General features: G+C 63.1%; 56 protein-coding genes and 1 riboswitch (2 of these 57 cut by a window edge). Of the genes, 21 read left to right on the plus strand and 35 right to left on the minus strand.

All coding sequences use genetic code 11. The annotated features are described in order from the left end of the window. Together QP934_RS03440 and hemL are read right to left on the minus strand one after the other, a co-directional pair. Positions 1-421: the 5' portion of a histidine phosphatase family protein gene (locus QP934_RS03440; protein ID WP_239274497.1), read on the minus strand. Its footprint begins 188 nt before the window's first position; the window shows 421 of its 609 coding nt (coding positions 1-421); it begins with the start codon at positions 419-421; the stop codon falls past the left edge of the window. Between the two features lie 8 nt (positions 422-429). Beyond that, positions 430-1,731, minus strand: a complete 1,302-nt coding sequence (hemL, locus tag QP934_RS03445; protein ID WP_284836655.1) for a glutamate-1-semialdehyde 2,1-aminomutase — start codon at positions 1,729-1,731, stop codon at positions 430-432. 78 nt (positions 1,732-1,809) lie between these two features. On the opposite strand from hemL, the gene QP934_RS03450 reads away from it, so the two are divergent. Beyond that, positions 1,810-2,340: a hypothetical protein gene (locus QP934_RS03450; protein WP_419126810.1), complete on the plus strand. Its 531-nt coding sequence runs from the start codon at positions 1,810-1,812 to the stop codon at positions 2,338-2,340. Here the strand turns inward: QP934_RS03450 and QP934_RS03455 are convergent. After that, positions 2,337-2,651, minus strand: a complete 315-nt coding sequence (locus QP934_RS03455) for a DMT family transporter (protein ID WP_284791596.1) — start codon at positions 2,649-2,651, stop codon at positions 2,337-2,339. The genes QP934_RS03450 and QP934_RS03455 overlap by 4 nt on opposite strands. A gap of 8 nt (positions 2,652-2,659) precedes the next feature. Next, positions 2,660-2,730, minus strand: a riboswitch (guanidine-III (ykkC-III) riboswitch). A 26-nt stretch (positions 2,731-2,756) separates the two neighbouring features. Here QP934_RS03455 and QP934_RS03460 point away from each other — a divergent pair. Both QP934_RS03460 and QP934_RS03465 read left to right on the plus strand, forming a co-directional pair. Next, positions 2,757-3,605: an NAD(P)-dependent oxidoreductase gene (locus tag QP934_RS03460; protein WP_419126811.1), complete on the plus strand. Its 849-nt coding sequence runs from the start codon at positions 2,757-2,759 to the stop codon at positions 3,603-3,605. 116 nt (positions 3,606-3,721) lie between these two features. Beyond that, positions 3,722-4,759, plus strand: a complete 1,038-nt coding sequence (locus QP934_RS03465; protein WP_419126812.1) for an HNH endonuclease signature motif containing protein — start codon at positions 3,722-3,724, stop codon at positions 4,757-4,759. A 70-nt stretch (positions 4,760-4,829) separates the two neighbouring features. On the opposite strand, the gene QP934_RS03470 is transcribed toward QP934_RS03465, so the two are convergent. From QP934_RS03470 to QP934_RS03510, 9 genes are all read right to left on the minus strand, one after another. Further along, positions 4,830-6,209 (minus strand): protoporphyrinogen oxidase, encoded by a 1,380-nt coding sequence (locus QP934_RS03470; RefSeq protein ID WP_419126813.1) that lies wholly within the window; start codon positions 6,207-6,209, stop codon positions 4,830-4,832. Further along, entirely contained in the window at positions 6,210-7,244 is a 1,035-nt protein-coding gene (hemE, locus tag QP934_RS03475; protein WP_419126814.1) for a uroporphyrinogen decarboxylase, read from the minus strand. A gap of 37 nt (positions 7,245-7,281) precedes the next feature. Beyond that, a complete protein-coding gene (locus QP934_RS03480; protein ID WP_340419326.1) occupies positions 7,282-7,773 on the minus strand; it encodes a tellurium resistance protein TerC in 492 nt (163 codons plus the stop codon). Next, positions 7,770-8,522, minus strand: a complete 753-nt coding sequence (locus tag QP934_RS03485) for a hypothetical protein (RefSeq protein ID WP_419126815.1) — start codon at positions 8,520-8,522, stop codon at positions 7,770-7,772. Before QP934_RS03485 ends, QP934_RS03480 begins: the two co-directional genes overlap by 4 nt. A 9-nt stretch (positions 8,523-8,531) precedes the next feature. Then, the gene (gene hemB, locus QP934_RS03490; RefSeq protein ID WP_337888444.1) at positions 8,532-9,515 is read right to left on the minus strand and encodes a porphobilinogen synthase; all 984 of its coding nucleotides are present in this window, start codon (positions 9,513-9,515) and stop codon (positions 8,532-8,534) included. A 28-nt stretch (positions 9,516-9,543) separates the two neighbouring features. Beyond that, positions 9,544-11,265 carry a uroporphyrinogen-III synthase gene (locus QP934_RS03495; protein WP_419126816.1) on the minus strand — a complete coding sequence of 574 codons (1,722 nt, stop codon included), beginning with the start codon at positions 11,263-11,265 and terminating at the stop codon, positions 9,544-9,546. 163 nt (positions 11,266-11,428) lie between these two features. Beyond that, positions 11,429-12,316: a hydroxymethylbilane synthase gene (gene hemC / locus QP934_RS03500; RefSeq protein ID WP_419126817.1), complete on the minus strand. Its 888-nt coding sequence runs from the start codon at positions 12,314-12,316 to the stop codon at positions 11,429-11,431. Then, the gene (locus tag QP934_RS03505) at positions 12,317-13,651 is read right to left on the minus strand and encodes a glutamyl-tRNA reductase (RefSeq protein WP_340419330.1); all 1,335 of its coding nucleotides are present in this window, start codon (positions 13,649-13,651) and stop codon (positions 12,317-12,319) included. It abuts the gene before it with no gap. Between the two features lie 73 nt (positions 13,652-13,724). Continuing rightward, positions 13,725-13,967, minus strand: a complete 243-nt coding sequence (locus tag QP934_RS03510; RefSeq protein WP_198492452.1) for a glutaredoxin family protein — start codon at positions 13,965-13,967, stop codon at positions 13,725-13,727. Between the two features lie 88 nt (positions 13,968-14,055). On the opposite strand from QP934_RS03510, the gene QP934_RS03515 reads away from it, so the two are divergent. Next, a complete protein-coding gene (locus QP934_RS03515) occupies positions 14,056-15,093 on the plus strand; it encodes an HAD family hydrolase (protein WP_419126818.1) in 1,038 nt (345 codons plus the stop codon). An 87-nt stretch (positions 15,094-15,180) separates the two neighbouring features. Here QP934_RS03515 and QP934_RS03520 read toward each other — a convergent pair whose 3' ends face one another. From QP934_RS03520 to QP934_RS03540, 5 genes are all read right to left on the minus strand, one after another. Further along, positions 15,181-15,282 (minus strand): 30S ribosomal protein bS22, encoded by a 102-nt coding sequence (locus QP934_RS03520; protein WP_003855542.1) that lies wholly within the window; start codon positions 15,280-15,282, stop codon positions 15,181-15,183. A gap of 238 nt (positions 15,283-15,520) precedes the next feature. Then, entirely contained in the window at positions 15,521-15,709 is a 189-nt protein-coding gene (locus QP934_RS03525; protein WP_005276651.1) for a helix-turn-helix domain-containing protein, read from the minus strand. Positions 15,710-15,934: 225 nt separating this feature from the next. Further along, entirely contained in the window at positions 15,935-16,726 is a 792-nt protein-coding gene (proC, locus tag QP934_RS03530; RefSeq protein WP_419126819.1) for a pyrroline-5-carboxylate reductase, read from the minus strand. 72 nt (positions 16,727-16,798) lie between these two features. Then, on the minus strand, positions 16,799-17,788 hold the full coding sequence (locus QP934_RS03535; RefSeq protein ID WP_419126820.1) for a tripartite tricarboxylate transporter TctB family protein: 990 nt from the start codon (positions 17,786-17,788) through the stop codon (positions 16,799-16,801). Between the two features lie 9 nt (positions 17,789-17,797). After that, a complete protein-coding gene (locus QP934_RS03540; protein WP_419126821.1) occupies positions 17,798-18,727 on the minus strand; it encodes a hypothetical protein in 930 nt (309 codons plus the stop codon). Between the two features lie 33 nt (positions 18,728-18,760). On the opposite strand from QP934_RS03540, the gene QP934_RS03545 reads away from it, so the two are divergent. Further along, positions 18,761-19,687, plus strand: coding sequence for a hypothetical protein (locus QP934_RS03545; RefSeq protein WP_150851360.1), 927 nt, complete (start codon positions 18,761-18,763; stop codon positions 19,685-19,687). Here QP934_RS03545 and QP934_RS03550 read toward each other — a convergent pair. From QP934_RS03550 to mshA, 4 genes are all read right to left on the minus strand, one after another. After that, entirely contained in the window at positions 19,684-20,391 is a 708-nt protein-coding gene (locus QP934_RS03550) for a response regulator transcription factor (RefSeq protein ID WP_419126822.1), read from the minus strand. The genes QP934_RS03545 and QP934_RS03550 overlap by 4 nt on opposite strands. After that, the gene (locus QP934_RS03555; RefSeq protein ID WP_419126823.1) at positions 20,388-21,650 is read right to left on the minus strand and encodes a sensor histidine kinase; all 1,263 of its coding nucleotides are present in this window, start codon (positions 21,648-21,650) and stop codon (positions 20,388-20,390) included. Before QP934_RS03555 ends, QP934_RS03550 begins: the two co-directional genes overlap by 4 nt. 63 nt (positions 21,651-21,713) lie before the next feature. Beyond that, entirely contained in the window at positions 21,714-22,460 is a 747-nt protein-coding gene (locus QP934_RS03560) for a phosphoglyceromutase (protein WP_340419336.1), read from the minus strand. A 39-nt stretch (positions 22,461-22,499) separates the two neighbouring features. Further along, a complete protein-coding gene (gene mshA / locus QP934_RS03565; protein WP_419126824.1) occupies positions 22,500-23,765 on the minus strand; it encodes a D-inositol-3-phosphate glycosyltransferase in 1,266 nt (421 codons plus the stop codon). 66 nt (positions 23,766-23,831) lie between these two features. On the opposite strand from mshA, the gene QP934_RS03570 reads away from it, so the two are divergent. The 4 genes from QP934_RS03570 (at position 23,832) to QP934_RS03585 (ending at position 29,357) form a co-directional block, all read left to right on the plus strand. Continuing rightward, positions 23,832-25,547 (plus strand): long-chain-fatty-acid--CoA ligase, encoded by a 1,716-nt coding sequence (locus QP934_RS03570; protein WP_419126825.1) that lies wholly within the window; start codon positions 23,832-23,834, stop codon positions 25,545-25,547. Between the two features lies 1 nt (position 25,548). Next, a complete protein-coding gene (locus tag QP934_RS03575) occupies positions 25,549-26,034 on the plus strand; it encodes a methylated-DNA--[protein]-cysteine S-methyltransferase (protein ID WP_419126826.1) in 486 nt (161 codons plus the stop codon). Positions 26,035-26,106: 72 nt separating this feature from the next. Further along, the gene (locus tag QP934_RS03580) at positions 26,107-27,816 is read left to right on the plus strand and encodes a long-chain-fatty-acid--CoA ligase (RefSeq protein ID WP_419126827.1); all 1,710 of its coding nucleotides are present in this window, start codon (positions 26,107-26,109) and stop codon (positions 27,814-27,816) included. A gap of 11 nt (positions 27,817-27,827) precedes the next feature. After that, on the plus strand, positions 27,828-29,357 hold the full coding sequence (locus QP934_RS03585) for an AMP-binding protein (protein ID WP_340419341.1): 1,530 nt from the start codon (positions 27,828-27,830) through the stop codon (positions 29,355-29,357). Here the strand turns inward: QP934_RS03585 and QP934_RS03590 are convergent. After that, positions 29,354-30,592 carry a YihY/virulence factor BrkB family protein gene (locus QP934_RS03590; RefSeq protein WP_419126828.1) on the minus strand — a complete coding sequence of 413 codons (1,239 nt, stop codon included), beginning with the start codon at positions 30,590-30,592 and terminating at the stop codon, positions 29,354-29,356. The genes QP934_RS03585 and QP934_RS03590 overlap by 4 nt on opposite strands. Before the next feature lie 71 nt (positions 30,593-30,663). Here QP934_RS03590 and QP934_RS03595 point away from each other — a divergent pair, with 71 nt between their 5' ends. Continuing rightward, positions 30,664-31,140: an S-ribosylhomocysteine lyase gene (locus QP934_RS03595; protein WP_419126829.1), complete on the plus strand. Its 477-nt coding sequence runs from the start codon at positions 30,664-30,666 to the stop codon at positions 31,138-31,140. Between the two features lie 139 nt (positions 31,141-31,279). On the opposite strand, the gene QP934_RS03600 is transcribed toward QP934_RS03595, so the two are convergent. Beyond that, positions 31,280-32,386, minus strand: coding sequence for a UDP-N-acetylmuramate dehydrogenase (locus QP934_RS03600; RefSeq protein WP_419126830.1), 1,107 nt, complete (start codon positions 32,384-32,386; stop codon positions 31,280-31,282). A 24-nt stretch (positions 32,387-32,410) separates the two neighbouring features. Here QP934_RS03600 and QP934_RS03605 point away from each other — a divergent pair, with 24 nt between their 5' ends. From QP934_RS03605 to QP934_RS03615, 3 genes are all read left to right on the plus strand, one after another. Next, positions 32,411-32,902 carry a DUF2505 domain-containing protein gene (locus QP934_RS03605; RefSeq protein ID WP_419126831.1) on the plus strand — a complete coding sequence of 164 codons (492 nt, stop codon included), beginning with the start codon at positions 32,411-32,413 and terminating at the stop codon, positions 32,900-32,902. Between the two features lie 19 nt (positions 32,903-32,921). Beyond that, a complete protein-coding gene (locus QP934_RS03610; protein WP_419126832.1) occupies positions 32,922-33,734 on the plus strand; it encodes a class I SAM-dependent methyltransferase in 813 nt (270 codons plus the stop codon). 108 nt (positions 33,735-33,842) lie between these two features. Continuing rightward, the gene (locus QP934_RS03615; RefSeq protein ID WP_419126833.1) at positions 33,843-34,694 is read left to right on the plus strand and encodes a DUF2993 domain-containing protein; all 852 of its coding nucleotides are present in this window, start codon (positions 33,843-33,845) and stop codon (positions 34,692-34,694) included. Here QP934_RS03615 and QP934_RS03620 read toward each other — a convergent pair. The 8 genes from QP934_RS03620 to QP934_RS03655 all read right to left on the minus strand — a co-directional run bounded on the left by QP934_RS03620 (position 34,691) and on the right by QP934_RS03655 (position 41,517). Beyond that, a complete protein-coding gene (locus tag QP934_RS03620; RefSeq protein WP_340419347.1) occupies positions 34,691-35,212 on the minus strand; it encodes a deoxyribose-phosphate aldolase in 522 nt (173 codons plus the stop codon). The two genes, QP934_RS03615 and QP934_RS03620, sit on opposite strands and share 4 nt — an antisense overlap. Continuing rightward, the gene (locus QP934_RS03625; protein ID WP_317027104.1) at positions 35,212-35,502 is read right to left on the minus strand and encodes a DUF2516 family protein; all 291 of its coding nucleotides are present in this window, start codon (positions 35,500-35,502) and stop codon (positions 35,212-35,214) included. Before QP934_RS03625 ends, QP934_RS03620 begins: the two co-directional genes overlap by 1 nt. 5 nt (positions 35,503-35,507) lie before the next feature. Beyond that, positions 35,508-35,945, minus strand: a complete 438-nt coding sequence (locus QP934_RS03630) for a CGLAU_01105 family protein (RefSeq protein ID WP_340419348.1) — start codon at positions 35,943-35,945, stop codon at positions 35,508-35,510. A gap of 19 nt (positions 35,946-35,964) precedes the next feature. Beyond that, positions 35,965-37,299: a DUF445 domain-containing protein gene (locus tag QP934_RS03635; RefSeq protein ID WP_419126834.1), complete on the minus strand. Its 1,335-nt coding sequence runs from the start codon at positions 37,297-37,299 to the stop codon at positions 35,965-35,967. 251 nt (positions 37,300-37,550) lie between these two features. Next, on the minus strand, positions 37,551-37,925 hold the full coding sequence (locus QP934_RS03640; protein WP_284787665.1) for a hypothetical protein: 375 nt from the start codon (positions 37,923-37,925) through the stop codon (positions 37,551-37,553). A gap of 56 nt (positions 37,926-37,981) precedes the next feature. Next, positions 37,982-38,731 (minus strand): succinate dehydrogenase/fumarate reductase iron-sulfur subunit, encoded by a 750-nt coding sequence (locus QP934_RS03645; protein WP_198492427.1) that lies wholly within the window; start codon positions 38,729-38,731, stop codon positions 37,982-37,984. After that, complete coding sequence (locus QP934_RS03650; RefSeq protein WP_337888422.1) at positions 38,731-40,746, minus strand: fumarate reductase/succinate dehydrogenase flavoprotein subunit; 2,016 nt, start codon at positions 40,744-40,746, stop codon at positions 38,731-38,733. Before QP934_RS03650 ends, QP934_RS03645 begins: the two co-directional genes overlap by 1 nt. 15 nt (positions 40,747-40,761) lie before the next feature. Continuing rightward, positions 40,762-41,517 (minus strand): succinate dehydrogenase cytochrome b subunit, encoded by a 756-nt coding sequence (locus tag QP934_RS03655; protein ID WP_198492425.1) that lies wholly within the window; start codon positions 41,515-41,517, stop codon positions 40,762-40,764. 369 nt (positions 41,518-41,886) lie between these two features. Here QP934_RS03655 and ramB point away from each other — a divergent pair, with 369 nt between their 5' ends. Next, positions 41,887-43,296: an acetate metabolism transcriptional regulator RamB gene (gene ramB, locus QP934_RS03660; RefSeq protein ID WP_419126835.1), complete on the plus strand. Its 1,410-nt coding sequence runs from the start codon at positions 41,887-41,889 to the stop codon at positions 43,294-43,296. Positions 43,297-43,420: 124 nt separating this feature from the next. Here the strand turns inward: ramB and lpdA are convergent, their stop codons facing one another. Continuing rightward, positions 43,421-44,833 (minus strand): dihydrolipoyl dehydrogenase, encoded by a 1,413-nt coding sequence (gene lpdA, locus QP934_RS03665; RefSeq protein ID WP_005327177.1) that lies wholly within the window; start codon positions 44,831-44,833, stop codon positions 43,421-43,423. Between the two features lie 671 nt (positions 44,834-45,504). On the opposite strand from lpdA, the gene QP934_RS03670 reads away from it, so the two are divergent. The 6 genes from QP934_RS03670 to rfbA all read left to right on the plus strand — a co-directional run bounded on the left by QP934_RS03670 (position 45,505) and on the right by rfbA (position 52,842). After that, on the plus strand, positions 45,505-46,584 hold the full coding sequence (locus tag QP934_RS03670) for an alpha/beta hydrolase family protein (protein ID WP_340419352.1): 1,080 nt from the start codon (positions 45,505-45,507) through the stop codon (positions 46,582-46,584). Between the two features lie 45 nt (positions 46,585-46,629). Next, positions 46,630-47,955, plus strand: coding sequence for a M1 family metallopeptidase (locus QP934_RS03675; protein WP_419126836.1), 1,326 nt, complete (start codon positions 46,630-46,632; stop codon positions 47,953-47,955). 141 nt (positions 47,956-48,096) lie between these two features. After that, entirely contained in the window at positions 48,097-49,575 is a 1,479-nt protein-coding gene (locus QP934_RS03680) for a DUF222 domain-containing protein (protein ID WP_419126837.1), read from the plus strand. Positions 49,576-49,630: 55 nt separating this feature from the next. Further along, positions 49,631-50,635 carry a dTDP-glucose 4,6-dehydratase gene (gene rfbB, locus QP934_RS03685; RefSeq protein ID WP_349822327.1) on the plus strand — a complete coding sequence of 335 codons (1,005 nt, stop codon included), beginning with the start codon at positions 49,631-49,633 and terminating at the stop codon, positions 50,633-50,635. Positions 50,636-50,637: 2 nt separating this feature from the next. Beyond that, positions 50,638-51,993 carry a sugar nucleotide-binding protein gene (locus tag QP934_RS03690; RefSeq protein ID WP_419126838.1) on the plus strand — a complete coding sequence of 452 codons (1,356 nt, stop codon included), beginning with the start codon at positions 50,638-50,640 and terminating at the stop codon, positions 51,991-51,993. Beyond that, a complete protein-coding gene (rfbA, locus tag QP934_RS03695; protein ID WP_049377811.1) occupies positions 51,994-52,842 on the plus strand; it encodes a glucose-1-phosphate thymidylyltransferase RfbA in 849 nt (282 codons plus the stop codon). Between the two features lie 3 nt (positions 52,843-52,845). Here the strand turns inward: rfbA and QP934_RS03700 are convergent, their stop codons facing one another. Genes QP934_RS03700 through QP934_RS03710 form a run of 3 tightly spaced genes read right to left on the minus strand, consistent with a single transcriptional unit; the run spans position 52,846 to position 55,413 of the window. Further along, positions 52,846-53,460 (minus strand): MBL fold metallo-hydrolase, encoded by a 615-nt coding sequence (locus QP934_RS03700; RefSeq protein WP_005323087.1) that lies wholly within the window; start codon positions 53,458-53,460, stop codon positions 52,846-52,848. Further along, on the minus strand, positions 53,460-54,545 hold the full coding sequence (locus QP934_RS03705) for an S-(hydroxymethyl)mycothiol dehydrogenase (RefSeq protein WP_337888413.1): 1,086 nt from the start codon (positions 54,543-54,545) through the stop codon (positions 53,460-53,462). Before QP934_RS03705 ends, QP934_RS03700 begins: the two co-directional genes overlap by 1 nt. Before the next feature lie 52 nt (positions 54,546-54,597). Then, on the minus strand, positions 54,598-55,413 hold the full coding sequence (locus QP934_RS03710; RefSeq protein ID WP_419126839.1) for a GDSL-type esterase/lipase family protein: 816 nt from the start codon (positions 55,411-55,413) through the stop codon (positions 54,598-54,600). A gap of 151 nt (positions 55,414-55,564) precedes the next feature. Between QP934_RS03710 and QP934_RS03715 the strand changes: the two genes are divergently transcribed. After that, a protein-coding gene (locus QP934_RS03715) for an AMP-binding protein (protein WP_287556171.1) crosses the window boundary here: on the plus strand, positions 55,565-56,317 show its beginning. It continues 870 nt past the right edge of the window; the window shows 753 of its 1,623 coding nt (coding positions 1-753); the start codon lies at positions 55,565-55,567; the stop codon falls past the right edge of the window.

Here is a 56,317-nt window from a genome sequence, read left to right on the forward strand (position 1 = left end):
CCGCGGCGGTGCGGGCGCGCTCGATGGAGCCCAGCATGCGCTCGGCAATCTGCTCATAGGGCTCGCCCCACGAGGGCTCTAGCGGGTTGACCAGCAGCGGCCAGCGGCGCGGATTCCACAGCGCGGAACGCAGGCCCTTGGTGCGCAGGCCCTCGAAGCGGTTGCCGGACTCGATGAGCGTCTTATCGACGTCCACGTCCAACCCCGTTGCCTTAGCAATCGGCCGCGCGGTCTCTTGGGCTCGCTGCAGCGGCGAGGCCGCTAGGTAGGTCACGTCATGGTCGCGGAAGGATTCCGCGGTGCGCGCCGCCATGGAATGCCCGCGCGAGGACAGGTGATAGCCCGGGATGCGACCGTAGAGGATCTTCTCTGGGTTGTGGACCTCGCCGTGGCGCACGAGGTGAACGATAGTGCGTGTCATGTCTCTCCTTAGTTCGCGGGACGCGCAGCGGCCGCAGCTTGGGCGGCGGGCTTGAGGGCGGCTTCGATGAGTTCGAAGTCGGCGTCGGTAAGTGCATCCGAGACAAACCAGGTCTCGAATGGGCTCGGCGCGACGTAGATGCCGTTATCCAGCAGGGCGTGGAAGAACGGGGTGAAGCGGAAGGTCTCGGCCGCCTGCATATCGGCGAAGTTGCGGCCCTCGCCCTCGGCAAAGCGGATGGAGAACATCGAAGACGCCCGCTGGATGTGGTGCGCTACTCCCTCGGCCGATAGCGCGGAAGAAATCATGCCGGTCAGGCGGTCCGCGTTGGCCTGCAAGCGCTCGTAGAGCGATTCATCGGCCAGCTCCAAAGACTTCAGGCCGGAGGCCATGGCGACTGGGTTTCCGGACAGCGTGCCAGCCTGGTAGACCGGCCCTTCCGGCGCAAGGTAGTCCATAACTTCGGCGCGGCCGCCGAAAGCAGCGGCCGGCAGGCCGCCGGAGACGACCTTGCCGAAGGTCACCAAGTCCGCCGCCACGCCGTCGACGCCATACCAGCCCTTATAGGAGGTGCGGAAGCCGGTCATGACCTCGTCGAGGATGAGGAGGGCGCCGTCTTCATGGGCGACGTCGGCAAGCGCAGCATTGAAGCCCTCCTCCGGTGCCACGGTGCCCATGTTGCCGGCCGAGGCCTCCGCAATAATGCAAGCAATCTCGCCTGGGTGCTGCGCAAATGCCTCGCGCACGGCCTCGATATCGTTATAAGGCACAACGATGGTATCGGCCGCCGTCGCACCCGTCACGCCCGGGGAATCCGGCAGCGCAAAAGTCGCCACGCCGGAGCCAGCCGAGGCCAACAGCGCGTCCACATGGCCGTGGTAGCAACCCTCGAACTTCAACACCTTGGCGCGGCCGGTGTAGCCGCGGGCCAGGCGCACTGCAGACATGGTGGCCTCGGTGCCGGAGTTGACCATGCGCACCTTATCGGCCGCGGTGCGCGACACAATGGCCTCCGCCAGCAAAGCCTCACCCTCGGTGGGCGAGCCAAAGCTCAAGCCACCCGCTGCGGCCTGCTGCACGGCCTCCACAATCTCTGGGTGCGCATTGCCGTGGATCATCGGGCCATAGGAGCTGACCAGGTCAACGTACTCGTTGCCGTCGGCATCCCACAGGCGCGAGCCCGCACCGCGCTCAATCACGCGAGCCTGGCCACCCACGGAGCCAAATGCGCGCACCGGCGAGTTCACCCCGCCCGGAATCACCTTGGAGGAACGCTCAAACCACTGTTGCGACTGGGAAGTATTAGGCATGTCTGACATTCTAGCGATTCGCGCGCTATACAAAAGTTGGAGTGCGCGATTCACAGTCAGCCGCTAAACTTCGGGGCGTTGCACGTTTCAATTCGGGGGGATTTTTCAATGCAGCGCACTCTCATTTTCGCTATTCTGGCCGCTTTCTGCCTCGCCGGCTGCGCCCATCCCGAGCGGCCGCTGCCCACCTCGGTGGGTGCCACCCCGCTTGCCGACGCCCCCTCCTGGCAGCCCCCTCCCCGCCCGCTCGCCCCGCGCGACCTTCCTCGGGAGGACAAGCCGGCCGCTCCTTCGCCGCCGTCCGAGCAGCCTTCTCCGTCGGACGCGGCACCCGCTCCTGCGTCTGGTTTGCGTCCTGCCCCAGCGCCCGCGCCCCAGCAGCGGCCCGCACCCGCCCCTGCACCGGCACCCCGCCCGCTACCTGCGGCGCCGGCCCCACGCCCACCTGCGCGGGATAAAAGCGGCCTGCCGAACCTGAATATCCCGCCGCACGAGGTCCGCGGGCGCATCGAAGACGCGGTGCCTGATGTGCCGGCCGTGCCCGCCGTGCCTGCGCCCGCCCCGCCGGAGTTGCCGCTGCCGCCTGCGCCGCGCATTCCGGGCCTCTAGCTCACCGCTTTCAGCCCCACGATGCCGCCGATGATCATGGCGAGGAATAGCACCTTCCACGCCGTGGCGGCCTCGTGTCCGGCGGCGAAGGAATAAATAACCGCCACCGACGCGCCAACGCCCGCCCACACCGCATAGGCCGTGCCCACCGGGATGCTGCGCATCGCCCAGGCCAGCCCGCCCATGGAAATCGCGCAAGCCACGAGGAAAATGAGCGAGGGCCACAGGCGAGTAAAACCTGCGGACTTATCCAGCGCCGCCGCCCACACGGCCTCGAATGCGCCGGAGAAAATCAAGATGAACCACGCCATAGCTGCTTCCTGGCCGTCCTTTCGCGTCGCCGGGTACGGCTCCCTCGTCCGGGGCCCGCACGAAAGGCGGCGAGCCTGCACCCAATGATGGCACACTGGGAAAGCATGAGGATTGCATTTCTTGGAACTGGCCGCATGGGAACCGAACTAGCCCGCCGCCTGCTCAATGAGCAAGACGGCATCGAATTGACCGTCTGGAACCGCACCGCCGAGCGCGCCCAACCGCTGGTGGAGGAAGGCGCCGAGCTCGCCACCTCGCCCACCGAGGCCGTAGCGAACGCCGAGGTCATTATTACCTCTCTCTTCGGGCCTGACGATGTCCGCGAGGTCGTCATTGAGCCGCAGCTCATCCCCGCGGGCGTGACGTGGATCGACACCACCACCGTCTCGCCCAACGATGCCCGCGAGTTCGCCGCCGCCGTGGAAACCTACGTCCACGCCCCAGTCGTCGGCACGCTCGGCCCGGCCCGCGAGGGCAAGCTCGGCGTCTATGTGGGCACGCCTGACGACGCCCGCCGCGAGCAAGCCATGTCCCTCGCCGAGTCCTGGGCGGGCGAAGACAAGCTCATCGGAGTGGAGGCGGCGGCCACGGCGGCCATCGGAAAGCTGCTGGCGAACCTCGCGCTCGCCGTCACTGCCGAGGGCCTGCTCGAAGCCCTGCAACTCGGCGAGTCCGAGGGCCTGGACTCCGAGGTGGTACTGCAGATGCTCGATATCACCGGTCTGTCATTCATCGCCAATATGAAGGCGCCGTTTATCACCGGCGAGCGCAATACCGACCCGGGCGATTTCACCGTCGACGCCCTAGCCAAGGACGCCAAGCTCATGGAGATGACCTCCAACAAGCCGCTGCCCGCCCTGACCGCCGCCATCGGCCGCTTCGAGGAAATGCAGGCCATGGGCCACGGGGATCAGGACTTCTCCTCCATCTTCGTCTTCCGCAATAAGGGCTAGTTATCCACAGGCCCTCCGGGCGCGCGGGCCGAAATTCCCCCTTTGGGCCCTAGTTATCCACAGGTTCGCGCGCTCGCCCTCGCGCGGGTTGCGCGCCGTGGCTTAGGCTGCGGGGCATGACAGCTCTTCAGACTTATCTTGCGGCCCTGGCGCCTGGCATCGACATCGTTGCCGGGTGCGCCGGCATGTCTGAAGACCAGCTGCGCGCCGCCGGTGCGCCCAATAACACGGCCCGCACTTTGCTCACGCTTGCCGACGCCCTCTTTGCCCCCACCTCCTTCACCCGCCAGCAACGCCAGGCGGTTACCGCCGCGCGCGACCGCGCCCACCCGCTACCCACGCTGGAGGTTATCGAGCGCTACGCATCCCGCGCTAAGACCAAGCGCGATGCCTGGCGCCTGCGCGTGGAGCTGTGCCGCACTGCCGCCGATACCGATGAGATGGAAAAGCTGGCGCACAAGAAGCTGCGCGAGCTCAATCCCCCAGCCCCGCCGCGCCCCGGCGTGCGCATCCGCCGCCGCAAGGACGCGCCGTGGACCCTCGCGATTACCGGACCCTCTTCGCTCATCGCGGACTTGGAATCCAGCCTGGACGAGGACGCGCCTCTCGATTCCGTTGCGAAGCTCTTCTCCCCTTCCGGCGCCGCCCCAGCCACCCGTCCGACCATTACGACGAATGCAATTATCACGCTCGACGAACTCGACCGCATCATCGATGGCGACGGCGAGGAAATCACCATCCAGCTCACCAACGGTGCCCGCCTCACCGGCGCGGAACTCGTCTCGCGCACGCTGGCAGAGCGCGGGCTTATCACCCTCGTTCACCCCTTCGAGGGCGCGGTCAACCTCTACCGCACGGAACGCATGGCCAGTGAAAAGCAACGGCTCATGGCTGCTGCCGAAAATCCGGTATGCCCGTGGGTCGAATGCAACTATCCGGCGGATAAATGCCAGGTACACCACTTGCAGGCGTGGCGACACGGCGGCGATACCAATATGGCAAACCTCGCAACCTGTTGCCCGTACCACAACGGCGTCAACGACGATGACCCGAATGCCCCACCGGTGCGCGGGCGCCTCGTTCGGCGCCGAGGCCGCGTGGTCTGGCAACCGCCCTGGGCTCACACCGCGCCGTCGCCGCCATCGCAGCAGTAGCCCCGCAACCGCCAGGCAGCAGGATGCTCTGCTGCCGCATTGGCATGCCCGCAGCTAGCGAGCCGCGCAGCTAGCGAGCGATGCGGGCCGCAGCAGCGCGGGCGTCCGCGATGACGTTTGGCACGCCAACTCCGCCGGCCCAAGCGCCGGTGGCATCGATGCCTGGCGTCGCCGCGAGGGCACCGCGCACACCGGCCACGGTTTCCAGGTGGCCGGCATCAAAGCGCGGCAGGCCGCCGAACCAGCGCTGGGTGAAAATCTCGGCAACGCCCGCGGCGCGGCCGTCGAAGCCGGTAAGCCGCTGGAGGTCGTCGAGAGCGTAGTCGACGAGGTCATCTTCCTCGGCGCGGACGATGGCGTCATCGCCAAAACGGCCGAAGGAGGCGCGCACCAAAGCACCACCGCGCTCTGCCAAGTGCGGCCACTTGCGCGAGGACAGCGTGAATGCCTTGGCGTGAACGTCGTCTTGGTCAGTGGCCACGAGGATGCCAGAGTTCTGCGGCAATGCGTTGCCGGCCGGGTCCGTGTCAGACTCGAACTTCAGGCCCACGACTGCCGACGCCGCTAGCTTCACGCTCTTCAACCGCTCCGCCGCCCGCGGGGACACCTTGGGTAGCAGGCGCGCTGCGGTCGGGGCCGGGGTGGCCACCAGCACGCGGTCAAAGGGGGCGGTATCGCCGGGTGCGCCGGCCAAGCGGAATTTCTCGCCCTCGCGAGTGATGCCCGAGATGAAGGTATCGAGGTAGATCTTGGCACGGGATTTATCGGCCAGCGCCTCGTAGAGTTCTGCGTAGCCGCCGCGGAAGGTCTGAAAGACGGGTCCGCCGCTGCTCGGCTTGGCCGCGCGGGCCTCTTCCAACGAGCGAACCGCGGCCGAGAGTGTGACTGGGCCGCGCTCGGAGAGCGCGTCGAGCGTCTCGGCCAGCGCTGGGATGGTCGCGCGCACACCCAGGTCATCGGCCGAGCAGGAGTACACGCCACCGAGGAGGGCGGAGATGACGTGGTCAACGAGGTCGTCGCCGAACTGCTGGCGCACCAGGCGGCCCACGGAGACGTCGCTGCCGGCCGTCCACTCGAAAGGCTCCTCGTTATCGATGCGACGCGCGGTCTCGGCCGAGACCAAGTGTGCGACCGGCTCCGAGTGCGAAGGAATGCCCATCATCCCGCCGCGCGGCAGCGGCTTAAGCTCGCCGGAGTACACCAGCGAGTGCAGACCGGAGGGCTCAACCAGGCTGTCGCCCAGGCCGAGGGATTCGATGAACTCCACGGCGTCGCGGCGGCGGGCGAGGAAGGCCTCGGCGCCCATGTCGGTGGGGCCGTCATTAAACGGCACGGAGTACAGCTTGCCGCCGATGCGGCCGGCGGCCTCGAAAACCTCAACGTCGTGGTCGCGCAGCTCGTAAGCGGCCGTCAAGCCCGCCAGGCCGGCACCAATAATCGCAATACGCATTTAGCCCTCCTCGTGGATGATGGATACGGCGCGGGTGATGGCCTCCGCGTCGGTAGTTGGCAAGACCCCGTGGCCGAGGTTCCAGATATGGCCGTCAATATCGCCGCGCTCGCGGGCTCGATCGACCTCGCCGCGGATGGTGCGCACGGCCTGGCGCACGGCGGCATCGCCGGCAAAAAGCATGGCCGGGTCGAGGTTGCCCTGCAGCACGCGGGCGCTTACGCGCTCGGCCGCGGCGTCCATGGGCACGCGATAATCGACGCCCATAACTTCCGACCCCGCCTCCGACATGGCCGGCAGCAGCTCGCCGGTGCCGACGCCGAAGTGAATGCGTGGAATCTCCACTCCGGCCAGGATTTCCCGGGAGTACGGAAGCACAAACTCGCGGTAGTCGCGCTCGTTGAGGTAGCCGGCCCAGGAATCGAAAAGCTGCATGGCATCAATGCCGGCATCGACCTGCACCTGCAGGAAGCGGGTGATGGTCGGCACTAGGCGGCGCATGAGCATGTGCCAGGTCTCCGGATCTGCGTGCATGAGGGCCTTGGTGCGCTCGTGGTTCTTGGATGGCCCGCCCTCAATGAGGTAGCTGGCCAGCGTGAACGGCGCGCCAACAAAGCCAATGAGCGCTTGGGTTTCGCTAAGCTCGGCCAGGATGCGGGCGATACCTTCGGTAACTTCGGGGACGTCAGTCTCCAGCAGCGGCAGCTTGCCGACGTCCTCCCTACTCCTTACCGCCTGCTCCATCACCGGACCACGCCCCGGCACGATGTCGACCTTGACGCCCGCAGCCTTGAGCGGGACGACGATATCGGAGAATAAAATGGCGGCGTCGACGTCGTGGCGACGCACCGGCTGCAGTGTAATTTCGGCCAGCAGCTCCGGCATGAAGCAAGAATCGAGCATGCTAATCCCCTCGCGGGCGGCGCGGTACTCCGGCAGCGAGCGGCCGGCCTGGCGCATGAACCAGACTGGGGGTCGGGAGGGGGTGCGGCCGAGGGCGGCGTCGATAAGCGGGGCACGATTGAGTCGAGACATGCCCCAATTATGAATCAAAAGTTGGAGTGAGGGCTAATTAGCCACGCAAGCTGCGGTCCTTGATGAAGCGGTTGGACTGCGGCTGGAAAAGCAGCGCGAGGGCGACGAGCAAGGTGATGGGGATAATCAGCAGCCCGAGCCCGCCGATGCCGAGTGCGAGGGCAGCGATATTGGTAAAAAGCGCGAACGCGATGACCACGGTAATGATGCGGCGCGCCCACTTGGACCCGCCGGCCAGCTGCGCCGCGAAGAGCGCAAGCAGGATGGCGCCGACGGCATTGGTCACCGCGACAAACAGGCGATTCGAGTGGAGATACTCCGCTACTTGCGCATTCTGCGGCTCGGCCTGTGGCCCGCCCGAGCCGAAGATGCCCACCATGCCGCTCACCAGCATGATCACGGCGCTGACGACGAGCACCCAATATGCCCAACGCAGGGGCCGCGGCCACACGTCGAGGTTCTGGTTGGCGGAGGAGTTTCGGGCCGCGCGGTTATAGTCGCGGGGCCCAGGCCGATCGGTATTGCTCATCGCTCATCCTCCCGGTCGGTCCGGTCAGCGCGGTCGGTGCGGTTGGTGTGGTCGGCGCGATCGCGCTTGCTGCTGTCGCGCTTGCTGCGCTGGTCGCCCTTGGAACGCTTGCGCTCCTCCTCGGCGCGCTTCTTCTCGCGCTGCGCTTGCTCGAGTTCCTTTTCCAGCTCGCGCATCTGCTCGAGCTCGCCGGTGTAATCCAAGGTATCGGCCCGCACGGAGAAAATCAGGCCGAGCACCGCCGCGACGCCGACGAGAATTTGCACCATGCCATCGGCGGCAAAGAGCCAATCGGGCACGTCCGCGCCGGCTGGGGTAACCATGAAGGTCAGCAGAATGCGGAATCCGAAGTAGATCGAAAAAGCGAACCACACGCGGCGCGAGGTGCCGGCCCGCTTGCTGCGGTTAGCAAGGGACCGCAACAGGAAGGCCAACAGCACGATAATCGCCAGGGATATGGCAGCCGAAAGAGCGACGGAGCCGTAGGCGGCGGTGCGGAGGAAGGCGTCGGAAAGCTGGGATTCATCCACGCCGGCCGGTGCGGACTTCGCCATCTCCTTGGCCTGCGACATGAGTACGTCGTGGTTGAGCAGCGTGAGCACCACGTTGAGCACCTGGTGCACGGCCTCGCCGCATAGCGCGCCCAGCCACAGCCACAGCATGTACGTCACGGACTCCGGCCGCTGCTGCTGCCGCGGCGGGCGTTGCGTGCGAGGGGCAGGGGCGGGCGACGGGGGCGTAGCAGTCACAGGGGTCCTTTACTTGAGCAGGCGGGCGGCTTCGGTAGCGAAGTAGGTCAGAATCTGGCCGGCGCCGGCGCGCTTGAATGCGGTCAGCGACTCGAGCATGATGGCCTCGCCATCGATCCACCCGTTGGCGGCCGCGGCCTTGACCATCGCGTACTCACCGGAGACCTGGTAGACCGCGACCGGCACGGGAGAAGTCTCCGCCACGGCCGAGAGCACGTCCAAGTAGGGCAGACCGGGCTTGACCATGACGAAGTCCGCGCCTTCTTCGATGTCGAGCTCGGCCTCGAGCAGGGATTCGCGGAAGTTGCGCGGGTCCTGCTGATAGGTGCGGCGATCGCCCTCGAGGGAGGAACCGACAGCGTCGCGGAACGGGCCGAAGAAGGCGGAGGCGTACTTGGCGGAATAAGCCATGATGGCCACGTCCTCGTGGCCGGCCTCGTCGAGATCGGCGCGGATGGCGGCAACCTGGCCGTCCATCATGCCGGACGGGGAGACGATCTGGGCGCCGGCGCGGGCTTGGGAGCGGGCCATGTCTTGGTAGAGCTTGACGGATTCGTCGTTAAGCACGCGGCCGTTGTCATCCAGCACGCCGCAGTGGCCGTGGGAGGTGAATTCGTCCAGGCAAGTATCGGCCATAACGATGAGGTCATCGCCGAATTCCTCGTGCAGGCAGGAAATACCGCGGTTCAAAATGCCCTGGGGGTCCCAGGCGACGGAGCCGGTCTCATCCTTGTCCTCATCGAGCGGCACGCCGAAAAGGTCGATGCACGGCACGCCGGCCTCCAGCGCCTCCTCGGCCGCGCGGCGCAGGGAATCGAAAGTGTGCTGGTAGACGCCCGGCATGGAGGGAATCTCGCGCGGGGCGTCGAGACCGTCCACGATGAACATGGGCAAAATCAGGTCCGAGGGGCGGACCTCGGTTTCGGCCACGAGGTTGCGCATCGCGGGGGTGGTGCGCAGGCGGCGTGGGCGGCGGGCTGGGAAGGTGCTCATTGGGTACTCCTTAGAGCGAGACTAAAACTTATGCCTTGTCGACCTTAGTAGCCTTCTTGCGCGAGCGGCGTTTCTTGCGCGGCGCGGGCAGGTTTCCGGCGGCGCGGAGGGCGGCGACGTGGTCTGCGAGGGCGTCGACAAGCGCGGGCACGTCGGCGACTTCGGGCACCACATCGACGCGCAGGCCCATCTCTTCCGCGGCTGCTCTTGCCGACGGCCCGATACACGCAATGATCGTCCGCTGGTGCGGTTTGCCCGCAATGCCCACCAGATTGCGCACAGTGGACCCGGAGGTGAAGGCGACGGCGTCGAAGCCGCCGGTCTTGATCATGTCGCGGATTTCGGCCGAAGGCGGGGCGGCGCGGACGGTGCGGTAGGCAACGACGTCGTCGACCTCCCAGTCGAGGGCCTTGAGCCCGTCAACTAGGGTATCGGCCGCGATATCGGCGCGCGGGAGCAGGACGCGGCCGACGGCGTCGATATCTTCTACGAAATTGGGGAAGACATCGAGCAGGCCCTCGGCGTTCTGCTTCTTCTTGTGTGGCAGAAGCTCCGGAACCATGCCCTTGGCGCGGATGGCGGCCGCGGTTTTGGTGCCCACGGCCGCAAGGTGGACGCCGGCGAAATCGCGGGCATCGAGGCCGAGCTGAGCAATCTTGTCCCACACCGCGGTCACGGCGTTGACGGAGGTGAAGACGATCCACTTATAGCGGCCCTCGACGATGCCCTTGATGGCGCGGTCCATCTGCGCCGGGTTGCGCGGCGGTTCGATGGAGATGGTGGGCACGTTTTGCGGGATGGCGCCGTAGCCGGCCAGGCGCGCGGACATCGGGCCAGCTTGTTCCTTGGTGCGCGGGACGAGCACGCGCCAACCATAAAGCGGGCGGTTTTCCCACCAGGAGTACTTGGTGCGGTCGTCGATGCTGCGGCCGAGGGTGACCACGAGCGGGCCGGTGAGGTCAGCGTCCAGCTTGCCCATAGTGCCAAGTGTGGTCTCATAGGTGCGCTGCAGGCGGGTGGTGCCGTGGACGGTGACGAATGCTTCGGTCTCGGCCGGCATGCCGCGCTGCTGCAGCTCATCGGAGATCACCGGCAGGTCTTCCTTGGTGGCCTGCAGGACAATGGGCTGGGTGGCATTGGCCAGCGCGTCCCAATCGGCACCGTCGGTAACGTCGGCCTCGGTATAGGTCGAGCCGAGCGCAATGCCGGCAAAGGACGGCACGGTAGACGGCAGGGACATGCCCGGCACTACCTGGAATTCCAGGCCGGCAGACGCCACGGCGTTAATCTCGGCTTTGATGGACTCGCGGTGCAGCGGGTTGCCGGTGACCAGGCGGATGACGTCCTCGCCATCGGCCTTGACCAAGCACTCGCGTAGCTGGCCGACGATATCTGCGGCCGGCTCGTACAGCACCGCGGCCGTTGGCGGCGCGGGGCGCGGCGGTTTGCGGCGCGCGCCCTTGGCCTTGGCATCGGCGCACATTTGGGCGTATTCGGCCTCGGCGGCGTCGAGAAGCTCTTGCGGAACGGGCAGCGCGGCGGCGACGGCATCGCGCACGCCCTGCATGACCTGCGGATCGGTCACGGCGATGGCACTATTTGCCAGAACCTCGCGGGCGCGCACGGTCAGCAGGTCGGGATTACCTGGACCAGCGCCCACAAAGACGATCTTGCCCAATTGGGTGTCTGGCGCGGCATTGCTCATAAAGTTCTTTTCTAAAATCGGGCGCGCGGCACCGCGCACGGACATGATCGCATGCGGTGTGGTTCCCCGCGCCGGCGGTGGGTGACACGGTCTTAACGGCCAAAATCCCAGGCCTTGCGTCCTGGGATGCCCTTAAAGGGGGCCGGATCATTGCGGGACAATGATCTGTGGTATCTACACCTTAAATTATTAGCGCCTAAAGGCGAAATTACTTGCCCAGCAGCTCGGCCGCGCCACCGGCGAAAAGCTCGTCCGAGATGCGCGCGCCAAGATCGGCGGCTTCGGCCGCGGAGCCGGAGGCGGTGGCGATGAGCTGGCGGGATCCGTCGAGCGCGAAGACGCCGCCGCGCACGGTGAGCTGGTCGCCGTCCCAGCGCGAGGTGGCGGCCACCGGCGCGGTGCAGCCGGCCTCGAGGCGGGCCAGCACGGCGCGCTCACCAGCAGCGGCGGCCGAGGCGCGGTCGTCGACAATGGCGTCTAGGGCCGCGGCGGCCTCGGTGCCGGCCACGGCCTCGATGGCGAGTGCACCCTGGGCCGGCGCCGGCATGAAGACGGAAGGCTCAAAGATTTCGGTGGCGCGGTCCGCATAGCCGCCGCGCAGCAGGCCGGCGTAGGCCAGCAGGACGGCGTCGAGCTCGCCGTCGGTGACTTTGGACATGCGGGTATCGATATTGCCGCGCAGCGGGCAAATCTCCAGGTCCGGGCGGAGGGCGGCGAGCTGGGAGATGCGGCGCGGGGCGGAGGTGCCCACGCGCGCACCCTGCGGCAGCTGCTCCAGGCTCAGGCCATCGCGGGCGACGAGCGCTTCGCGGGAATCCTGGCGCTGTGGCACGACGAGGCGGAAGCGTTCATCGGGCGCGGTGGGCAGGTCCTTAAACGAGTGCACGGCAATATCGCATTCACCAGCATAGAGCGCCTCGCGCAGCGCCTGGGTAAATACGCCGACGCCGATGCGCTCGACGGGCGCCATGTTGACGTCGCCTGCGGTGGTGACGATGTGGAGTTGGGAGTCAAAGCCGGCGTCGATAAGCCAATCGCGCACATGGCCCGCCTGGGTGGTGGCGAGCTTGGAGCCGCGGGTACCAATCTGAAACATTTAGGCCTCCTTAGTCATGGTGGGCAATTCATTGACGGCCACGGACACGCCGGAGCCTTCCAGCTGCAGGCCAAAGAGTTCCTGCAGGGCGTTCTCACTGCTGACGCTGCTTTCCGACGCCGCCAGCTTCTTCGCCCGCACCGTCGGTTCATGCAGCAGTTTATCGGCCACGCGCTTAAGGGCGCGCTGGACGTCCTCAAGTTGCTTGCCCGCGAGCTCGGGGTGCTTGTGTTGCAGGCGCGCGGCCTCGCACTCGACGAGATCGGCCGCGCGGCGGTGCAGGGCGCTTACGGCCGGGGCGACGTCGCGCACGCGCTGGGCTGAGGTATAGGCCGCGAGTTCTTCGTCGACGATGTGGCGGGCCTGCGCGTGCGGGCTGGTACCGGCCGCGAGATCGGTGGAGGCGGCCGAGAGCGACTTGCTCAGGCGCTCGATATTGACCAGATCCACGCCCTCGGCCGCGGCGGCGGCATCGTCGATATCGCGCGGCAGGGAGAGATCGATGAGCATGAGATCGCGGCCGGCAGGGAGGTCGGCGGCCTCGATGGTGAAGTTATCGGCGCCGGTGGCGGAGATGGCCAGGTCGACGTCGGAAAGCGCGGTGGCGCGCTCGGAAAAGTCCACGACGCGGGTGGCAACGCCGGCTTCCTCGGCGTGGCTGGCCAGGCGCTCGGCGCGCTCGCGGGTGCGGTTGGCCAACACCAGTTCCTTGACGCCTAGTCGGCCGGCATGGGTGGCGGCGAGGGATGCCATGGCGCCCGCGCCAAGGACCAACGCGGTCTTGCCAGTCAGGTCTTCGGCGTCGAGGCGCTGCAGGGCCTGGTCGAAGGCGAAGGACACCATGGAGGCGCCGGCCTCGTCGATATCGGTCTCGGAGTGGACGCGCTTGCCGGCCCGCAGCGCGGCCTGCGCCAGCGCGTGGATGCGCGGGCCGACCGTGCCCTGCTCCGAGGCGGACTGGTAGGCGCTGCGCACCTGGCCGATGATCTGCTGCTCGCCTACCACCATGGAATCCAGGCCGGAGGTCACGGACATCAGGTGCTCGGCCGCGGCGTCGGCATAGCGCACGTAGAGGTAGTTGCGCAGCTCCTGCTCTCCCACGCCCGAAACCTGGGTGAGCACGCGCACGACTTCTTGCACGCCGGCGTGGAAGGAGTTGGTGACGGTGTAGACCTCCATGCGGTTGCAGGTGGAGATAATCATGGCCTCTGAAAGCGGCTCGGCCGCCACGAGTTGCCCGCAGGCGGAATCCTGGACCGCACTATCCATGCTCAGCTTTTCCAGCAGCGCTACCGGCGCCGACTGGTGGGACATGCCCACAACGAGCACGCTCATGCACAACACTCCTCAACCCTTTGATTGATTTTAATCCTCCAAAAGACTACCCGTCGGTGTCGCGGATCCCGAATCAACCGGCCAGCTCGGCCGCTAACTCCTCGTTGTCTACTTCCCAGCAGGCAAACTCTTCGCCGTCGATGACCACAACGGGCACGCGGTCACCGAACTCCATGGCCAGCTCCGCGTCCTCATCCACGTTACGCACAGCAAGCTCCGCGCCTGCCCGCTTGACGACGGGGGTGATTTGCTCCCTCACGCGCGCACAAGAACCGCAGGTGGTGCGCACCATGAGCTCGACGAGATGCTGAGACATATTCTCCTCACAAGGACGGCGGCGGTCGAAACCATTACTATGGACACGTTAGTCCACCCCGCGTTTGCGAAAGCTGTTTGTCTCACTCGTGTCCGCTACCACTCCCCCAGGGTTCCCCGAATCCCCCCGCGACTTCTTGGCCAATTGGACCGCCTCGCGCGGTAACCTGCGTAATTTCTTGGAGACCCAAGCGCTCGCCCCGCTGGACGAGGAATCACAGCGCACCGCCGGTGAAGCCGCGGCCGCCGCGGCGCTGGAGGAATTTGGGCTGGAGTTGGAGGATTTCGCCTCCGGCGTGGACTCGGTCACCGGCTCCTATGACGCGGCCGGTGCACAACGCATCACCGCCCAAGACCCAGACGTACCGGTGGATGTGGGCGCGGCAGCGTTTTTCGACGTCGACAACACCCTCATCCAAGGCTCTTCCCTCGTGGAATTCGCCTTTGGCTTGGCGCGCAGGCGCTACTTCCGGCTTTCTGAAATCCTGCCGATTGCGTGGAAGCAGCTCAAGTTCCGCGTCTCCGGCAGCGAAAATGCCAAGGACGTGGCCGTCGGCCGCGCGCAAGCGCTGGAGTTTGTCAAAGGACGCAGCGTCGACGAGCTGGTGGAGCTTTGCGAGGAGATTGTAGACGCCTCGCTGGCCCGCCGCGCCTACCCTGGCACCACGCAGCTGGCGGAGATGCACCTGGCCGCCGGTCAGCAGGTGTGGCTGGTCACCGCCACGCCGGTCCAGCTAGCGCAGGTGCTCGCCCGGCGCTTCGGGTTTACCGGCGCGCTCGGCACCGTCGCGGAGGTCAAAGACGGCAAGTTCACCGGCCGGCTGGTCGGCGATATCCTCCACGGGCCCGGCAAAAAGCACGCCGTGGCCGCGCTCGCGACCATCGAAGGCCTCGACCTCTCGCGCTGCACCGCGTATTCGGATTCCGCCAACGACGCGCCCATGCTGTCCATGGTCGGCACCGCCGTGGCCATCAACCCAGACCGCAAACTGCGCGATATCGCTGGCGACCGCGGCTGGCTCGTGCGTGATTATCGCTCCGTGCGCCGCGCCATCCGCACCTATGGTCTGCCGGCGCTGGCCACCGCCGCCTTTTCCTATGGCGGCTGGCGCTACTACCGGCGGTAGCGAGGTCGGTAGAGGGCGCTGGGGGGACTTCGGCAAGCATGCAAAAACCCTCCGCACAATGGCGGAGGGCAAGAAGCGGGCTGGGGTTTACTTGCCCAGCTTACGACGCTGCACGCGGGTGCGGCGCAGCATCTTGCGGTGCTTCTTCTTGGACATGCGCTTGCGGCGCTTCTTAATGACGGAACCCATGGAGTCCTCACTTTCGTGTAGTACGTACTGTCAAACTTGTCAGCGCTAAAACGGCGAAGGTGCACTCTTGCCGCCGTGGCCACACGGACCGCGGGCCACATCAGCGAGCCGACACGAATGCACACCATCTTACCCAGCACCCAGCCCGTGACCAAAAAGGGCCTATGCGAAACAACAGCGCCCACCACCGCTGACCTCGAAGGCCAACAGAGGTGGGCGCTGTCTGTGCGGCGCGAGCCTAGGCTCCGTAGACGGAAGCCTCTAGGTACTCGTTGACGGCGGACTCGTGAACGCGGAAGGAGCGTCCGACGCGAACAGCCGGCATTTCGCCTGCGTGAACCAAACGGTAGACGGTCATTTTGGAGACGCGCATAATCTCGGCGACCTCCGCGATCGTCAGAAAGGTTCCCTTTTCTTCATTTGCCATATATATCTAACCCTTCAGCTCGTTACGCGCTGTAGGCTTCCCCTCCCACAGGACTTCACGCACGTGCTTGCCCTAGCCTATCGTGAAACATGTGACTAATGCGACCCAAGTGCCAAATTTTTTCACAGCATTCATTAGGGTTTCCCCTAAAAGCGCTGCTTAACACCTGCCCCAGCACTCCCGGGTGGGTACACCCCCACCACGGGGAGGTCGCACACGGCGGCGCTAGCCGAGCTCCTTGGCCTTAGCAGAGCAAGCCTCTGCCGCGCGGTAGAACGCGCCGCGCAGGCCGGACTCCTCCAGCTCGCGGACGGCGGCCGCAGTGGTGCCGCCCGGCGAGGTTACGCCAGCGCGCAGCTGGGTGGCCGAGCGGCCGGAGCTAGCCAGCATCTCACCAGAGCCGGCTGCGGCTTGGGCGGCAAGCTTCTCGGCGACGTCGCGAGGAAGGCCGAGCTGCACGCCGGCATCGACAAGCGCCTCTGCTACGAGGAAGAAATAAGCCGGGGAGGAGCCCGCCAGCGCGGTGGCGGCATCGATATTCTTCTCCGGAATGACCGCCACCTCGCCCACGGCCTCGAGCAGCTCGCGCACGCCGTCCATCTGGGCGTCGCTCACGTGCGCACCGGCCGCACAGGTGCACATGCCGCGACGCACCAACATGGGGGTATTAGGCATAACGCGCACCACCGGCACGCCTTCGCCCGCCGCACCCTGCAGCTGCTCTAGCGTCAGTCCCGCGGCCATGGACACGACCACGGCGTCCTTGGCCGGCTCAAGGCCTTCGAGCAGGTCCAGGATGGCGTAGGGCTTCACACACGCGAAGATATAGTCCGCGCCGTCCACCGCCGCCGCATTATCGCTGGTGACGTTGACGCCATAAGTCTCTTTGAGTTCCTGGCTGCGGGATTCGGTGCGATTGGTGACTGTGATATCCGAGCCCGCAAAACCCGATGCCACGAGTCCCGAGGTCAAAGCCTCACCGATTTGTCCGCCGCCTAAAATTGCAATCTTTGTCATAGTCTCCACCATGCCAAAAATGCGGAACCCCGGCTACCACGTGGGGTAACCGGGGCGTCGACAAGCGGGGGCTTAGAGCATAACCAACAGCAGCGGGCCGAAGGTCAGGATAAGGCCGGTAAAGCCGGCCAGGAACATGGAGAATCCATCGCGCGCGGTGCGCAGGGCGTGCGTCACGCCCACCATAATCGCGGTGACGCACAGCGCTAGGATGGCGACGACCAGGCGTGGGAAGCTATCCCACAGAATCTCAAAGCCCTTGAAGATGACAATCGCCAGCAGGATGCCCGCGACAATCATCAGCAGGATGGAAACTGGGTTGAGCTTCTCGTGCTCTTCTTCGATCCACTCTTCGTCGTCCTCGACCTTGGGCAGGTTGCCGGTTTCCTCGGCATCCTTAGCGACGCCCGCCTTCTTAGACGCCGGCACCGCCGCCGCAGCGGCCGCTCCAGCACCAGCTGTCGCAGCTCCCGCTCCGGCCGCCTTCGCGCCCTTGTCGGCCTTTGGCTTTTCGGCAACGGGCTTCGCTGCGGTGGCCTTGTCCGCGCTGGTCTTGTCTGCGGCCGGCTTCTCCGCTGCGGGCTTGACCGCAGCTGCCTTCGCCGCGGCAGGCTTGGCGTCGTCCGCCTTTGCCTTACCCACGCGCTGGATTACCGCGGTGTCATCTGCAGAAGGCTGGTTCTTCTTCGCCGCCCCCTGTGCCGCGGCGGCAGCAGCCGGCTTTGCGGTCTGCGCTGGCTTGGCGGCAGCCTTGGCTGCGGACTGAGAAGCTGGCTTGTCGGTGGACTTCTTTGCGGAGTCGGCATCGGTCGCTTCGGCGGCCTTGGGGGCGCGGATGACGGGAGCGTCCTCGTCGATGGAGACGGAGGTGTGCTTGGCCTCGGCAGGCGAAGCCTCTACCTTCTTGAGGTTGCCGGTTAGCTCGGCAACGGAAATGCCGCCTTCATCGAGGCTGCGGCGGTGGCGGCGCGAACGCTTGTCGTCCTTGCCGCCCTTTTCGCCGCGGGCCTTTTTATCGCGAGCCAGCAGCTCTGCCACGGTCAACTTCTTCTTGTCAGCCATGATCTCTTCCTATTCCAATCCCTTGTCGGTCCGGCGCAAAATGACGCCCTCACGCAGCGCCCACGGGCAGATTTCCAGCTTCTCAATGTCCAAGGCTCGCATGGATGCCTCGGCTACTAGAGCGCCGGCAACGATTTGGTGCGATCGGTTAGAACTTACACCTTCTAGGTCCGCTCTGTCTGCCGCAGTCATGCGAGAGATGAAGGAAATCAACTGGCGCAGACCCGGTGCAGTCAACGTGCGCTTGACGTATGGGCCGGCAGACGACGGGGCGGAACCGGTCAGGCGCGCCAGCGTACGGAAGGTTTTGGAGGTACCCACGGCGAGGCCAGCGGGGCCCATGGCCTTCATCTGCTGGGCAACGTTTTCGAGCTCCGCATCGATATAATCGCGCAGCGCACTTACCTTCTTTTTCTCCGGTGGGTCGGTGTCGAACCAGTTATGGGTCAAGCGGCCAGCGCCCAGGTCGAGGGAGAAGGCGAGGTCGGGGTGCTCGTCGGTACCGGTGGACAGCTCTAGCGAGCCGCCGCCGATGTCCAGGTTGGTAATACGGCCGGCGGACCAGCCGTACCAGCGGCGTGCGGAGAGGAAGGTCAGCTGGGCTTCTTCCACGCCGGAGAGAATCTGCAGGCGTACGCCGGTCTGCTTTTCCACCTCATCGAGCACGGCCTCCGAATTATGCGCGGAGCGCACCGCCGAGGTAGCAAAGGCGATAAATTCAGCGCAGCCCAACTTATCGCCCAGCTCGCTCGCCTCCGCTACGGCGCTGACCAGCTTCTTTACACCCTTTTCATGGATGTTGCCCTTTTTGTCCAGCTGTTCTACCAGCCGGAGCGGAGTCTTCCAATCGCTCATCGGAGTGGGCCGCCCGCCCGTCGCGGCATCGACCGCAACGAGGTGGACGGTATTGCTTCCGACGTCTAATACACCTAATCGCACACTAATAGCGTAGTAGGTCTACCGTGGTTAGGTGTGAATCGCCCAAAATCTGACACGGTATACCTAGGTTTTCCCGCGAGCTCGCCCGCGGCGGCGTCGATAAGAGCGGGCCGCGAAGAGGCCCCTGATTTCCCGCGGGAGTGGTTCGAATTTACCAACCCGAACGACCCACACCACGTCTTTTCCATCGACCTAACATGGGTGGAATCGCACTACAGTTGCCAATTTGGGACGTCGGCATGCCGGGGCATCGATAAGAGCCAGCCCGACGTGGGCTGCTGCGTGCATGGCGCCTATATGGCCGATGAGGAAGACCGCGACCAGCTTTACGACGCCGTCTCGCGCATGCCCGCCAAGTATTGGCAGCTGCGCCCAGCGGGGGTAGATGAGTTCCTAGCGCAGGACGCTACGGACGAGTTGGAGCCATGGCTAGAGTGGGACGAGCTCGACGGCGAGGACGGCGAACCGGAACCGGCGCTGAAGACACCCATAGTGGATGGCGCGTGCATTTTTGCCAACCGCGCCGGCTGGGCTACGGGTACGGGCTGCGCGCTGCACCAGTGGGCTGTCGATACCGGCGAGGAGCTCACGGTGGTAAAACCCGAGGTGTGCTGGCAGCTACCGCTGCGCCGATACGAAGACTATGAAGAGCGCCCGGATGGGCAGGAGATTTTGCGCACGCAGATCGGCGAGTATGACCGCCGCGGTTGGGGCAATGGCGGCGAGGACTTTGATTGGTATTGTTCGGCCGATGCCGCCTGCCACGCCAACCCGCTGCCGATGTGGCAATCGCACGAGGACGAGCTGGTAGCGCTCATGGGCCGAGAGTCCTATGAGATTCTGGCCGCGCACTGCAAGGCACGCGCCGCGGCGGCCGAGCACGGCGTCCAGCTCACGCAGCATCCGGCCAGCGTGAAGGCCGGGAGCCTACAGGCAGAAAACCAGCGGGCAGAGAGCTAGAGCTCGAATTTATAGCCCAGGCCGCGCACCGTAACCAGGTGCTTCGGGCGGGAGGGCTGCTCCTCGATCTTGGAGCGCAGGCGCTTGACGTGGACATCGAGCGTCTTGGTGTCGCCAACATAATCGGCGCCCCAGATGCGGTCAATGAGCTGGCCGCGGGTTAGTACGCGGCCGGCGTTGCGCAGTAGGTACTCCAGGAGGTCGAATTCCTTGAGGGGCATGGAAACCGGCTCGCCCGCGACGGTAACGGTGTGGCGTTCCACGTCCATCTTGACGCGGCCGCCCTCGAGGATCTGCTCGGCTACTTCTTCCTCCGCCTCGGTATCGGCGCCCGAGCCGGAATCGTGGCCGCGGCGCAAGACCGCGCGGATGCGGGCGATGAGCTCGCGGGAGGAATAAGGCTTGGTCACGTAATCATCGGCGCCGAGCTCAAGGCCGACGACCTTGTCGATCTCGGAATCACGTGCGGTCACCATGATGACCGGCACGGACGAGGTGGTGCGCAGCTGCTTGCATACCTCGGTGCCGGACATGCCGGGCAGCATGAGGTCTAGAAGGACGATATCGATGTCGTTAGCGGCAAACTTTTCCAGCGCGGTGGGGCCATCGTACGCGATGATCGGCTCGAAGCCCTCCTTGCGGAGGAGGAATGCCAGCGGATCTGCCAGCGACTCTTCATCTTCAACGATGAGGATGGTGGTCATTGTGCTTTATCCTTTCGACGTGCTGCAACGCGTGCTACTGCACGCGGGAGCCCAGGCGCCGCCGCGTCGACGGCATCCCTTTTCTCATTATCCTTCATGCCAGCATCCTGCGCTGGCTTTTCTTCCCTGTAGATGGGCAATTCGATGGTGAATGTAGAACCCGTACCGGGCCGGGACCACAGTTTGATGTTGCCGCCATGGTTGGCCACCACGTGTTTAACAATTGCTAATCCTAGGCCAGTGCCTCCGGTCTGCCGCGACCGGGCTTGGTCTACGCGGAAGAAGCGCTCGAAGACGCGCTTTTGATCATCCGGTGCGATACCGATTCCGCGGTCCGTGACGCGGATGAGCACGACCCCGCCATCCACCACTTTTTGGGAGACCGATACCGGCATCTTCTCCGGCGAATAGTTAATCGCGTTGGAGACGAGGTTAGACAGTGCGGTGACCAGCAGGGACCTATCTCCTTTGACCTGCACGCCGACGGAGGCGCCCCGGTTGAGCTCGATGGAGCGAGCCTCCGCAGCCAGTTGGTTGCGCGAGAGCGCTTCCTCGATGAGGTCATCGACGGCTAGCGGTTCCATCTCTGGCAGCGCCTCGGCGCCTTGCAGCTTGGACAAGGAAATAAGCTCGCTGACCATATCGGCCATGCGGTTGGCTTCCTTGTAGACCTTGTTGCCAAAGTACTCGACGGTTTCTTGGTCGCCGGGGTCTTGGAGCAGGGCCTCGGCCAGCAAGGCAATGCCGCCGACGGGGGTCTTGAGCTCGTGGGAGACGTTTGCCACAAAGTCGCGGCGGGCGGATTCCATGCGGACGTTTTCGCTCTCATCGGTGCCGTAGATGATGACAAAGCGGCCGTCGTTAAGCGTCAGCGGCTTAATGACCGCCTTGAACTGGATAACGCGGTGACCCGTGCGGCGTTTGGGAATAGCCAGGTCGACGGTGCGGGTCTCCTTGTCCTCGAAGACCTCCTGCGCGGTCTGCCACACGTCCGGGTTCACGGCGCGATCATGCACCAGGGACATCTCATGGGCGGCGGGATTGGACATGACGATTTCTTGGTTGCGGTCCAGCACCGCCAGGGCCGTCGGCGAGCCTTGCACGGCCAAGTGCAGCACCTGGCTGACCGTCGTGACCTGGTTGGCCTCGGCATCGGTGGCTTGGCGGTAGCGCGCAATGCGCCCGCGCAGCCAAGAAATCGCTGGCAGCGCCAGCCCGCAGGCCACCACGCCGGCGGCAAAGGAAAGAATCAATTCCACGTGTCTAGCCTATCCATCACAAAGTCCCCAGGGAATACTCCCCGGGGACTGTGGCGCAGTTTCTTACTTACCGCCCTGTGCAGCAACGGCGGCGGCACCAGCAGCGGCGGCTTCCGGATCCAGGTAAGTGCCACCTGGGTTTACTACGGAGCCGTCCTCGGTGATCTCATAGACCAGCGGGATGCCGGTTGGAATGTTCAGGCCGGCAATATCATCATCAGAGATATTGTCCAGGTGCTTAACCAGTGCGCGCAGGGAGTTGCCGTGAGCGGCGATGAGCACAGTCTCGCCCTTCTTGGCGCGCGGAAGGATTTCTTCTTCAAAGTACGGCACAAAGCGGGCGACGACGTCCTTCAGGCACTCGGTCTGCGGGACCTTATCCAGGTGCGCGTAGCGCGGGTCATTGGTCTGGGAGTACTCGGAGTCATCGGCCAGCTCCGGCGGGCGCGTGTCATAGGAGCGGCGCCATGCCATGAACTTTTCCTCGCCGTACTCTTCCTTGGTCTCGGCCTTGTTCAGGCCCTGCAGGGCGCCGTAGTGGCGCTCGTTGAGGCGCCAATCGCGCACCACTGGGATCCAGTGGCGGTCGGCGGCGTTAAGTGCGATATTTGCGGTGCGGATAGCACGGCGTAGAAGAGAGGTATAGAGAACATCGGGCAGAACGCCTTCCTGCGCGAGCAGCTCACCGCCGCGCTTGGCTTCTGCCTCACCCTTTTCGGTCAGATCTACATCGACCCAGCCAGTGAACTGGTTGGACTCGTTCCACTTGGATTGGCCATGGCGAAGAAGAATCAGTTTTCCGTTAGTCATGCCTCCAGCATGCCACGAAATTATTACCGGCGTCAGGGTTTAATCCCCGATCGCCCGCCGTTGATGGCAATCTGGGACCTCGATGCGGCTGGCCTCGTCATAGATTTCTGCGAGCGCGGCAGCGGAGCTGGCCCAGCTAAAGCGTGCGGCGTGGGCGACGGCGGCTTCGCCCATGGCGATGCGCATGGGGTCGTCGTCAAGCAGGCGGGCTAGAGCATCGGCCCAGTCGGACGGGTCATGCGAGTGCACCAGCAAGCCAGTCTCCCCGTCCGCCACAGCTATGGGCAGCCCGCCGACGGCCGCGGCTACCACCGGCGTGCCAGAAGCCTGGGCCTCCAGCGACACCAGACCGAAGGACTCGTTATAGCTAGGCACCGCTACGATATCGGCCGCGCGGTAGACCCCCACCAGCTCCTCTGGCGGGCGGGCGCCTAAAAAGCGCACGCGCTTATCGACGCCCAACTCGCGCGCCAACTCCCTATAGGCCTCCGGCGCCGTATTGGCTCCCGACGGGCCACCACAGATGACCACGCGCAGGTTGCGCGCTGGTTCGCGGCGGAAGAGTTCGGCCGTGGCGCGAATGAGGACCTCTGGGCCCTTGAATTTTTGTAAGCGCCCTACAAAGGCCACCACCTTAGTGTGCAGCGGAATGCCCAACTCGCGACGGGAGCGCTCGGTATTGCGGTCCGTGCCAGGGGAAAAAAGCTCTACGTCGGCGCCGGGTGAGACTACGCGAATGATGTCGCACTCGGCATCATAGTGTTCGGCCAAGTCGCGGGCTTCTTGCTCGGTATTGACCACGAGCAGGTCCGCGTTATCCATCAGTTGCTGCTCGCAGATGCGGCGGGCCTCGGACTCCAAGGTGTCATCCGCGGTCCGGGAGGCGTTTTTCACCGCGGCGAGGGTATGGGCCGTGTGGATGAGCGGAATGCCCCAGAGATCCCGTAGCAGCCAGCCCACCTGGCCGGAGAGCCAGTAGTGGGAGTGAATAAGGTCATATTTCTTGCCCTGCCACTTGGCAAATTGCACCATGCCGCCCGCGAAAGCGGCCAGCTGGGTCGGCAGATCTTCTTTGTCCAGGCCCTCGTACGGCCCGGCGACGATATTAATGACGCGCAGATGGGGTTCAACCTCAATGATTTCGCCCTGGCTAGGCCGAGTGGCGCGGGTATAGACGTCCACCTCTATTCCCCGGCGAGCCAGTTGGCGCGCACTATTGAGGACGTAGACGTTCATGCCGCCGGCGTCCCCCGAGCCGGGCTGTTCAATCGGCGAGGTATGCATAGAGATCATGGCGATGCGCATGGCGCTCAATTCTACCGGCGCTATACTGGCCCCTGCCAGAAACCTACGCCACCGAAAGGTAAAGTTTTGTCCGCATACGAATCACAGGCTTGGCTCCAGTATTACCCGGAATGGACACCGCACCACCTCGAGTACGGCGACACCACGTTGCTGGATATTTACGACAACAACCTTGAGGTCAACGGCGATAAGCCGGCCACCTACTTCTTCGGACGCACCCAAACGTATGCGGAGCTGGACCGTCAGGTTCGCGCTGCGGCCGCTGGCTTGAAGGCCTTCGGTGTGCGCCCCGGTGACCGAGTCGCCATCGTGGCACCAAACTCGCCGCAGTACATCGCGGCGTTCTACGCCATCTTAAAGCTGGGTGCCCAGGTGGTACTGCATAACCCGCTGTATACCGCCCACGAGCTGGAAGGTCTCTTCCAGGATCACGGTGCGCGCATCGCCATCGCCTGGGATAAGGCAGCGCCGACTTTGGAGAAGCTGCGCGCGACCACCAACCTGGAAACGGTCGTGTCCATCAACATGATCAACGCCATGCCCACCCTGCAGCGCGCGGCCCTGCGCCTGCCCATCCCGCCGCTTAAGTCCAAGCGCGAGCAGCTCTCTTCCCCGGCGCCAAATACCGTGCCGTGGGAAACCTTGGTGGGCAACGCCATCGGCGGCGACGGCAGCGATATCACCACGCCGCAGGACGTGGACAAGGACACCATCGCGCTAATTATGTACACCTCTGGCACCACCGGCGCCCCGAAGGGCGCCATGCTCTCGCACGGCAACCTCTTTTCCAACCTGATGCAGGGCAAGGCGTGGGTTCCTGGCCTGGGCGATAAGCCGGAGCGTATGCTAGCCGCCCTCCCCTTCTTCCATGCTTATGGCCTGACCATGAACGTGACCTTGGCACAGTTCATCGGCGGCGAGCTGGTCATTCTGCCGAAGCCCGATATGTCGCTCATTATGCAGGTGATGAAGAAGCACACCCCGACCTGGGTTCCGGGCGTACCGACGCTCTACGAGCGCATCGTGAAGGCCGCCGAGGATCAGGAAATCCCCATCAAGGGTGTGCGCGCAGCCTTCTCCGGTGCGTCTACCCTGCCTTCGGACACGGTCAACAAGTGGGAGAACTACACCGGCGGCCTCTTAGTGGAGGGCTACGGCCTCACCGAGTGCTCGCCGATCATCGTGGGCAACCCCATGAGCACCGACCGCCGCCCAGGCTACGTGGGCATTCCGTTCCCGGATACCCAGGTGCGCATTGCCAACCCGGATAACCTGGATGAGACACAACCGGACGGCGTTGAGGGCGAGGTGCTGGCCCGCGGCCCGCAGATCTTCAAGGGCTACCTCAACAATGACGAGGCCACCAAGGCCGCCTTCCACGGCGAGTGGTTCCGCACCGGTGACATGGGCGTCATGGAGGAAGATGGTTTCATCCGCCTGGTCAGCCGCATCAAGGAGATCATCATTACCGGCGGCTTCAACGTGTATCCGGGCGAGGTGGAAGAAATCCTGCGCGAGCACCCAAGCATTGATGACGTCGCCGTGGTCGGCCGTCCGCGCGAGGACGGCTCCGAAGACGTCGTGGCCTGCCTCGACCTCGCCGACGGTGCCGCCCTCGACCCGGAGGGCCTCAAGGACTACTGTCGCGAGCGCCTGACCCGCTACAAGGTCCCCCGCACCTTCTACCACTTTGAGGAGCTGGCGAAGGACCAGATGGGCAAGATCCGCCGCCGCGAGGTCCAGGCAGACCTCATCCGCCGCCTCGAGGCCGAACAGAACTGAGATGTTCCGCCTTATCGATAGCCCCCTCGGACCCCTGCGCCTGCAGGCGAGCCCGCGGGGGCTTTCCCGTGTCGAATTCACCGCAGCCGGCACCCCGCAGGAGGAGGTAAGCAGAGTGGAAGAAGGGGACGTCGGAAAGCGCAGTGCAGACGTGCTCGATGCCGCCCAAGCGCAGCTCGCGGAGTATTTCACCGGCCAGCGCCGCGCCTTCGAGCTTCCCCTCGACCCGCCTGCGACGACCGACTTCCGCGCCGCGGTGCATGCGCAGTTGGCGGAAATTGGCTACGGGGAAACGGTCACCTACCGCGACGTCGCTAAGTTACTCGGCCGCCCCGGCGCGACGCGGGCCGTGGGCAGTGCGTGCGGCGCCAATCCCCTGCTCATCGTGCGGCCGTGCCATCGTGTGCTGCGCAGCGATGGCAGGCTCGGCGGCTACGCGGGTGGCCTGGAAGCCAAACGTTTTTTGCTGACATTAGAAGAAAACTAGAGGGCTTCTTCGCGTTTGGGATATGCTATCCCCTCAGAAATAGTTTTTGTAGCCAAACGAAAGGTTTTTCGCGTGTCTGCTTCCACCTCCCGAGCCTGGCTCGAACACTACAGCGACTGGACCCCACACACGCTGGACTACGGCGATAAGACCATCGTCGACTACTACCGCGATAACCTGCGGGTCAACGCCAATAAATCCGCCACCTACTTCTTCGGCCGCACGCAAACCTACGCGGAGCTCGACGCCCAGGTGCGCGCCGCCGCGGCCGGGCTCAAGGCCTTTGGCATTCGCCCGGGTGACAAGGTGGCCATCGTCCTGCCCAACTGTCCCCAGCACGTCGCCGCGTTCTATGCGGTGCAGCTACTTGGTGCCACCGTGGTCGAGCACAACCCGCTCTACACCGCCCCGGAGTTGGAAGGGCTGCTCAATGACCATGGCGCGCGTGTGGCTATCTCCTGGGATAAAACCGCCTCCACGCTGGAAAAGCTGCGCTCGACCACCCCGCTAGAAACCATCGTCTCCGTCAACATGGTCGAGGCCATGCCCCCGCTCAAGCGCCTCGCGCTGCGCCTGCCCATCCCGCCGCTGGCCGCCAAGCGCGAGCAGCTCACCAGCCCCGCGCCCAATACCGTGGAGTGGTCCACCCTCATCGGCTCGGCCATCGGCGGCGATGGCTCGAATCTCGATGTCCCTGAGATCTCCCAAGACGATATTGCGCTCATCCTCTACACCTCCGGCACCACCGGAAAACCTAAAGGCGCGCTCCTCTCACACGGCAACCTCATTGCCAACGCCATCCAGGGCAAGGCCTGGGTGCCGCAGATGGGCAAGCAACAAGAGCGCTTCCTCGCGGCACTGCCCATCTTCCACGCCTATGGCATGACCACGCTGTGCGTCTTCAGCATCTACTTGGGCGCCGAGCTCATCCTTGTCCCTTCCCCACAAATGCCGCTCATTCTGGACATCGTGAAAAAGCGCACGCCTACCTGGCTGCCGGGCGTGCCCACGCTGTATCAAAAAATCATGGACGCAGCGGAAGAAAAGGACGTGGACCTAAGCGGCATCCGCAATGCCTTCTCCGGCGCCGCCACGCTGCCCGTAGAGATTGTGGAGCGCTGGGAAAACTTAACCGGTGGCCGGCTCGTGGAGGGTTTTGGCATGACAGAAACCTCCCCGGTCCTCACCGCCAACCCCATGAATGGCAAGCACCGCCCAGGCTATGTGGGCGTGCCCTTCCCGGATACGGAAGTGCGCATTGCCAACCCCGAAAAACTGGATGAAACCCAACCCGACGGCCAACCGGGTGAGATGCTCGCGCGCGGCCCGCAAATTTTCCAGGGTTATTTTGGCAATGCCGCCGCCACTGAAAAGACCTTTCACAATGGCTGGTTCCGCACCGGCGATATGGCGCTCATGGAGCCGGATGGCTATATCAAGCTGGTCAGCCGCATCAAGGAAATCATCATCACCGGCGGCTTCAACGTCTACCCCGCAGAGGTAGAAGAGGCGATTGCCCAGCATCCCGACGTCGTAGATGTCGCCGCCGTGGGCCGCCCGCGCCAGGATGGCTCCGAGGATGTCGTCGGCTGCGTCACCCTGCGCGATGGCGCCGTGCTCGATCCCGAGGGCCTGAAGGAATTCTGCCGCGAGCGCCTCACCCGCTATAAGGTGCCGCGTACCTTCTATCACTTCGAAGATCTGGCGCGTGACCACCTGGGCAAGATTCGCCGCCACCAGGTGCGCAAGGACCTGCTCGAGCTGCTGGGGACGAAGGCCTAAACTTAGCGGCTATGGCAGAAATTCACTATGGCGCTACCTTGACGGATTTCCTCGCGGCGGCCGTCGCGAGGTTTCCGCAGCGCCCCGCCACCTACTTCGCCGGCCAGACACTGACCTATGGCGAGCTCGATGCCCAGGTGGCAGCCGCGGCTGGGGCCCTGCGCGAGATGGGCGTGCAGCCCGGCGACCGCGTGGCGCTCCTGCTGCCCAATTGCCCGCAGCACGTGGTGGCATTCTTCGCCATCCTGCGCTTGGGCGCGGTGGTGGTGGAGCATAACCCGCGCTATACCGCGCACGAGCTCACCCCGCTGCTCGCCCACCATGGCGCCCGCGTGGCGATTGCCTGGGAGGACATCGCCCCCACCGTCTCCGCGCAGGTAGAGACCACCATCTCCGTCTCCCTTAGCGCACCGCTTCCGCTAAACGGCACCCCAGTGGAGGCGCACCCAGCCACGCTTGCCGACGCCGCCCTTATCCTCTACACCTCCGGAACCACTGCCCACCCCAAGGGTGTGGTCTTAACCCACGGCAACCTCGCGGCGAACTGCCTGCAGCTAGAAACCCAGGCCCCGCTGCGCGCTGGCCACGAGCGCTTCCTGGCCGCGTTGCCTATGTTCCATTCCTATGGCCTGACGATGAGCGTGTTGCTCGCGGTGCGCTGCGCGGCCGAGATCATCCTGCTTGCCGCCCCACACACCGACGCGGTGACCAAGGCGCTAGCCACGCGCCGCCCCACCTGGATGCCGGGCGTGCCCACCATCTACGAGCGGGCCATGGCGGCCGCGCCCACCGCCGCTGGGTCATCCGCCCCCACGGATCTCGGCGGGGTGCGCTATTCCATTTCGGGCGCGGCCTCGCTGCCCTCGCGCATCATCGATCCCTGGGAAGCACGCACCGGCGGCATGCTGGTGGAAGGCTATGGGCTCACCGAAACCTCTCCCGTACTGACCATCAATCCCCTTAATGACGCCCGGCGCGCCGGCACCATCGGCCTGCCGCTTCCGGATACGCACCTGCGCATCGGCGATCCTCAGGACCTCAGCCGCACCCAGCCGGATGGCGAGGCCGGCGAGATCCTCGCCCGCGGCCCGCAGGTCTTTAGCGGCTACCTTGCCGACGCCACCGCCACCGCCGCCGCCTTCCATGAAGGCTGGTTCCGCACCGGAGACATGGGCGTTCGCGATCCCGATGGCCATATCCGGTTGGTGGGCCGCATCAAGGAAATCATCATCACCGGTGGCTTCAATGTCTATCCCGGCGAGGTTGAGGAGGCCTTAACCTCCCATCCTGGTATTGCCCAGGCCGCAGTCGTGGGCGTTCCTCGCTCCGATGGTTCAGAGGATGTCGCCGCTTGCGTGGTGCTTGCCCCCGGCGCGCAACTCGACGAGTCTGCCTTGCGCGACCATTGCCGCGGGTTGTTGGCGCGCTATAAGGTCCCGCAGCGCTTCTTTGCCATGGAGACGCTCGCCGCCGACCAGCTGGGCAAGCTGCGCCGCCGCGTTGTCCAGCGCGATCTCCTCGCCCTGCTCAACCAGGGCTAGCCTTCTTCACGCGCTTCCCGGCGCACCGCCTGTTTGTAGATACGCTCAGATCGTTCCTCAAGGTCGTGCTGGGCGCGGGCTTGGGCTTTAGCGGCGGCGTCGGAACGCGGCGGGGCCTGAATATGCCGCGTGGCGTGCAAGCCCAGTTGCAGTTCTTTGGCGCGCAGAACCTCCGCATCGATTTTGATGCCTAAAATGAGCATCGTATTAGATAGCCACACAGCCATGAATACAGCCATGATGAGGCTGAAGGCGCCGTAGACGCTGGCTCCGGCAAAGCGCTGGGTATACAGCGCAAATGCTCCCCACACCACCACATTGGTGCTAAGCGCCACTACGGAGCCGAGGGTTATCCACCGAAAGCGCGCCGGTCGCACATTCGGGGAAAAGTGATACAAGATAGCGATCAAGCTCAGCACGATCACCACGGTGAGCGGGAAGCGCAGCCAATTCCACACTGGCATAAAGATGCCGCCCAAAAAATCCGCGGTGCCTTGCATGTCCAGCTTGCCAGCCAGCGGTTCGACCACACCACTCACGATGGTATCGCGCAGCAGGTTGGCAAAAAGCACGATGACCGCGCCGATGACCAAGATGATGGTAAGCCCCCACATAAGCGCCCAAGTGCGGATAATCCCGCGGCCTTCTACCCGCCCGTAAACGGTATTGGCGGTGCGGGAGAAGGCACGCACGTAGGCCGAGGCGGCAAAAAGAGAAACCAGCACGGATACCACCAGCGCGAAGGTGCCTTGTGCCGTGGAACCAATGATGGAGCCAACCAGTTTTTCGGCCTGCTCCGTCATCGAACTGGGCACGTAGTCTGCAATGAACCGCGAAGTTAATTCGTGTACCTCGGCGCGCCGAGAGGAAAAGATGAGCGTCGCTATCGAATAGGCCGCGAGCACCGTAGGGGCAAAGGCCATAAGCGTGAAGTACGTCATCGTGGCGGCGCGATCCATCAAAGCATCGTGGAAGAAGTCCGCCCACACGCGGCGGAGCACCAACCCCCAGCTTTCCTTACGCAGGCGGTTGCCGCGGGCCAACGGATCGACATTTTCGGTGTGGCCTTCAATCTTGACCACGGTGGGCGCAGTGCTCGGCACGATTTTATCCGCGCCCTCATAGACGGATTTGCCCACCGGAGTAGCCGCAGCGCTCGGCGGTTCGCCGGAAGACGAATTGCCAGAGGTGCGTGCGACGCCAGGAACCTCGGCGGAATCGTCCAGTGTGCTCATATTATCCCAGCGTATGCGGTAAAGAATCTATTTCAGGAAGTGACACTCAGCTGTGATTACACTGGAGAGACATGACTGAACAGAATGATAAAAAGCTCAACGTGAAGTCCTTCGAACTCGACCACCGCCTAGTCAGCGCGCCATATATCCGCGTGGCCGACCGCACGGATTTGGGCGGCGGCGTCGAAATCATCAAGTATGACCTGCGCTTCTGCCAGCCGAACCAGGACCACCTGGATACCAAGCCGCTGCACTCGGTGGAGCACATGATGGCCAACTTCATGCGCAATTACACCGATAAGCTCATCGGTTTTGCCCCGATGGGCTGCCGTACTGGCTTCTACGCCATCACCAACGGCATGGAGCAAGATGAGCTGCTGCGCGCGGTGGAAGGCGCGCTTAACGATATTCTTAACGCTACCGAGGTACCGGCCGCCAACGAAGAGCAGTGCGGCTGGGGTGCGCACCACAGCTTGGAGGGCGCGCAGGAGGCGGCCCGCGCATTCTTGGGCGCTAAGGATGAGTGGCTCCAGGTCATGGCCGCCTAAGCTAGGCGGATGCGCCGGCACGCTAGGTGCCGAACTGAAAACAGCCACGATAGACCCGAAAACCGCGTGGTTAAGGGCGCTATCGTGGCTGCTTTGGAGGTTTTATGCCCCAGAGACCGGAGCGAAAAGCAGTCGCGCGCTACTCGTCGAGGGCGAGGCCAATCCAGACGGGTTCGGGCACGAGTTCCACCCCGAAGGTCTCATGGACACCGTCGCGGATGGTGCGGGCAAGATCCACGATATCGGCGGCCTTAGCCTCGCCGCGGTTGGTCAGCGCCAGCGTGTGCTTCGTCGAGAGCGTGGCCCGGCCGGAGCCCGGGTAGCCCTTGGCAAACCCGGCGCGGTCAATGAGCCAGGCGGCGGAGAGCTTTTCCCGGCCGGTCTCTGCAGAGGGGTGGCGGGGCATGGAGTCTGCAGTGGCGTCGCCAAGCGAGGCACGGACCTTGGCCTGGACGGCGTCGGCAAGAGCGGAGTCCACCACCGGGTTGGTAAAGAAAGAGCCAGCGGACCAGGTGTCATGGTCGGTGGGGTCGAGCACCATGCCCTTGCCGCGGCGCAGCTTGAGGACCTGCTTGCGGACCTCGGCCACGGGGCGGCGCTCGCCCGGATTCTGGGTGAGCTGACCAAAGCGCAGCGGGCGGGAAAGGCCCTCGGTATCGAGCTGGAGCTCCACCTCAAGGACCACGGCGCGGCCGGTGAATTTCAGGTTGGAATAGCGATACGCTAGCTCCAGATCGGAGGCGGGGACCCACTCATCGCTATCGGTGCGGCGGTTATAAAGGCGCACGCGGGTAAGGACCTCAGAGATCTCCGCGCCATAGGCACCCACATTCTGCACGGGGACCGCGCCCACGGTGCCGGGGATGCCGGAGAGGCACTCGATGCCACCCAGGCCGAGCTGCACGGAGCGAGCCACCACGTCATCCCAGACGGCGCCCGCCTGTGCGCGCACCACGCCGGTTTCGGTGTCCATAGAGACCTCATCGAAGTCGAGGATGACCGCGACGAGATCCACTGCGTCATCGGCCACCAAGAGGTTGGAGCCGCCGCCAACGACGATGAATTTCACTTCGGCGTGATCAAGGGCACGCACCACGGCGACGGCAGCGTCTGGCTGCAAGCAGCGCAGTGCGGCCTGCGGTTTTCCGCCTACACGCAGCGTAGTCAGGTCCGCGAAGGTGGCGGCGGGGTCCAGTTCTACCCCGTCGATCGCTGTGAGCTGTTGCGTCAAAGATTTATCAAGCACGCATACCAAGGTAGTCTGTTAGGCATGTCAACCCGTAGTGAAAACACCGTAACCATCAATCAGCCCATCGAAAAGGTTCACAGGGCGCTGCTCACCAAGGAATACTGGGAGTACATCGTGGCCAACCTCTCCCCCGAGGCGGGCCAGGTGCACGACTTCAGCGATAACGTAGCCACCCTCTTCGAGGTTCTGCCGACCACCTTGCTGCCAGAGGCAGTGCGCGCCATGGTCTCCCAGGACCTGAAGGTCAAGCGCGTGGTTACCGTGGGCGAGCTCAGCGGCGAGGCTGCTGACGTTAACTACACCGCGGATGTCAAGGGCACCCCGGTTGATTTCAAGGGCGATATCTCCCTGGCTGGCGAGGGCGAGATGACCAAGCTGTCCTACGTCAACGAGATTTCCGTCAATATCCCGATGATGGGCGCCGCCATCGAGCCGAAGGTGGGCGAGTCCCTGGGCGAGCTCTTCGATAACGAGGGCAAGCTGACCGAACAGTGGATCTCTGAGAACGCCTAAGTTCTAAAGATCCAAATCTATGGCCGACCACGCACATAATCTGCGCGCTAGCGCAGCTGCGGGTCGGCCTTTTGGCGTTATCACCCGCGGCACCACCAACCACAACCGGCTGCGGCGCTGCGATAGGTGGATGCTCGCGCACCCGGAGATTTCCGCGCTGCTGCGGCATGTAGATACCCCGCTGGCGCTCGACGTGGGCTACGGGGCCTCGCATGCGACCACCGTGGAGTGGGCGGGGTGGCTGCGTCGGGCGAATCCGCAGGTAGACGTGCGCGGACTGGAAATCCACCCGGACCGGGTGCTGCCGCCGCGCGATGGCGTGCGCTTCGAGCTAGGCGGTTTTGAGCTTGCCGGCTACCGGCCGCAGCTAGTGCGCGCGTTTAATGTGCTGCGCCAATACGATGTGGACCAGGTGGAAGAGGCCTGGAAAACGGTGTGCTCCCGCCTTGCCCCGGGCGGCTTCTTTGTGGAGGGCACCTGCGATGAGCTCGGCCGGCGCGCGGCCTGGCTGCTGCTCGATGCCCATGGTCCGCGGACACTCACCCTGGCGTGGGACCCGTTTGATGTGGCGCGCCCTTCCGATATTGCCGAGCGCCTGCCCAAAATCCTCATCCACCGCAATGTGCCCGGCGAGCCCATCCACGAGCTGCTTCAGGCCGCCGACGAGGCTTGGGATCGGGCTGCCGGCTGGGCGCCTTACGGTCCGCGCGTGCGCTGGCGTAGGGCACGCTCCATGCTTGCCGACGTCCCCTTTAACATCCACCCCGTCCGCCGGCGCCTGCGCGATAATGTGCTCACCGTGGACTGGGAGTCTGTCGCGCCACGGGACTAAACGCGCCGCGCGCTGATGGCAGCTGGGGAGCTGTGAAGTGCCTAGCAATGTGCCCGAAGGCTCCCGCAGACTTTGCCCCGCGCCGTCTCATGCGCCACACTGGTACGCATGGCTTCGAAGAAATCGGCGGGTTCACTCGCCTGGAAAATCATCATTGGCATCCTCGTAGCACTGCTCGTGCTCATCCTCTTGGCCGAGTTCGGCCTGCGCTGGTTCATCGGTCACCAGATGACCTCGCAATTCAACGAGGCCGCGGAGCAAGAGGGAATCCAGGTCAAAGAAGATCCCTCCGTCAGCTTTGGCGGCAGCCCACTGCTCGTAGGGCTATTCAAGGGTTCCATTTCCCAAATGGATATGACCACGCCGTCCACCCTGCAAATCGACGGCGCCGAGATCAAGGGCCAACCTGCCTCCGAGATCCACGTGGAAGACATGAGCACCGACCAGGAGAATCCGGTAGCCGGCAAGCTACGCGCTTCTACCACCGTGCCGGATGACTACCTGCTGGCATCCTTCCAGAAGGGCATTTCCGAGCAGGCAGGCAGCGAGAAGGTGGGCAATATGGTGGTCACGGAGATCACCGCCAACGAGCAAGACCACGTGCTGGACGTGAAGTTTGCCGGCGGCCTTGCCAACCTCTCGCTAGAGCCCACCGCCCACGACGGAAAGCTCGATATCCGCGCTACCGAGGCCTCCATCTTTGGCCTTGAGCTGCCGGATCAGGCCACCGAAGCCATCTCCTCCGCACTGCAGAACGGCATGTCGGATCAATTCGTGGGTTCTGACATGAACGTCGATTCAGTAGAGGTACTCGATGGCGAGCTCAAGCTCACCATCACCGGCACCGATGTTCCGATGAATGACATGGATAAGCTGGCCGGCGGCGGTGACTCCGCGGGCCAGGGCGGGGCCACTGGCAATAGCGCGCCGCAGCAGGACGCGCAGGAGAAAGCCGCCTAAACCGCAGCGGCGGGAAATTCGAGGACCGGAAGCTTGGCAGCGGCCAACGCCGGTCCTTTTTTCATCTCCTCTTCCCCGGCACCGGATTCCTCGTTGTCCACGGCGGCAGAACTGCGCACAATGAGGCGCTGATAACCGGCCTGCTGTGCAGCCGTAACCGCGGCAGCTGCGGCATCGGCCGCATCTGTGCCCACAGCCCCCGGCACGATGAGGCCCAAGCGAGCCGGATCGGGGCAGGCCTCGCGGATGGCGATGAGCTCGGAGAGCACGGCATTGGCATCCGTCACGGTCTCATCGAGGCTGACCCACACCTCGCTGGCGCCCGATTGGATGGCCAAGCGCGCCTCGGAGGCCTTGATGAGAGTGTGGTGGCGGCCGGTGGGATAGCCGGCGACGGAGATGATATCGGCCGCGCCCGCGCCTGCGGCAAGGGAAACATGATGCGGGGAGACGAGGACGGTGTTATCGGCAGCGCGGTCCTTGACCATCGCGGCTGGGGCAGCAAGCAGATTAAGCATTAGTAGCTATAATCGCCGTTGATAATGGCCTTGAGCTGCGGGCGCACATCAAACCAGTACACGCCGGTAATGACCGCGCCGATCCAAGACAGAAAAGCCAAGCCGGTACCCATGGCTACCGCGGAACCGGCCAGCAGGCCAACCCACACCCACTTGCCCTGACGGTCGCCGGCGCGGAAGGCGTCCTCGCGCGTGGTAGCGGCGAGGATCGCGCCGACGATGGCGGTCAGGGTGAGGATTTGGAAGATGTAGCTGTCTAGATGCAGGGCAAGATTATAAAGGAAATACATGCAGATTAATTCTGTGGGTCGTCGGTGTCGATTACTTCGCCATCGATAATATTATCGCCCTGCGAAGGAGCAGAATCCTGGCCAGGGCGCGCCGCATTCTTCTTTTCCGCACGGCGGGCCTGAGCGGAATTATAGGCGTCCATCACGCCCTCGCGGGTCTCGTTATAAGCGGTGGAGAACTTGCCCTTAGCGGCGTCGAAAGCAGCGGACTCACGGGTGCCATCGGCGGCCTTCTTCACAGTGGCACCGAACTCCTTCGCGGTAGCAGTGGCCTTATCCACCAAGCCCTCCTTGCCGGATGCGCCATAAGGGCTTTTCGCTTGCGCGCCATTAGCGTGCTGGGTGCGTTCTTCTTGCAGGCGGCCACCGAAGTCCTTGGCTACCTCAAAAGCAGCGCTGCCGGCATCTTTCAGGGAATCGAAAATCTTCTTATTATCACTCATTGCTCATTACTCCTTATGTCTAAGCACCAAAGATAAGGTGGTTGATCGCGAATATCACCAATCCTGCCAGGGAACCGACGATAGTGCCGTTCAAACGAATAAATTGCAGGTCCTTGCCCACCATGAGCTCGATATTTTGGGAGGCTTCCTCCGCATCCCAGCGCTTGATGGTCTCCGGGATAATAGCGATAATTTCCGGCGCGAATTTCTCCACCGCGTAGCGCGCTGCCTTATCCACGAGCGCATTGGCCTGGGCCAAGAATTCGGAGTCCTCGAGCAGACGGTGCGCCAACTCCTTTACCTTCGTCGTAATCTTCTGGCGCAGGAAAGACTCCGGGTCATTGAGCTGGTCAATGAGCATGGTGGATACCGTGCGCCACATGGCAGCCGGTGCCTGCTGGGCTTGGTCGGAGGCGAGCATTTCTTGCTTGATTCCCTCGATCCGCCCGCGCATGTCCTCATCCCACTGCAGATCTGAGGCCAGCTTAGACAGGTTGCGGCGAATGGCCAGGCGAGCCTCGTGGTTGCCATTGCGGCGCACCTCATCAGCAAATTCCACGAGCTCGGTATAGACCTTCTCCCCCACCATCTCGCGGGCAAAGCGCGGCGCCCACCCCGGCATGCGCTCGTCGATGGCGGTGACCACGGTGGACTCCATGCTCAGAATCTTGCCGTGTGCCCACTCAATGAGATCATCTTCCAGCGGACGAGCCTTGCCGTCTGCAATACAGCCCTCCAGCAACCTACCCAGCGGCGGGCCCCACTCTGGCTCGGCCAGGCGGTCCATGACTTGGGTGCGGATGAAATGCTCTGCCTCTTCGGGATCCAAATCTGCGACCACGCTGGCGGCACGCTGACCAATCCACGCGGAGACTTCCTCCGCCTTGCCCGGCTCTACGCCTTGGCGCGCCAGCCATAGCGGCAACTCCGCCTCGCGAACCTTGGCGCTAAGCGCATCTGCGGTAAGGAAGTTCTCTTCCACAAAGTCCTTCAAGGCATCGCCCACGCGGTCCTTGTTATTCGGAATAAGCGCCGTGTGCGGGATGGGCAGTCCCATCGGCCGGCGAAATAGCGCGGTCACCGCAAACCAGTCCGCCAAGCCACCTACCATGCCGGCCTCCGCCGCTGCACGTACGTAGCCCACCCACACTGGAGCCCCGCTTTCCGACGTCTGCCACCACGAACACCCCAAAAAGATCACCGCCGCACCAATCAGGAACGACAGCGCAATCGCCTTCCACCGGCGCAGGTCCGCACGCCGCGCCTCCTGATTGCCAGCCTGCGGGACGGGAGCAGCACCCGACGATGCCGTTACCGTAGCCGTTTCGAGGCCTTCCTCCGCGCGGTGCGTCATGAGTTCTCCTTGAGGTTGTGAAGGTGTATTTCAGCTTCGTTCTATAACACTAGTGCCCACCACGGACATGCAGGGTTGTTGCCGTCATTCCAGCGACTTGTTGAATCGCTACCACGTGCTAGCGGCAGCGTCGTTTAAATGGTGAGAGATCACGCAACCCCCGTCTCCTGCACGGTGAACATGCTAATGGAGGCGGGGGTGACGTCGAGTCAGTACAGAAACTTAGGCAATGCCTGGATTAGGCAAGCACCTTAGTTAACTCGGCCGGTTTCCTTGCGGTACTTGCGGTAGTAGCGGCGGCCGTAGTGGACGGTGCCTACTGCGGCGATGGCCACAATGATTAGGGCAATGATGCCGATGATCATGGTCAGGGTGTAGTCACCCTCGCCTGCAGTGCCCAGCGGGGTATCCCACACGCCAAGGCCCCAAATGATGATGCCGGCAGCCGGGAGGCAAGACAGGATCAGACCCATGCCCACCCAGGTGGAGGTGCGAAGAAGGGAAGAGTGAGGAGCACCGAAGGATACTGGATCGTAGCCTTCAATGTAGGTGTCCTGAATCTTGCCGGAGAACTCCGGGTAGGTCTCGCTGGCGTAGTCAGCGACTGCGTGGGTGTTATCGCTCATGGCGGAGTCTTTCTGTCTTTCTCTCGTTCCTAGTATTCCTACGGAATAACCTTAGCTTAGTCGTCCTTGCCACGGAAAGCAGCACGTGCACGTTCGCGGGTAACCGCGGAAACCGCGGTCAGCGGAACGCCGGCCGGGCAGACATCGGCGCACTCACCGTAGAGGGAGCAGTGGCCGAAGTTGGCTTCCAGGTCATCAACCATGTTGCGGGCACGGCGGCCACGCTCTTCCTTGCCCAGTGGCATGAGGGAGAGGTGCACCAGCTTTGCGCCGGTAAACAGGTGAGCCGCACCGTTCGGGCAGGCAGCAACGCAGGCACCGCAGCCAATGCAGGCAGCGTGGTCCAGCGAGTACTCGGAGGTCTCATGGTTGATGTGCATGGTATCCGCATCCGGAGCGGTACCAGCATCCATGGAGACGTAGCCGCCCTGCTCCATCACGTGATCCAGAGCCGCGCGGTCCACGATCATGTCCTTAATGACCGGGTAGGCAGCGGAACGGAACGGCTCCAGCTTGATCGTGTCACCATCGGTGAAGTTGAACAGGCGCTGCTGGCAGGCCGGGGTGTTCTGGCCAGGGCCGTGCGGGCGGCCATTGACGGTCAGGCCGCAGGTACCACAGATGCCCTCACGGCAGTCGGAAGCGAAAGCGAAGGGCTCTTCGCCGCGCTCAATGTAGCCCTCGTTGACGTGGTCCAACAGCTCCAGGATGGACATCTGCTCAGAAGCGTCATCCACCTGGACAGTCTCGAAGTGGCCTTCTTGGGTCGGTCCGGCTTGACGCCAGATCTCAAGTGTCAGTTTCATTACTTGTAGTTCCTTGTCATCAGCGGGATCGAATCAAAGTACAGCGGCTCGGCGTGGCGGATGAACTCGTTCTTATTAGCACCCGGCTCCCATGCGGAAACAAAGCACCAGTTCTCATCGTCGCGTTCTGCCTCGCCGTCCTCGGTGAGGTGGTCCTCGCGGAAGTGAGCGCCACAGGACTCATCGCGGTCCAAAGCGTCAACACACATAAGCTCGCCCAAGTCCAGGTAGTCGGCAACGCGCAGGCCGTACTCCAGCACCTGGTTCATGTCGTTGGCCTCACCCGGAATGCGGACATTAGCCCAGAAGTCCTCGCGCAGCTCACGGATCTTGGTGATAGCTTCCTTGAGGTCCTCGACGTTACGGGACACACCGCAGCCGTGGTACAGGATGTCACCCAGCTGGCGGTGGTAGTAGGCCGGACCGTGCGGGTCCTCACCGCGCACGCCCATGAGACGGTCGATGCGCTCCTGAGACTGTGCCAGGGTTGCCTGTGCCTCTGGGGAATCCTCGGCCAGCTTCTCCTCATTGAGGTGGTCGGCCAGGTAGTTCGGGATGGTAAACGGCAGGGTGAACCAGCCGTCGACGGAAGCCGAAAGCAGGGAGTTAGCACCCAGGCGGTTAGCGCCGTGGTAGGTCCAGGAGCACTCACCGGCGGCAAAGAGGCCGTCGATAGAGGTCATCTCGTTGAAATCGGTCCACAGACCACCCATGGTGAAGTGGCAGGTCGGAGCGATGCGCATCGGGGTCTCGTAGGCGGACTCGCCAATGGCCTCTTCGTACATCTCAATGAGGTTGGAGTAGCGCTCGCGGATCTTGTCCTTGCCCAGGCGCTCGATGGCGTCGCGGAAGTCCAGGTACACCGAGTTGTGCAGCGGGCCAACGCCCAGGCCAGCATTAATCTGCTGGGAGATGGCGCGGGAAGCAACGTCACGCGGAACTAGGTTGCCGAATGCCGGGTAGCGGCGCTCCAAGAAGTAGTCGCGCTCTTCTTCCGGAATGGTATTCGGGTCGCGGTCGTCGCCCTCCTTCTTCGGGGACCAAATGCGGCCGTCGTTACGCAGGGACTCCGACATCAGGATGGTCTTGGACTGCCAATCGGAGTTGACCGGCAGGCCCGTCGGGTGGAACTGCACGAAGGCCGGGGAGGCCAGGTAAGCACCGCTGTCATACGCACGCATCATGGCGCTGGCATTGGAGTTCTTTGCCAGTGTGGACATGTGGTAGACGTTGCCGTAGCCGCCGGTACCCAGCACAACTGCATGGCCGGTGAAGGCCTTGAGCTCACCGGTAATCAGGTTGCGGGTCACGATGCCGCCCGCACGCTTCTTACCGTTGTCGTTGTAGACGATGATGTCCTGCAGGTCGTTGTGAGCGAAGAGCTCCACGTTGCCCAGGCCAATCTGGCGGTAGAGCGCCGAGGTAGTGGACAGCTGCAGCTGCTGACCTGTCTGGCCACGGGTGTAGTAGGTACGGGAGACCTGCACACCACCGAAGGAACGGGTAGCCAAGGTGCCGCCGTACTCGCGAGCGAATGGGGCGCCAATGGCGTTCATGTGGTCAATAACGCGGACGGACTCGTTTGCCAGGCGCCAGCAGTCGGACTCACGGCAGCGGTAGTCGCCGCCCTTAACGGTGTCCTTGGTGTGGCGGTAGGCGGAGTCATTGTCCACCTTCTTGGCACGGGAGGCGTTGACGCCACCCTGCGCGGCAATGGAGTGCGCGCGGCGCGGGGAGTCGTGGTAGGTGAAAACCTTAACCTTGTAGCCCAGCTCGCCCAGTGCGGCCGCAGCGGAACCGGCGGACAGGCCGGTACCAACCACGAGAACCTCAAACTTGCGGCGGTTCAGTGGGGAAACTAGCTGCATGTGGTCCTTTTGGTGGGACCACATATCCTTCATCGGCACGCCGTGCGGCTCATTAGATTCCAGAATGTTGCCGGCGGTTACGCCCGGAACGATGGACTGTGGATGCGAGAACTTAGGGTGCTCGCGCTTGAGTTCAGTATTAGTCATGGGTTTCTAACTCCTTTAGCTGACCAAGCCCAGGGCAACGGACAAAGGCATAACGATGTTGCCGATGCAGACAACGGCCGGGATAACGTACGCCAGGATCAGGAAGGTCTGACGCCACTTCGCACCGGTGATACCCAGGTCAGAGGCGGCAAGGCGAATGCCGTGGGTGAGGTGCAGGAACAGGAAGCACATGGCAATCACGTACACGATGGTGACCGGCCAGCGGCTGAAGGTAGCAATCATGTTGGCCTTCACCGCACCCTCTGCGAAGTCACCTGGGGCGATGGGCTGCACGCCCATGGTCAGGTCCAGCAGGTGGAAGATGATGAACAGCAGCAAAACGATGCCGGAGACCAGCATGGTCTTGGTGGCGAAGGAATCAAGGCCGCCCATCAGGTTGCTGCGGCGGAACTTGCCGCGGGATGCCTTGGAGCGGGTGGTCAAAGCGATCGCGCCGTAGATATGGGCGATGATGGCAACCAGTAGGACGGCGCGAATGATCCACAATGCGCCCTCATGCGGGAACAGTGGCTCGCCCATGGAGCGCAGGAATGCGCCGTATTCATCCAGCGCCTCTTCGCCGCCGTGCGCCGGCAAGTACAACTTCAGGTTGCCGGCCATGTGGCCAACAACGAAGAGGGCGAAAAGCAGGCCAGTGACGGCCATGATGAGCTTCAGAACCCAGGAGGGCACTCCCGGCTTCTGGCGGATTGGTTCGTTAGTGATGTGGCCGTGAGCTACTGCCTCACGGTCGGGATTTCTTAAAGTCATGACACCTCCATTGTCGCCCTCACTTTAACTGGGCTTAACCGCTGGTTACCAGTCAATTCCTGCAGCGTTTCCCCTAACGGTACGGCGGTACGGTTAAAGTCAGAATTCTTTTAGGCAAGGGTTGCCTTAAAAGCCTCGGGGCAAAACGTCACTACCTTGGCTGCTCGCAATTCCGCAATATTGGCGTTGCGTAATTTCCTCCACAATTGTGAACTTGGTCACCCGGTGTTACTGGAGTGACCGCCTTACCCCTTTATGCGTCAAACTTTCGCATGAAACCCACATGCAGCCCACAGGGAGGTGAACATTCTTTGCAAGATCTTTGCGATTAGGGTGCACACCCGCAGGCCAGCCAGTAACCTTGCCGGCATGAGTAAGACGTATGTGGGATCCCGCCTTCGCCAGCTTCGCCGTGAGCGCGATCTCAGTCAGGCTTCTCTTGCTGCGACGCTAGGGCTCTCCGCCAGCTACGTCAATCAGATCGAGCACGACGTCCGCCCGCTCACCGTCCCGGTGCTCCTGCGCATCACGGAGGTCTTCGGCGTCGATGCCACCTTCTTCTCCCGTGACGATGACTCCCGCCTTCTTGCCGAGATCCAGGACGTCATCCAGGACAAGGAGCTCTGCCCCTCCCCTGTCGAGCTGCAGGAGCTCTCCGAGCTCGTCTATAACCACCCCACCGTGGCTCGCACGCTGGTGGATGTCCACCGTCGCTACCGCAATATGCGCGATAAGCTCTCGCTGGCCACCGATGCCCGTCGCACCACCGAGGCCCCCCAGGCCCTATCCATGCCGCACGACGAGGTGCGCGACTTCTTCTACGCTCGCCAAAACTACTTGGACAACCTGGACCACCATGCAGAGCAGCTTGCCGACGCCCTCTCGGTCACCCACTTCGGCATCCGCGACACCGAACACGCCTTGGCCCAGCGCCTGCGCGATCGTCACAACGTAGATATCCACATCACTTCCCAGATGGATGGCACGTTGCACAGCTTTAACCGCGAGACCGGCGAGTTCCGGCTCGCGTCGCGCCTGAGCGAAGGCCAGCGCGCCTTCCGCATGGCCGCGGAGCTGAGCTTCCTCGAGGCCGGGGAGGACATCGCCGCCCTAGTGGAGGAGGAGCCGTTTACCTCGGATGCTTCACGCAACCTCGCACAACGCGGCTTGGCCAGCTACTTCGCCGCCGCCACCGTGATGCCCTATGCACTGATGCATTCCGAAGCCGAGCGCTCCGGCTACGACGTGGAATACCTCTGCCAGGTCTTCGGCGTGGGCTATGAATCCGTGGCCTCCCGCCTGTCCACCCTGCAGCGCGATAACCTCCGCGGCATTCCTTTTACTTTTGTCCGCGTCGACCGCGCAGGCAATATGTCCAAGCGTCAATCCGCCACCGGCGTGCACTTTTCCAATAACGGCGGCACCTGCCCGTTGTGGAATGTTTACGAGACCTTCACCCAGCCCGGCATTATCTCCCGCCAGCTGGCGCAGATGCCCGATGGCCGCAATTACCTGTGGATCTCCCGCGCCGTCCAGCACCACCAGGGGCGTTTTGGCGATACCAATAAGCTCTTCGCCATCGGGCTAGGCTGCGAAGCCCGCCACGCCGACCGCACCGTCTACGCCGAGGGGCTCGATCTCAGCGATCTCTCCTCGGCCACCCCCATCGGCTCCGGTTGCCGCACGTGCCCGCGCGAAAACTGCGCGCAACGCGCCTTTCCACCCATCAACGAGGTCATCAACGTCGATGCCCACCGCTCCGCCGTGGCACCGTACTAACGCTGCCACCCCGGTGGAATGCACATAAAAAAGCGGCACCGCGGCCCGCCGCCCTCCAACGAGGGAAGAACGGTGCGGTGCCGCTGGCGTCGCACTCAAAGGCGACGTCAGCAAGCAGCCCTGCTTAGAGGTTAATCATGTGGCCGCCAATACCCTCGGCAGCTTCCTTCATGGCCTCAGAGAGGGTCGGGTGGGTGTGAACGTTGCGGCCGATTTCCTCAGCGGTGAGGTCGAAGCGCTGCGCCAGGGTCAGCTCTGGCAGCAGCTCGGAAACGTTGGAGCCCACCATGTGGCCGCCGATGAGCTCGCCGTACTCGCCGTCCGCGATGAGCTTGACAAAGCCCGCGGTCTCATTGAGGCCAGCAGCCTTGCCGTTAGCGGAGAACGGGAAGGTAGCGACCTTAATGTCGCGGTCCGCGAACTTCTCCTTGGCAGCCTCTTCGGTGTAGCCGAAGGAAGCGACCTGCGGGTTGCAGAAGGTAGCGCGCGGCATATTCATGTAGTCGCCCAAAAGCTGGGTCTCCACGCCGGCGATGGTCTCTGCAGCCACAACGCCCTGGGCCTCAGCAACGTGGGCGAGCTGCAGCTTCGCGGTGACGTCACCGATGGCGTAGATGTGGTCGACGTTGGTACGCATGGTGTCATCGATGGCAATAGCGCCGCGCTCGGTGAGCTCAACGCCGGTGTTCTCCAGGCCGAAGCCCTCGGTGCGCGGGGCGAAGCCGATGGAGATCATGGCACGGTCCACGGTGAGGGTGTCCTGCTTGGAGCCGTCCTTAGACTCCACCTCAACGGTGACATTATCGCCGTTGTCCTTCACGGAGGTGGTCTTGTAGCCGGTCAGCAGCTTGACGCCGAGCTTCTTGTACTCCTTGGCAATGGCCTTGGAGACGTCCTTGTCCTCGTTCGGTAGGACGCGATCCATGAATTCCACGATGGTGACGTCCACGCCATAGTTGGACAGAACATAAGCAAATTCCATGCCGATGGCGCCGGCGCCTACGATGACCATGGACTTCGGGGCCTCATCATTGAGGATCTGCTCCTCGTAGGACACGATATTGCCGCCGAGCTCTACGCCCGGCAGAGACTTGACCACGGAGCCGGTAGCGATGATGCAGTCATCGAAGGTGACGGTCTTACCCTTGTCATCACCATCGGTGATTTCGATGGTCTTATCGTCCTTGAAGGAGCCAAGGCCGTTGATCTCGGTGATCTTGTTCTTCTTCATCAGGTAATGGACACCCTTGACGATGCCCGCGGAAACCTTGCGGGAACGCTTGTGGGCAACACCGAAGTCGAAGGAGACATCGCCGGAAATGCCGAAGTCCTTGGCCTCGTGGTTGAAGGTGTGGGCAACCTCAGCGTTCTTCAGCAGCGCCTTGGAAGGGATGCAGCCTACGTTGAGGCAGACACCGCCCCAGTACTGCTTCTCGATTACGGCAACTTTCTTACCAAGCTGAGCTGCACGGATGGCGGCCACGTAGCCGCCAGGGCCCGCGCCGAGTACTACTACGTCATAATGTTCATTAGTCACGCCCTTTAGGATACGTAACTTTGCCCTCCATGTCGCGCATTGGGTCACACTCTTGTGCCCGAGTCCCCCACGCTTCGGGGGTAAAACGCGCAAAGGCCCTGCACGGTGGCGTCGGCAAGCGCGCGACGCCCCTACGCAGGGCTATGGACTCGGCGTTTTAAAACAGGCCGAGAGCCAGTGCAGCGGTGGAGTGCATGGAGGAACCGGTGTGCAGGAACTGGCCCAGAGCTTCGTTGATGGCCACGAGGATGGAATCGAAAACGTTCATTATGCTTCTTTCTGTGTTTCTACTTGCCTAGAGCGAGGGATGGGCCCGCGGTTGCGGACCGCATTATTTACACGTTTAGCACTAGCGGAGATTGTAGCGCCACCGTTACATACGCGCCGCGTTCAGAATTATGACACACAAACAACATGCGTCACAGGTTTTGCTACATTAAAAGAGCTATTAAGGCATAGAGTCTTGATAACACTCCCGCTTTGCGCCCTATCGTCGCCGTGGTAAAAATTTCACGGAGCTGAATCAGCGTACTGGTGCTACCATACGCATTGAGCCGCAAGCCGCTGGCCTGTCCCCAGGTAAGGACTTCGTCAGAAGTAGGGGCCGAAGCTGGGCAACATGCAGCGACGAGGTATAACCAATAAGTTAAATTCTACAGGAAAGAAGCACTATGAAGCGTCTTAGCTCCATCTTTGCTGCCACCGCCGTGTGTGCAGGCTTGGCATACGCCCCAATCGCGGGTGCCGCACAGCTCACCCCGCAGCAGGTAGCGGGCAACGCCGCCCAGTCCACCTTGGCCCCGTTGGAGGTCACCCCGGAGCTGGAGCAGCAGACTTGGTACCAGAAGTACAAGGACGATCCGCGCGTCGAAAAGCTGCAGGCCACCTCCCCTGCCATGAACGACCGCAAGATTCCGCTGGCCGTCATTCGCGCGACGGACGAGAACCGCCCGACCATCTACCTGCTCAATGGCGCAGGCGGCGCGGAGCAGGACATGGACTGGCTGAAGCTTTCCGATGCCGTTGATTTCTACCACTCCAAGAACGTCAACGTGGTTATCCCGCAGGCCGGTGCTTTCTCCTACTACACCGACTGGGTATCCGAGCCGAACTCCAAGTACCTCAAGGGACCGCAGAAGTGGGAAACCTTCCTTACCAAGGAACTGCCGGGCGCCATCGAGGGCCACATCAAGGCCGATAACCACCGTGCCATCGCGGGTATGTCCATGTCCGCAACCTCCTCCCTGCTGCTGGCGGAGCACAACCAAGGCTTCTACGACGCCGTCGGTTCCTACGCCGGCTGCGCAGCCACCGCTTACCCGATAGAGCACAAGGCCGTTGAGCTCACCGTTAACCGCGGTGGTGCGACCACGGAGCAGATGTGGGGCCCGTTCGGCTCCCCCACCAACCGTTATAACGATGCGATGATGAACCACGAGAAACTGCGTGGCACGGAACTGTACATCTCTTCCGGTTCCGGCCTAGCCGGCAAGGAGGATACCTTCTCCTATAACGTGGCTAAGGGCTATAACCCTGCTGCCGCTGCTGTGGGCTCCGCGCAGTTGCAGGTTGAGGGCGGCGCCATCGAGGCTGGCGTAAATTACTGCACCCACAACTTCAAGGCCAAGTTGGATCAGGCTGGAATCCCGGCCACCTATAACTTCCGCAATACCGGCACCCACTCCTGGCCGCACTGGATTGCGGACCTTAAGGACTCTTGGCCGGTCTTCGAGCGCGCTTTCAATAAATAAGCTCGTTTCTTTCCGCGGCTAAAAGGGCGGTAGGCTTGCAGCATTATGAAGTTGCTTCCTACCGCCCTTTCGCGCGCCCACACTGACCCTTATACCGGCGTGGATTTCAACCTCGGTTTCGAGGTTTCCCACTACACGCTGGACCTGACCTACCGCGTGGAGCCCAACCTGCTCCACGGCGAGGCTATTTTGGCCATCCGGGCCGATGAAGATTTGGCGTCCCTGACCCTGGACTTAGGCGGGGCTATGGTGGCCCGGCGCGTGACCGCAAAGGGTGCGCCACGGGTAGCTAAATTCCGCCAATCCTCCGGGAAGCTGCGCCTGCGTTTCGCAGAAGAGATTGCGGCAGGCACGGAGTTTGAACTGGTGATTCGCTACGGCGGCAGCCCGCGGCCGATCCGCACCACCTGGGGCGAGATCGGCTGGGAAGAAACCGAGTCCGGTTCGCTGGTGGCCAGCCAGCCCAATGGCGCGCCGAGCTGGTTCCCCTGCGACGATACGCCTTCTGCCAAGGCACTCTATGACATCATCATTACGGCCGATGATCCCTTCATCGTGGTGTCCAATGGTGACCTTGTCTCCCGCCGGGCGGGCGGTTCCACCACGCGCTGGCACTACCGCACCCGCGAGCCCATGGCCACCTATTTGGCGACGGTGCAGGTAGGAGAGTTCTCTAGTTTTGATCTGGGACCTTCCACGCGCGCTTGGGCGCCGGCCGAGTTGCGCGATCGCGTGCTGGATGAATTTGCCCAGCAGCAGGAAATGGTGGACTTCTTCGCCTCCATTTATGGCCCCTACCCATTTGCGGATTACCAGGTGGTCATCACGGAAGATGAGCTGGAAATACCGTTGGAGGCGCAAGGCCTATCCATTTTTGGTTCCAATCATATTAAGGGCGACCACGCCTTCGAGCGCCTTATTGCGCACGAGCTCTCGCACCAGTGGTTCGGCAATTCCGTGGGCCTGAGCGAGTGGAAGGATATCTGGCTCAACGAGGGCTTTGCCTGCTACAGCGAGTGGCTATGGGCCGAGCATAAGGGCGAGACCACCGCGCACGAGGCGGCGCGTTCTCACTACCACGTCTTGGGACGCAAGGCACAAGACCTCACTGTTTCTGATCCGGGTGCGCGCGATATGTTCGATGACCGCGTGTATAAGCGCGGCGCCTTGGCTGTGCATGCCATTCACCGCCTGCTTGGCGACGCCTTCTTTAGCACCCTCCGCAGCTACCTCACCGAGCACCAACATTCGGTGGTGGAGCCTTCCATGTTGCTGGATACCTTCCGCGCCGCCGCTCCTGACGCCGCGCTTTTCGACGCCACCGTAGACGCCTGGCTCAACCAGAAAGCCCTTCCCCCCTTCCCGAATTAGTGGTTTTGGCCCCGCTTTGCGGGGTTTTGGCTGCGTTTTCTTGGGGAATGTCTAATCTATTGACCAATTCCTTCTTTCCTGTTGACGGGGTGTTTTATCTGGGTAAAATAGAACATGTAAACGAATAGGAAGGGAGGGATCATGCAAACCACCAAGCACGCGGAGATAAACTCCGCCATCGCACAGATTGCCACTGGGCTCACCCAGCTGCGCGGTCTCATGCAAGATCCCTCCGATCTGTCTTTCGAGCTTCTTCATCCACATTTCGAACACTTGGAGCGGGCGCTAGGAAATAAGTCCACCATCGACGCCGCCTTTGCTTTCATTGCGGAGCGTGATGACGCCGGCCGCCGCGTAGGCTCTTCCAAGGCCAAGGACTACCTGACTACGCGCCTAGGTCTTACCGATGCCGAGGCCGCCGCCCGCCTCCGCAATGGACGCAACCTCTTCGCACCCATCCCCGATCCGGAGCCGGCTCCCCCTGCGGACCCCGATGCCGACGAAGCCGCACGCGCCCAAGCCGAAGAAGAAGCTCGCCGCCGCGCTGACCGCGAGCGCCGCGAGGAAGAGAAGCGCCGCAAGAAGCTTTTCGAAGAAGACCCTATCCCCGAGCGCATCCTCAACCTCATCGAGAATGAGCTACGTAGCCTCAGCAAGTACGCCATCCCCGGCCCAAGCGAACTGCGCAACCAAGCCCTCGAGCAGGCCAAGCACCGCTCCTTCGATTCCCTGCGCGAGTGGCTACGCAAGGCCATCCGCAAAGCGAATAAGCACGCTCTCAACCCAGCAGGCGAGCCCGATCCGCACGCCGCTACCCGCAAGCGCCGCTTTAGCATCTCCCGCCAAGACGCTGACGGCGGTGTGCATATCTCCGGTTACCTAGACGCCTCTACGGCCGCCATCCTCGCCAGCGCATTTGCTCCCGCGAAGAATAAGGGCAGCGCGGATCTCAGCGCCGAAGATGATACCCGTACCTATGCCCAGCGCATGGCGGACCAACTAACCGCTGCCCTGTCGAGCTACCTTTCCGCCACCCAAAAGAACTCCGACGGCCTCGGTTCCTTCTTTGTCGCCACCACCTTGGAAGAGCTGGAGGCAATGGGCGGCGATACCCGCTTCGCCACCAGCACCGGCATCGAACTCTCCCCGCTCGATCTCCTCCGCCTCGGCGGCGCGCAGCACGATTTCTTCTGTGCCGTGGACGACAAGGGCTTCCCCCTCGAGCTTGGTCGCACCAAGCGCACCGCGTCCCTCTGGCAGAAGCTAGCCCTAGCGGCCTCCGAGCTTGTCTGCACCCACCCCGAGTGCCACCGCCCCTGGCAGGACTGCGATGTCCACCACCTCCAAGCCTGGTCACACGGCGGTGCCACCGATCTCAAGAACCTCACGCTGCTGTGCCGCCGGCACCACGTGGACAATAACGACTACCGCGATGGCCGCAACGGCATGGGACACGCCGAACGAGACCCCGACACGGACCGGGTAGGATACCGAGCCGCCCACACCAACGGCTTATCGCCCACCGTGGAGGTCAACGACCACCCCGCCGCGGAACAAGCCCCGGCCCGCAGGCTCACGGATCCGCCCTCGCCACCGCCGTCACCACCGGGTGCGGCCTAACCAGGACCCGCGGCCTGCCACAGCCGCGCGCCCGACTGCCCTACACTGGATAACCATGCAAACGATGCTCGTCACTGGCGGCGCCGGTTTTATCGGCGCCAATTTCGTGCGCCTAATATGCCAGGCGCGCCCCGATACCCGCGTTACGGTGCTCGATAAGCTCACCTACGCCGGAAACCGCGCCAACCTCGCCGGCCTCGATATCGACCTCGTGGAGGGGGATATCGCCGATCCCGCCACCGTAGAACCGCTCGTCGCCGCTGCGGATGTAGTGGTTCATTTTGCCGCCGAGTCCCATAACGACAATTCTTTGCGCGACCCCTCGCCCTTCATCCACACGAACCTCGTAGGCACATTCACCCTTCTGGAAGCCTGCCGCAAGCACGATACCCGCCTCCACCATGTCTCCACTGACGAGGTTTTCGGCGATCTGGAAATCGGGGCAGCGACCAAATTTAGCGAGCACACCGCCTACGCTCCCTCCAGCCCATACTCAGCCACCAAGGCGGGGTCTGACCACCTCGTGCGAGCATGGGTGCGTTCCTTCGGGCTGCGCGCGACCATCTCAAACTGCTCCAATAATTACGGGCCGTACCAGCACATTGAGAAGTTCATCCCCCGCCAAATCACCAATATCCTCTCCGGACACACGCCCAAGCTCTACGGCACGGGCGAGCAGGTGCGCGATTGGATTCACGTCGATGACCACAATGACGCGGTGCTCGCCATCCTCGAGCGGGGCCGCATCGGCGAGACCTACAATATCGGCGCGGACCAAGAAGATATTAATAATAAGCAGGTCATTGAGCTGATCTGCGAAATCATGGGCTACACCCGCAATGGGCGCGCACTCTATGAGCACGTAGCGGACCGCCCCGGCCACGATCAGCGCTATGCCATGGACGCCACCAAGCTGCGCCGCGAGCTGGGATGGGCCCCGCGGTTCACGGATATCCGCGCCGGTCTCGAAGCCACCATCGCGTGGTATCGCGATAACGAAGGCTGGTGGAAGCCCGAGAAAGAAAACGTGGAAGCCCGCTACAAGCAGCAAGGACAGTAGATATGCGTATTACCGAAACCGCCATCCCAGGGCTGCTCATCATCGACCTCGACGTGCACGGCGATAACCGCGGCTGGTTTAAGGAGAATTGGCAACGCGAAAAATTCACCGGCCTCGCGCCCGAGCTCGCAAGCTTCCAGCCAGTGCAGAACAATATTTCTTATAACCACGCCGGAGCCACCCGCGGCTTGCACGCCGAGCCGTGGGACAAACTCGTCTCGGTGGCGCACGGCAAGATCTTCGGCGCGTGGTGCGATTTACGCGAGGGATCGGAGAGCTTTGGCGAGGTCGTCACCCACGAGGTGGGGCCGGAAACAGCGGTGTTTGTGCCGCGAGGCGTCGCTAATGGCTTTCAGGCGCTGGAGGAAACCTCCTACTGTTACCTGGTCAATGAGCATTGGTCGGCCGAGGCTCGCTACGCCGCGGTGAACCTCAACATCGTGGACTGGCCGCTGGAGCCCACCGAGATTTCGGACAAGGACAAACAGCACCCCGATCTTGCAGAGGTGAGCCCAATGCCCGCCCGGCGCATCCTCGTCACGGGCGCGAACGGGCAATTGGGGCGTGCGCTCAAACGCCTGCTTACCGACGCCGAATTCTGCTCCCACGCCGACTTCGACATCACCAATCCGCCGGAACGGAATTGGAAGCAGTACTCAGCCATCATTAATTGCGCGGCGTATAACGACGTCAACGGCGCCGAAAACGACCGCGCCGCCGCTTGGGCCGTCAACGCGGAGGGACCTGCAAAGCTGGCGCGCATCGCCGCAGAAAACCAGATCACGCTGGTGCATGTGTCGAGCGACTATATCTTCGATGGGGCGAACGAGGTCCACTCCGAGGAGGAGCTACCGTCGCCGCTCAGTGCATACGGGGCGTCGAAAGCCGCGGGCGATACCGCCGCGCAGACGGCGCCGCAGCACTACGTCATCCGCACCTCGTGGGTGTTTGGCGAGGGCGAAAATTTCATGTCCACCATGCGCCGGCTGGCCAATAAGGGAGTGGAGCCGAAGGTCATCCACGACCAGCGCGGGCGGCCCACGTTTGCCGAGGATCTTGCCAAGGGCATCGTCCACCTGCTCAACTCCGACGCGGACTACGGCGTGTATAACCTCTCCAACTCGGGCGATACCGTCGGCCGCGATGAGATTGCCATGGCCGTGTTCATCGGGATCGGCCACGACCCGGCCGAGGTCACTCCGGTAAGCACCGAGCAGTACCGCGAGATCGCGGGCCCCGAGGCGCCGCGTCCTAAGGAGTCGACGCTTGCGCTAGATAAAATCGAGGCTACCGGCTTCAAGCCGCAGAATTGGCGTGCGGCCCTTGCCCTGTATTTGGCGCTGTACCCGGAGGATTAAATGAAAGGCATCATCCTGGCCGGCGGTTCCGGCACTCGGCTCTATCCGATTACCAAGGGCATCTCGAAGCAGCTCATGCCCATTTATGACAAGCCGATGATTTATTACCCGCTAACCACGCTCATTCAAGCGGGTATTCGGGAGATCCTCATCATTACCACCCCGGAGGATGCGGAGGCCTTCCAGCGGCTCTTTGGTGATGGATCGCAGCTTGGGCTGATGATCGATTACGCGGTCCAGCCGCGGCCGGAGGGGCTCGCGCAGGCCTTCTTGATTGGCGAGGATTTCATTGGCGATGACAGCGTCGCACTCGTGCTCGGCGATAATATCTTCCACGGCTTCGGCGGCGAGCTCGCCCACTGCCAAGATCCGGAGGGCGGCATCATCTTCGCCTACGAGGTCTCGGATCCGCAACGCTATGGTGTCGTGGAATTCGACGCCGCGGGCCATGCGCTGAGCATCGAGGAAAAGCCGGAGGTACCGCGATCGAACCACGCGGTGGTGGGCTTGTACTTCTACGACAACTCGGTGGTGGAGATAGCCAGGGGCATCAAGCCCAGCGGCCGCGGTGAACTGGAAATCACGGCCGTGAACGAAGAGTACCTGCGCCGCGGCGAGCTCAATGTCCAGCGCCTGCACCGCGGGAGCGTGTGGCTCGATACGGGAACGGTGGACTCGATGAGCGAGGCCTCCGCCTACGTCGAGGTGATGCAAAAACGCACCGGGATCGTTATCGGATCGCCCGAGGTCGCCGCATATGAGGCGGGCTTTATCGACCGCGCCCAGCTAGAAAAACTCGCCGAGCCGTTACTCAAGTCCGGCTACGGCGAGTACCTGCGGGCGTTTTAGAGGCTAGTAGCCGCGCTCGATGTATTCGTCGATGCGCGCGGCCTCCGCGCCCACCGTGGTGGCGTCGCCATGCCCTGGCAGGACCTTAGTGTCCTCCGGCAGGGTGAAGACGACGTTCTTCAGCGACTCGATGATCACATCGAAGTCGGAGTACTTGCGGCCAGTGGCACCAGGGCCGCCGTTGAAGAGCGTATCGCCCGACAGCAGCGTCTCGCCCACGTGCAGCACCACGCAGCCCGGCGAGTGACCCGGGGTGTGGTAGACCGTAATCTTCTCGCCGCCAATATCGAACTGACCACGGTCCGCCAATGGCGTGTACGGAGCATCGCCATTGGACTCCTGCCACAGCATGTCATCGTCCGGGTGCAGGTAGACCTCGGTATCGAAGCGCTTTGCGGCCTCGGGAGCGAGCTCGCAATGGTCATTGTGCGCGTGGGTGAGCAAGATGCCTTCCACGCGGCGATCACCTACGAGCTCTGCTACCGCATCGAGGTCGTGGGAGGGGTCCACCACGTAGACGCTGGAGTCATCGCCCACGACGTAGACATTATTGTCCACATCCCATTCGCCGCCATCGAGGCGGAACTTGCCAGAAGTAACCGTGCTATCGATACGCATTAGAACTCCACCACAGAACGCAGAACCTTGCCGGACTTCATGGTGGCGAAGGCCTGCTCGACGTCGTCAAGCGCAATGCGCTCGGTGACGAACTTGTCCAGCGGGAAGTTGCCGGCCTTGGACAGCGCTACGTAAGCGGGGAAATCGCGCTCTGGGAGGCAATCGCCGTACCACGCAGGCTTGATGGAACCGCCGCGGCCGTAGAGGTCGATGGCCGGAATGTCCACGTGGTCGGTGAGGTTCGGCACGCCCACCATGACCATGCGGCCGGCGTGGTCGCGAGAGTAGAAGGCCTGGCGCCAGGTGGGCTGGATGCCCACGGCGTCGATGGAGACATCGGTGCCGAAGCCGCCGGTGAGCTCGCGGACGGCGTCAATAACCTCCTGCTCCGAAAGGTCCTTGGAGCAGATGGTATCGGTCGCGCCGAATTCGCGGGCGGTCTCCAGCTTGGACTCGTCGATATCCACGGCGATGATTTTCGCCGCGCTCGCCAGCTTGGCGCCCGCAATGGCCGCCATGCCAACGCCGCCGCAACCAAAGACAGCGACGGACTCGCCGAGCTGGATAGCGCCGGTATTCACGGCAGCGCCGAGGCCCGCCATGATGCCGCAACCCAGCAGGCCGGCAGCGGCTGGGTCGGTGTCTTCCACCTTGGTGCACTGGCCCTCGTGGACCAGGGTCTTCTCCGCAAAGGAACCGATGCCCAACGCAGGGGTAAGTTCGGTGCCATCCTCGAGGGTCATCTTCTTGGAGGCGTTGTGGGTATTGAAGCAGTACTTTGGCTCGCCCTTCTTGCAGGCGCGGCACTCGCCGCACACGGCGCGCCAGTTCAAAATGACGAAGTCGCCTTCCTCCACGTGGGTGACCGCAGAACCTACGGTCTCTACTACGCCTGCGGCCTCGTGGCCGAGCAGGAAGGGGAAGGCGTCTTCAATATCGCCATCGCGGTAGGCAAGGTCGGTGTGGCACACACCGCAGGCCTGGACGCGCACGATGACGTCGTTAGGGCCGGGATCAGGAACGACAATGTTGACGGTTTCGACTTCCGCACCCTTGGAACGGGCAATAACAGCTTTTACAGTCATGCGCCCGAGCGTACCGATATTTTCAAAACCGGCGCATTACTGAAAACACTTTTTAGGAGCGGGCGATGACGTTGGCCGCATGCTCATGGCCACGCTGGTTCATGTGGATGGGCAGGTTGCCGTCACCACCAGTAAAGTCCACCAGGCCAGCCCACATGCGCTGGTTTGCATCGGCACACATGCCGTTATTGCGAGTGGAAGGCTTCATATCCAGGAACTGCACGCCGGTGCGCGCCGCCAAGTCCACCTGCATCCACTGCGCCTTATTCTCAAAGTCCTGGATTGGCGGCAGGAAGGTGGAATCGGCCGGGCGCGGGCCGAAGTGGAAGAGGCAGTAGTACGGGCCAGAACCGATGGTGGGGTAGCCAACGATCTGGACGCGGGCGTTCGGGGCCGCACGCTTAATGCGCTCGATCTGCGGGGCGGTGCGGTCCGCGAACTGCTTACGAATCTGCGGCAGGTTGAGCTCGCGGTGGTTATAGGTGTCATTGAAGCCGGTAGTAATAACCACGCGGTTGGTAGCCGGAGTCAGCGCACCGCCGCGGATGGCCGCATCCACCTGCTGGGAAACCTGCGGACCGCGAGACATGGACACGGCACCGGAGCAAGAGAAATCCCGCACCGGAAGGCGCAGCTTGGCGCCGGCGCGCTTGGCGTAGTTATTGGAGGTAGGGCAATCTACGCCCGCACCCTTAGAGGGATCGTAGCGGTGGGCGAAGTAGGAGCCGGCATCTGGATCCGCAAGGACGGAATCGCCGAAGGCTACTAGGTTGCGCTCCGCGGCGGTGGCTTGCGGCGCGACAGCCACGCCTACGACGGCCAGCGCGGACGCCACCACGGAGAGGACTTTGAGCTGCAGAGATTTCATGAGATCCTTTTCCAGAAACACCAGTAACTTCAGGTAACTGTAGTCACTTCTGTAACATATTTCGAGTTGGCGGCAACACCGCCCGCCTCTCTCACGATATCGTCCATGGTTATCTTTTCGTTATCTTCGCTAATTTGGAGCTACCCCAACCGTGAATTTTTCTGATTTCACATTCCACGCTGCAGCCCTCGGCCGGTTCGTGCCGGCGCTTCTTAACGCCGGACTCATCAGCCACCAAGGCGGCGCGAAGGCCCAGCTCAACCTGCTGCCGAACTTGGCCCGCTACCGCTTCACCACCGCACGCGAGATCGAACAAGGCTACCTCGCCTGCCCGGAGCGTTTGGCGCTTATCGACGACGACGGCACCCTCACCTACCGCCAGCTGCGCACCCACACCCAGGGCTTTGCCCGCTACCTCCGCTCGCTGGACCTGCCCGAGATTCGCCTCGGCGTGATGGCGCGCAACGGCCGCGGCATCATCATTCCGCTAGGCGCGAAGGGCTATGTGGGCGCTTCTATTTACCTGCTCAACGTGGGCTCCTCCCCGGAGCAGTTGGCCGGATGTATCGAGGAAAACGGCATCAATGTGCTCGTCGTGGATGATGAATTCATCGACCGCGTGGACACCGATATCCCGGTCATCATCGCGCACGATACCGGGGCAAGCGAGCTGCCGAAGTTAGACAAGATTGTGAAGAATCCACCGGCCGTGGAGCTGCCGCGCTTCCCCAAGCACGGCCCGATTGTGCTCATGTCCTCCGGCACCACCGGCATCCCGAAGGGCATTGTGCGGCCGGAGCCGACCCTGCCGGTGGTGCTGGCCTCCATCGTGGATACGATTCCGTGGCGCGCCGACCAGCGCCTGCAGCTCACCGCCTCCATTTTTCACACCTGGGGCTGGGCC

Source organism: Corynebacterium sp. MSK122 (genome assembly GCF_030229435.2).
Taxonomy (GTDB): domain Bacteria; phylum Actinomycetota; class Actinomycetes; order Mycobacteriales; family Mycobacteriaceae; genus Corynebacterium; species Corynebacterium marquesiae.

Coding starts and splice junctions, on each gene's coding strand:
- hemL (WP_284836655.1), bottom strand. CDS start 1,731: ATGCCTAATACTTCCCAGTCGCAACAGTGGTTTGAGCGTTCCTCCAAG.
- QP934_RS03455 (WP_284791596.1), bottom strand. CDS start 2,651: ATGGCGTGGTTCATCTTGATTTTCTCCGGCGCATTCGAGGCCGTGTGG.
- QP934_RS03460 (WP_419126811.1), top strand. CDS start 2,757: ATGAGGATTGCATTTCTTGGAACTGGCCGCATGGGAACCGAACTAGCC.
- QP934_RS03465 (WP_419126812.1), top strand. CDS start 3,722: ATGACAGCTCTTCAGACTTATCTTGCGGCCCTGGCGCCTGGCATCGAC.
- QP934_RS03470 (WP_419126813.1), bottom strand. CDS start 6,209: ATGCGTATTGCGATTATTGGTGCCGGCCTGGCGGGCTTGACGGCCGCT.
- hemE (WP_419126814.1), bottom strand. CDS start 7,244: ATGTCTCGACTCAATCGTGCCCCGCTTATCGACGCCGCCCTCGGCCGC.
- QP934_RS03480 (WP_340419326.1), bottom strand. CDS start 7,773: ATGAGCAATACCGATCGGCCTGGGCCCCGCGACTATAACCGCGCGGCC.
- hemB (WP_337888444.1), bottom strand. CDS start 9,515: ATGAGCACCTTCCCAGCCCGCCGCCCACGCCGCCTGCGCACCACCCCC.
- QP934_RS03495 (WP_419126816.1), bottom strand. CDS start 11,265: ATGTCCGTGCGCGGTGCCGCGCGCCCGATTTTAGAAAAGAACTTTATG.
- hemC (WP_419126817.1), bottom strand. CDS start 12,316: ATGTTTCAGATTGGTACCCGCGGCTCCAAGCTCGCCACCACCCAGGCG.
- QP934_RS03505 (WP_340419330.1), bottom strand. CDS start 13,651: ATGAGCGTGCTCGTTGTGGGCATGTCCCACCAGTCGGCGCCGGTAGCG.
- QP934_RS03510 (WP_198492452.1), bottom strand. CDS start 13,967: ATGTCTCAGCATCTCGTCGAGCTCATGGTGCGCACCACCTGCGGTTCT.
- QP934_RS03520 (WP_003855542.1), bottom strand. CDS start 15,282: ATGGGTTCCGTCATTAAGAAGCGCCGCAAGCGCATGTCCAAGAAGAAG.
- QP934_RS03525 (WP_005276651.1), bottom strand. CDS start 15,709: ATGGCAAATGAAGAAAAGGGAACCTTTCTGACGATCGCGGAGGTCGCC.
- proC (WP_419126819.1), bottom strand. CDS start 16,726: ATGACAAAGATTGCAATTTTAGGCGGCGGACAAATCGGTGAGGCTTTG.
- QP934_RS03535 (WP_419126820.1), bottom strand. CDS start 17,788: ATGGCTGACAAGAAGAAGTTGACCGTGGCAGAGCTGCTGGCTCGCGAT.
- QP934_RS03550 (WP_419126822.1), bottom strand. CDS start 20,391: ATGACCACCATCCTCATCGTTGAAGATGAAGAGTCGCTGGCAGATCCG.
- QP934_RS03560 (WP_340419336.1), bottom strand. CDS start 22,460: ATGACTAACGGAAAACTGATTCTTCTTCGCCATGGCCAATCCAAGTGG.
- mshA (WP_419126824.1), bottom strand. CDS start 23,765: ATGCGCATCGCCATGATCTCTATGCATACCTCGCCGATTGAACAGCCC.
- QP934_RS03575 (WP_419126826.1), top strand. CDS start 25,549: ATGTTCCGCCTTATCGATAGCCCCCTCGGACCCCTGCGCCTGCAGGCG.
- QP934_RS03585 (WP_340419341.1), top strand. CDS start 27,828: ATGGCAGAAATTCACTATGGCGCTACCTTGACGGATTTCCTCGCGGCG.
- QP934_RS03590 (WP_419126828.1), bottom strand. CDS start 30,592: ATGAGCACACTGGACGATTCCGCCGAGGTTCCTGGCGTCGCACGCACC.
- QP934_RS03595 (WP_419126829.1), top strand. CDS start 30,664: ATGACTGAACAGAATGATAAAAAGCTCAACGTGAAGTCCTTCGAACTC.
- QP934_RS03605 (WP_419126831.1), top strand. CDS start 32,411: ATGTCAACCCGTAGTGAAAACACCGTAACCATCAATCAGCCCATCGAA.
- QP934_RS03610 (WP_419126832.1), top strand. CDS start 32,922: ATGGCCGACCACGCACATAATCTGCGCGCTAGCGCAGCTGCGGGTCGG.
- QP934_RS03615 (WP_419126833.1), top strand. CDS start 33,843: ATGGCTTCGAAGAAATCGGCGGGTTCACTCGCCTGGAAAATCATCATT.
- QP934_RS03620 (WP_340419347.1), bottom strand. CDS start 35,212: ATGCTTAATCTGCTTGCTGCCCCAGCCGCGATGGTCAAGGACCGCGCT.
- QP934_RS03625 (WP_317027104.1), bottom strand. CDS start 35,502: ATGTATTTCCTTTATAATCTTGCCCTGCATCTAGACAGCTACATCTTC.
- QP934_RS03630 (WP_340419348.1), bottom strand. CDS start 35,945: ATGAGTGATAATAAGAAGATTTTCGATTCCCTGAAAGATGCCGGCAGC.
- QP934_RS03635 (WP_419126834.1), bottom strand. CDS start 37,299: ATGACGCACCGCGCGGAGGAAGGCCTCGAAACGGCTACGGTAACGGCA.
- QP934_RS03640 (WP_284787665.1), bottom strand. CDS start 37,925: ATGAGCGATAACACCCACGCAGTCGCTGACTACGCCAGCGAGACCTAC.
- QP934_RS03645 (WP_198492427.1), bottom strand. CDS start 38,731: ATGAAACTGACACTTGAGATCTGGCGTCAAGCCGGACCGACCCAAGAA.
- QP934_RS03650 (WP_337888422.1), bottom strand. CDS start 40,746: ATGACTAATACTGAACTCAAGCGCGAGCACCCTAAGTTCTCGCATCCA.
- QP934_RS03655 (WP_198492425.1), bottom strand. CDS start 41,517: ATGACTTTAAGAAATCCCGACCGTGAGGCAGTAGCTCACGGCCACATC.
- ramB (WP_419126835.1), top strand. CDS start 41,887: ATGAGTAAGACGTATGTGGGATCCCGCCTTCGCCAGCTTCGCCGTGAG.
- QP934_RS03670 (WP_340419352.1), top strand. CDS start 45,505: ATGAAGCGTCTTAGCTCCATCTTTGCTGCCACCGCCGTGTGTGCAGGC.
- QP934_RS03675 (WP_419126836.1), top strand. CDS start 46,630: ATGAAGTTGCTTCCTACCGCCCTTTCGCGCGCCCACACTGACCCTTAT.
- QP934_RS03680 (WP_419126837.1), top strand. CDS start 48,097: ATGCAAACCACCAAGCACGCGGAGATAAACTCCGCCATCGCACAGATT.
- rfbB (WP_349822327.1), top strand. CDS start 49,631: ATGCAAACGATGCTCGTCACTGGCGGCGCCGGTTTTATCGGCGCCAAT.
- QP934_RS03690 (WP_419126838.1), top strand. CDS start 50,638: ATGCGTATTACCGAAACCGCCATCCCAGGGCTGCTCATCATCGACCTC.
- rfbA (WP_049377811.1), top strand. CDS start 51,994: ATGAAAGGCATCATCCTGGCCGGCGGTTCCGGCACTCGGCTCTATCCG.
- QP934_RS03700 (WP_005323087.1), bottom strand. CDS start 53,460: ATGCGTATCGATAGCACGGTTACTTCTGGCAAGTTCCGCCTCGATGGC.
- QP934_RS03705 (WP_337888413.1), bottom strand. CDS start 54,545: ATGACTGTAAAAGCTGTTATTGCCCGTTCCAAGGGTGCGGAAGTCGAA.
- QP934_RS03710 (WP_419126839.1), bottom strand. CDS start 55,413: ATGAAATCTCTGCAGCTCAAAGTCCTCTCCGTGGTGGCGTCCGCGCTG.